Source organism: Methylotenera sp. L2L1 (assembly GCF_000744605.1).
Lineage (GTDB): Bacteria > Pseudomonadota > Gammaproteobacteria > Burkholderiales > Methylophilaceae > Methylotenera.
Genome location: NZ_JQMG01000001.1, coordinates 2,133,344 through 2,191,014, shown reverse-complemented (window position 1 = coordinate 2,191,014; position 57,671 = coordinate 2,133,344). Strand labels below are relative to the sequence as shown.

Annotated in this window: 63 protein-coding genes and 1 tRNA gene (2 of these 64 running past the window's edge); 12 read left to right on the top strand and 52 right to left on the bottom strand. The window is 41.9% G+C overall.

Annotated features, from left to right (window positions below):
* A protein-coding gene (locus FG24_RS12825; protein WP_235189762.1) for a diguanylate cyclase domain-containing protein crosses the window boundary here: on the top strand, positions 1 to 337 show its 3' end. 1,232 nt of this gene lie to the left of the window's left edge; the window shows 337 of its 1,569 coding nt (coding positions 1,233-1,569); the start codon falls outside the window, past its left edge; the stop codon is at positions 335 to 337.
* Positions 338 to 422: 85 nt separating this feature from the next.
* Here the strand turns inward: FG24_RS12825 and FG24_RS10370 are convergent, their stop codons facing one another.
* The 10 genes from FG24_RS10370 to sufB form a co-directional block, all read right to left on the bottom strand.
* Positions 423 to 701 (bottom strand): MoaD/ThiS family protein, encoded by a 279-nt coding sequence (locus tag FG24_RS10370; protein WP_036303238.1) that lies wholly within the window; start codon positions 699 to 701, stop codon positions 423 to 425.
* Between the two features lie 5 nt (positions 702 to 706).
* On the bottom strand, positions 707 to 1,906 hold the full coding sequence (locus FG24_RS10365) for a WD40/YVTN/BNR-like repeat-containing protein (protein ID WP_235189761.1): 1,200 nt from the start codon (positions 1,904 to 1,906) through the stop codon (positions 707 to 709).
* A 160-nt stretch (positions 1,907 to 2,066) separates the two neighbouring features.
* Positions 2,067 to 2,648, bottom strand: coding sequence for a Yip1 family protein (locus FG24_RS10360; protein WP_036303235.1), 582 nt, complete (start codon positions 2,646 to 2,648; stop codon positions 2,067 to 2,069).
* Positions 2,649 to 2,796: 148 nt separating this feature from the next.
* Positions 2,797 to 3,126 carry a Rieske (2Fe-2S) protein gene (locus FG24_RS10355; RefSeq protein WP_036303234.1) on the bottom strand — a complete coding sequence of 110 codons (330 nt, stop codon included), beginning with the start codon at positions 3,124 to 3,126 and terminating at the stop codon, positions 2,797 to 2,799.
* A gap of 10 nt (positions 3,127 to 3,136) precedes the next feature.
* Positions 3,137 to 3,496, bottom strand: coding sequence for a DUF59 domain-containing protein (locus tag FG24_RS10350; protein ID WP_036303232.1), 360 nt, complete (start codon positions 3,494 to 3,496; stop codon positions 3,137 to 3,139).
* Between the two features lie 21 nt (positions 3,497 to 3,517).
* Positions 3,518 to 3,958, bottom strand: a complete 441-nt coding sequence (sufU, locus tag FG24_RS10345; RefSeq protein WP_036303230.1) for a Fe-S cluster assembly sulfur transfer protein SufU — start codon at positions 3,956 to 3,958, stop codon at positions 3,518 to 3,520.
* The gene (locus FG24_RS10340) at positions 3,958 to 5,241 is read right to left on the bottom strand and encodes an aminotransferase class V-fold PLP-dependent enzyme (RefSeq protein WP_235189760.1); all 1,284 of its coding nucleotides are present in this window, start codon (positions 5,239 to 5,241) and stop codon (positions 3,958 to 3,960) included. The genes sufU and FG24_RS10340 overlap by 1 nt, the downstream gene beginning before the upstream one ends.
* A complete protein-coding gene (gene sufD / locus FG24_RS10335; protein WP_036303228.1) occupies positions 5,238 to 6,566 on the bottom strand; it encodes a Fe-S cluster assembly protein SufD in 1,329 nt (442 codons plus the stop codon). Before sufD ends, FG24_RS10340 begins: the two co-directional genes overlap by 4 nt.
* A gap of 9 nt (positions 6,567 to 6,575) precedes the next feature.
* Positions 6,576 to 7,340 carry a Fe-S cluster assembly ATPase SufC gene (gene sufC / locus FG24_RS10330; RefSeq protein WP_036303226.1) on the bottom strand — a complete coding sequence of 255 codons (765 nt, stop codon included), beginning with the start codon at positions 7,338 to 7,340 and terminating at the stop codon, positions 6,576 to 6,578.
* Positions 7,341 to 7,350: 10 nt separating this feature from the next.
* Positions 7,351 to 8,796 (bottom strand): Fe-S cluster assembly protein SufB, encoded by a 1,446-nt coding sequence (gene sufB / locus FG24_RS10325; RefSeq protein ID WP_036303223.1) that lies wholly within the window; start codon positions 8,794 to 8,796, stop codon positions 7,351 to 7,353.
* A 236-nt stretch (positions 8,797 to 9,032) separates the two neighbouring features.
* Here sufB and FG24_RS10320 point away from each other — a divergent pair, with 236 nt between their 5' ends.
* Entirely contained in the window at positions 9,033 to 9,386 is a 354-nt protein-coding gene (locus FG24_RS10320) for a 4a-hydroxytetrahydrobiopterin dehydratase (protein WP_036303221.1), read from the top strand.
* Between the two features lie 84 nt (positions 9,387 to 9,470).
* On the opposite strand, the gene FG24_RS10315 is transcribed toward FG24_RS10320, so the two are convergent.
* From FG24_RS10315 to FG24_RS10230, 18 genes are all read right to left on the bottom strand, one after another.
* Complete coding sequence (locus FG24_RS10315) at positions 9,471 to 9,677, bottom strand: DUF6494 family protein (protein ID WP_036303217.1); 207 nt, start codon at positions 9,675 to 9,677, stop codon at positions 9,471 to 9,473.
* Positions 9,678 to 9,744: 67 nt separating this feature from the next.
* Positions 9,745 to 10,524 carry a TIGR01458 family HAD-type hydrolase gene (locus FG24_RS10310; RefSeq protein WP_036303214.1) on the bottom strand — a complete coding sequence of 260 codons (780 nt, stop codon included), beginning with the start codon at positions 10,522 to 10,524 and terminating at the stop codon, positions 9,745 to 9,747.
* A 327-nt stretch (positions 10,525 to 10,851) separates the two neighbouring features.
* Entirely contained in the window at positions 10,852 to 11,232 is a 381-nt protein-coding gene (locus tag FG24_RS10305) for a hypothetical protein (RefSeq protein WP_036303211.1), read from the bottom strand.
* A gap of 80 nt (positions 11,233 to 11,312) precedes the next feature.
* Entirely contained in the window at positions 11,313 to 12,074 is a 762-nt protein-coding gene (locus FG24_RS10300; RefSeq protein WP_036303208.1) for an MBL fold metallo-hydrolase, read from the bottom strand.
* Positions 12,075 to 12,128: 54 nt separating this feature from the next.
* Positions 12,129 to 12,908, bottom strand: coding sequence for a TatD family hydrolase (locus FG24_RS10295; RefSeq protein ID WP_036303205.1), 780 nt, complete (start codon positions 12,906 to 12,908; stop codon positions 12,129 to 12,131).
* Between the two features lie 24 nt (positions 12,909 to 12,932).
* Positions 12,933 to 13,316 (bottom strand): PilZ domain-containing protein, encoded by a 384-nt coding sequence (locus tag FG24_RS10290; protein WP_036303203.1) that lies wholly within the window; start codon positions 13,314 to 13,316, stop codon positions 12,933 to 12,935.
* Between the two features lie 66 nt (positions 13,317 to 13,382).
* Complete coding sequence (gene holB, locus FG24_RS10285; protein WP_036303201.1) at positions 13,383 to 14,381, bottom strand: DNA polymerase III subunit delta'; 999 nt, start codon at positions 14,379 to 14,381, stop codon at positions 13,383 to 13,385.
* The gene (gene tmk, locus FG24_RS10280) at positions 14,378 to 14,983 is read right to left on the bottom strand and encodes a dTMP kinase (protein WP_036303198.1); all 606 of its coding nucleotides are present in this window, start codon (positions 14,981 to 14,983) and stop codon (positions 14,378 to 14,380) included. Before tmk ends, holB begins: the two co-directional genes overlap by 4 nt.
* A gap of 4 nt (positions 14,984 to 14,987) precedes the next feature.
* Positions 14,988 to 15,983 carry an endolytic transglycosylase MltG gene (mltG, locus tag FG24_RS10275; protein WP_036303196.1) on the bottom strand — a complete coding sequence of 332 codons (996 nt, stop codon included), beginning with the start codon at positions 15,981 to 15,983 and terminating at the stop codon, positions 14,988 to 14,990.
* Positions 15,976 to 16,812, bottom strand: coding sequence for an aminodeoxychorismate lyase (gene pabC, locus FG24_RS10270; RefSeq protein ID WP_036303194.1), 837 nt, complete (start codon positions 16,810 to 16,812; stop codon positions 15,976 to 15,978). The genes mltG and pabC overlap by 8 nt, the downstream gene beginning before the upstream one ends.
* A gap of 108 nt (positions 16,813 to 16,920) precedes the next feature.
* Entirely contained in the window at positions 16,921 to 18,153 is a 1,233-nt protein-coding gene (gene fabF, locus FG24_RS10265; RefSeq protein ID WP_036303191.1) for a beta-ketoacyl-ACP synthase II, read from the bottom strand.
* Between the two features lie 230 nt (positions 18,154 to 18,383).
* The gene (gene acpP, locus FG24_RS10260; protein ID WP_015832083.1) at positions 18,384 to 18,620 is read right to left on the bottom strand and encodes an acyl carrier protein; all 237 of its coding nucleotides are present in this window, start codon (positions 18,618 to 18,620) and stop codon (positions 18,384 to 18,386) included.
* Positions 18,621 to 18,761: 141 nt separating this feature from the next.
* A complete protein-coding gene (gene fabG / locus FG24_RS10255) occupies positions 18,762 to 19,502 on the bottom strand; it encodes a 3-oxoacyl-ACP reductase FabG (protein ID WP_036303187.1) in 741 nt (246 codons plus the stop codon).
* 33 nt (positions 19,503 to 19,535) lie between these two features.
* Positions 19,536 to 20,462: an ACP S-malonyltransferase gene (fabD, locus tag FG24_RS10250; RefSeq protein ID WP_036303185.1), complete on the bottom strand. Its 927-nt coding sequence runs from the start codon at positions 20,460 to 20,462 to the stop codon at positions 19,536 to 19,538.
* A 36-nt stretch (positions 20,463 to 20,498) separates the two neighbouring features.
* Positions 20,499 to 21,443 (bottom strand): beta-ketoacyl-ACP synthase III, encoded by a 945-nt coding sequence (locus FG24_RS10245; RefSeq protein ID WP_036303182.1) that lies wholly within the window; start codon positions 21,441 to 21,443, stop codon positions 20,499 to 20,501.
* The gene (gene plsX, locus FG24_RS10240) at positions 21,440 to 22,486 is read right to left on the bottom strand and encodes a phosphate acyltransferase PlsX (RefSeq protein WP_036303181.1); all 1,047 of its coding nucleotides are present in this window, start codon (positions 22,484 to 22,486) and stop codon (positions 21,440 to 21,442) included. The genes FG24_RS10245 and plsX overlap by 4 nt, the downstream gene beginning before the upstream one ends.
* A 190-nt stretch (positions 22,487 to 22,676) precedes the next feature.
* On the bottom strand, positions 22,677 to 22,856 hold the full coding sequence (rpmF, locus tag FG24_RS10235; protein WP_015832088.1) for a 50S ribosomal protein L32: 180 nt from the start codon (positions 22,854 to 22,856) through the stop codon (positions 22,677 to 22,679).
* 154 nt (positions 22,857 to 23,010) lie between these two features.
* Complete coding sequence (locus FG24_RS10230) at positions 23,011 to 23,568, bottom strand: YceD family protein (protein ID WP_036303177.1); 558 nt, start codon at positions 23,566 to 23,568, stop codon at positions 23,011 to 23,013.
* A gap of 334 nt (positions 23,569 to 23,902) precedes the next feature.
* Between FG24_RS10230 and FG24_RS10225 the strand changes: the two genes are divergently transcribed.
* The 5 genes from FG24_RS10225 to FG24_RS10205 all read left to right on the top strand — a co-directional run bounded on the left by FG24_RS10225 (position 23,903) and on the right by FG24_RS10205 (position 30,099).
* On the top strand, positions 23,903 to 25,321 hold the full coding sequence (locus FG24_RS10225) for an acetyl-CoA carboxylase biotin carboxylase subunit (RefSeq protein WP_036303176.1): 1,419 nt from the start codon (positions 23,903 to 23,905) through the stop codon (positions 25,319 to 25,321).
* Positions 25,322 to 25,377: 56 nt separating this feature from the next.
* Positions 25,378 to 27,225 carry a sodium-extruding oxaloacetate decarboxylase subunit alpha gene (gene oadA / locus FG24_RS10220; RefSeq protein WP_036303174.1) on the top strand — a complete coding sequence of 616 codons (1,848 nt, stop codon included), beginning with the start codon at positions 25,378 to 25,380 and terminating at the stop codon, positions 27,223 to 27,225.
* 69 nt (positions 27,226 to 27,294) lie between these two features.
* A complete protein-coding gene (locus tag FG24_RS10215; protein ID WP_036303172.1) occupies positions 27,295 to 27,876 on the top strand; it encodes a Maf family nucleotide pyrophosphatase in 582 nt (193 codons plus the stop codon).
* A 61-nt stretch (positions 27,877 to 27,937) separates the two neighbouring features.
* On the top strand, positions 27,938 to 29,383 hold the full coding sequence (locus tag FG24_RS10210; RefSeq protein ID WP_036303169.1) for a DUF4139 domain-containing protein: 1,446 nt from the start codon (positions 27,938 to 27,940) through the stop codon (positions 29,381 to 29,383).
* Entirely contained in the window at positions 29,383 to 30,099 is a 717-nt protein-coding gene (locus tag FG24_RS10205) for an SAM-dependent methyltransferase (RefSeq protein ID WP_036303166.1), read from the top strand. The genes FG24_RS10210 and FG24_RS10205 overlap by 1 nt, the downstream gene beginning before the upstream one ends.
* Here FG24_RS10205 and rnhB read toward each other — a convergent pair.
* The 16 genes from rnhB to FG24_RS10125 all read right to left on the bottom strand — a co-directional run bounded on the left by rnhB (position 30,088) and on the right by FG24_RS10125 (position 45,897).
* Positions 30,088 to 30,696 (bottom strand): ribonuclease HII, encoded by a 609-nt coding sequence (rnhB, locus tag FG24_RS10200; RefSeq protein WP_036303163.1) that lies wholly within the window; start codon positions 30,694 to 30,696, stop codon positions 30,088 to 30,090. The two genes, FG24_RS10205 and rnhB, sit on opposite strands and share 12 nt — an antisense overlap.
* On the bottom strand, positions 30,693 to 31,826 hold the full coding sequence (gene lpxB, locus FG24_RS10195) for a lipid-A-disaccharide synthase (protein ID WP_036303161.1): 1,134 nt from the start codon (positions 31,824 to 31,826) through the stop codon (positions 30,693 to 30,695). Before lpxB ends, rnhB begins: the two co-directional genes overlap by 4 nt.
* A 9-nt stretch (positions 31,827 to 31,835) precedes the next feature.
* Positions 31,836 to 32,618, bottom strand: a complete 783-nt coding sequence (gene lpxA / locus FG24_RS10190; protein ID WP_036303158.1) for an acyl-ACP--UDP-N-acetylglucosamine O-acyltransferase — start codon at positions 32,616 to 32,618, stop codon at positions 31,836 to 31,838.
* A 47-nt stretch (positions 32,619 to 32,665) separates the two neighbouring features.
* Positions 32,666 to 33,136, bottom strand: coding sequence for a 3-hydroxyacyl-ACP dehydratase FabZ (gene fabZ / locus FG24_RS10185; protein WP_036303155.1), 471 nt, complete (start codon positions 33,134 to 33,136; stop codon positions 32,666 to 32,668).
* 57 nt (positions 33,137 to 33,193) lie between these two features.
* Positions 33,194 to 34,228 carry a UDP-3-O-(3-hydroxymyristoyl)glucosamine N-acyltransferase gene (gene lpxD, locus FG24_RS10180; protein WP_036303153.1) on the bottom strand — a complete coding sequence of 345 codons (1,035 nt, stop codon included), beginning with the start codon at positions 34,226 to 34,228 and terminating at the stop codon, positions 33,194 to 33,196.
* A gap of 39 nt (positions 34,229 to 34,267) precedes the next feature.
* Positions 34,268 to 34,771 (bottom strand): OmpH family outer membrane protein, encoded by a 504-nt coding sequence (locus tag FG24_RS10175; RefSeq protein ID WP_036303150.1) that lies wholly within the window; start codon positions 34,769 to 34,771, stop codon positions 34,268 to 34,270.
* A 112-nt stretch (positions 34,772 to 34,883) separates the two neighbouring features.
* On the bottom strand, positions 34,884 to 37,208 hold the full coding sequence (bamA, locus tag FG24_RS10170) for an outer membrane protein assembly factor BamA (RefSeq protein WP_036303147.1): 2,325 nt from the start codon (positions 37,206 to 37,208) through the stop codon (positions 34,884 to 34,886).
* A gap of 4 nt (positions 37,209 to 37,212) precedes the next feature.
* Positions 37,213 to 38,580 carry an RIP metalloprotease RseP gene (rseP, locus tag FG24_RS10165; RefSeq protein ID WP_036303145.1) on the bottom strand — a complete coding sequence of 456 codons (1,368 nt, stop codon included), beginning with the start codon at positions 38,578 to 38,580 and terminating at the stop codon, positions 37,213 to 37,215.
* 39 nt (positions 38,581 to 38,619) lie between these two features.
* Complete coding sequence (ispC, locus tag FG24_RS10160; protein WP_051901518.1) at positions 38,620 to 39,852, bottom strand: 1-deoxy-D-xylulose-5-phosphate reductoisomerase; 1,233 nt, start codon at positions 39,850 to 39,852, stop codon at positions 38,620 to 38,622.
* Positions 39,845 to 40,669: a phosphatidate cytidylyltransferase gene (locus FG24_RS10155; RefSeq protein ID WP_036303142.1), complete on the bottom strand. Its 825-nt coding sequence runs from the start codon at positions 40,667 to 40,669 to the stop codon at positions 39,845 to 39,847. The genes ispC and FG24_RS10155 overlap by 8 nt, the downstream gene beginning before the upstream one ends.
* A 38-nt stretch (positions 40,670 to 40,707) precedes the next feature.
* On the bottom strand, positions 40,708 to 41,466 hold the full coding sequence (locus FG24_RS10150; RefSeq protein WP_036303140.1) for an isoprenyl transferase: 759 nt from the start codon (positions 41,464 to 41,466) through the stop codon (positions 40,708 to 40,710).
* A gap of 68 nt (positions 41,467 to 41,534) precedes the next feature.
* The gene (gene frr, locus FG24_RS10145) at positions 41,535 to 42,092 is read right to left on the bottom strand and encodes a ribosome recycling factor (protein ID WP_036303138.1); all 558 of its coding nucleotides are present in this window, start codon (positions 42,090 to 42,092) and stop codon (positions 41,535 to 41,537) included.
* A gap of 142 nt (positions 42,093 to 42,234) precedes the next feature.
* Positions 42,235 to 42,951: a UMP kinase gene (pyrH, locus tag FG24_RS10140; protein ID WP_019898403.1), complete on the bottom strand. Its 717-nt coding sequence runs from the start codon at positions 42,949 to 42,951 to the stop codon at positions 42,235 to 42,237.
* Between the two features lie 168 nt (positions 42,952 to 43,119).
* Complete coding sequence (gene tsf / locus FG24_RS10135; RefSeq protein ID WP_036303136.1) at positions 43,120 to 43,995, bottom strand: translation elongation factor Ts; 876 nt, start codon at positions 43,993 to 43,995, stop codon at positions 43,120 to 43,122.
* A 128-nt stretch (positions 43,996 to 44,123) separates the two neighbouring features.
* Complete coding sequence (gene rpsB, locus FG24_RS10130) at positions 44,124 to 44,861, bottom strand: 30S ribosomal protein S2 (protein ID WP_036303133.1); 738 nt, start codon at positions 44,859 to 44,861, stop codon at positions 44,124 to 44,126.
* 199 nt (positions 44,862 to 45,060) lie between these two features.
* On the bottom strand, positions 45,061 to 45,897 hold the full coding sequence (locus FG24_RS10125) for an HDOD domain-containing protein (protein WP_036303130.1): 837 nt from the start codon (positions 45,895 to 45,897) through the stop codon (positions 45,061 to 45,063).
* Positions 45,898 to 46,107: 210 nt separating this feature from the next.
* Here FG24_RS10125 and map point away from each other — a divergent pair, with 210 nt between their 5' ends.
* Positions 46,108 to 46,923, top strand: coding sequence for a type I methionyl aminopeptidase (gene map, locus FG24_RS10120; protein ID WP_036303127.1), 816 nt, complete (start codon positions 46,108 to 46,110; stop codon positions 46,921 to 46,923).
* Between the two features lie 31 nt (positions 46,924 to 46,954).
* Positions 46,955 to 49,576 (top strand): [protein-PII] uridylyltransferase, encoded by a 2,622-nt coding sequence (locus FG24_RS10115; protein ID WP_036303125.1) that lies wholly within the window; start codon positions 46,955 to 46,957, stop codon positions 49,574 to 49,576.
* Between the two features lie 22 nt (positions 49,577 to 49,598).
* On the opposite strand, the gene FG24_RS10110 is transcribed toward FG24_RS10115, so the two are convergent.
* From FG24_RS10110 to FG24_RS10080, 7 genes are all read right to left on the bottom strand, one after another.
* Positions 49,599 to 49,874, bottom strand: coding sequence for a cupin domain-containing protein (locus tag FG24_RS10110; RefSeq protein ID WP_036303124.1), 276 nt, complete (start codon positions 49,872 to 49,874; stop codon positions 49,599 to 49,601).
* 73 nt (positions 49,875 to 49,947) lie between these two features.
* Positions 49,948 to 50,226, bottom strand: a complete 279-nt coding sequence (locus FG24_RS10105; RefSeq protein WP_015832114.1) for a cupin domain-containing protein — start codon at positions 50,224 to 50,226, stop codon at positions 49,948 to 49,950.
* A 431-nt stretch (positions 50,227 to 50,657) separates the two neighbouring features.
* On the bottom strand, positions 50,658 to 51,149 hold the full coding sequence (locus FG24_RS10100; protein WP_036303122.1) for a hypothetical protein: 492 nt from the start codon (positions 51,147 to 51,149) through the stop codon (positions 50,658 to 50,660).
* 7 nt (positions 51,150 to 51,156) lie between these two features.
* A complete protein-coding gene (locus FG24_RS12445) occupies positions 51,157 to 51,930 on the bottom strand; it encodes a sterol desaturase family protein (RefSeq protein WP_051901517.1) in 774 nt (257 codons plus the stop codon).
* Positions 51,931 to 52,181: 251 nt separating this feature from the next.
* Positions 52,182 to 52,271 (bottom strand) — tRNA-Ser (locus FG24_RS10090).
* A gap of 46 nt (positions 52,272 to 52,317) precedes the next feature.
* Complete coding sequence (gene def / locus FG24_RS10085; RefSeq protein ID WP_036303120.1) at positions 52,318 to 52,863, bottom strand: peptide deformylase; 546 nt, start codon at positions 52,861 to 52,863, stop codon at positions 52,318 to 52,320.
* 49 nt (positions 52,864 to 52,912) lie between these two features.
* On the bottom strand, positions 52,913 to 53,659 hold the full coding sequence (locus tag FG24_RS10080; RefSeq protein WP_036303117.1) for an S-methyl-5'-thioinosine phosphorylase: 747 nt from the start codon (positions 53,657 to 53,659) through the stop codon (positions 52,913 to 52,915).
* Positions 53,660 to 53,804: 145 nt separating this feature from the next.
* Here FG24_RS10080 and hpnC point away from each other — a divergent pair, with 145 nt between their 5' ends.
* From hpnC to hpnE, 3 genes are read left to right on the top strand one after another with little or no spacing between them, the layout of a single operon-like run.
* Positions 53,805 to 54,707, top strand: a complete 903-nt coding sequence (hpnC, locus tag FG24_RS10075) for a squalene synthase HpnC (protein WP_036303114.1) — start codon at positions 53,805 to 53,807, stop codon at positions 54,705 to 54,707.
* A gap of 30 nt (positions 54,708 to 54,737) precedes the next feature.
* A complete protein-coding gene (gene hpnD, locus FG24_RS10070) occupies positions 54,738 to 55,580 on the top strand; it encodes a presqualene diphosphate synthase HpnD (RefSeq protein WP_036303111.1) in 843 nt (280 codons plus the stop codon).
* Between the two features lie 30 nt (positions 55,581 to 55,610).
* Complete coding sequence (hpnE, locus tag FG24_RS10065; RefSeq protein ID WP_036303110.1) at positions 55,611 to 56,939, top strand: hydroxysqualene dehydroxylase HpnE; 1,329 nt, start codon at positions 55,611 to 55,613, stop codon at positions 56,937 to 56,939.
* 44 nt (positions 56,940 to 56,983) lie between these two features.
* Here the strand turns inward: hpnE and radA are convergent, their stop codons facing one another.
* Positions 56,984 to 57,671: the 3' portion of a DNA repair protein RadA gene (gene radA / locus FG24_RS10060; RefSeq protein WP_036303109.1), read on the bottom strand. 671 nt of this gene lie beyond the right edge of the window; 688 of the gene's 1,359 nt are visible here — the last part of the coding sequence; the start codon falls outside the window, past its right edge — the gene reads right to left on this strand; its stop codon occupies positions 56,984 to 56,986.

Below are 57,671 nucleotides of genomic sequence, written 5' to 3'. Positions count from 1 at the left end.
GGATTTAATACTTAAAGAATCAGCACTGCGCCTACTCTCCTGTGTGCGTGTTAACGATACTGTTGCCAGATTAGGTGGGGATGAGTTTGTGATTGTACTCTCAGAAATTTCAGGTATAAAAGCGGCCGAAGTCGTCGCCGAGAAAATCCTCAATAAGTTTAAAGCGCCAATTGATGTCCATGGGCAAGAGGTGTTCATTAGCACCAGTATTGGTGTTGCAATACGTTCAGGTGATATGAAAATCAATGTTAAGCAGTTAATGAAAAATGCTGATATCGCCATGTACCAATCAAAGGCAGCTGGTAGGAACAGGTGTTATTTTTATGACACGATGTGATTTAAATTATGTAGAGCTGATGCATTAATATGTGAGCTCTAATAGTAGATAAGTCATTAATATTGTTTTGCTCAATCTGCAAGAGCTATCCGCCGCTTAGGGACTGGAAAATATAAACGGTTCCGTCTTCCGGTACGCGATCAGAGAGTTTTATTTTATCAATTACCATGGTGTTATTGATAGAGAGATTTACATGCCGACGCAATGCTCCATTTTCGTCGAGTACGTAATCAGTAAAGCCTGGCGCAATCTCGTTAACTGCGTGTAGAACTTCTGCGACAGACCCTGCTGGAACAGTAATTAGCTGGTTCTTAAATTGTGGAAAGAACCGGTAAAGATGTTGCGTCATTTCAACACGAGTCATGGTATTCAACCAAATCGCACCGAATAAATCGGCGGAAAATTGTGACCTAGAGATTGCCATGTTTCACCACGGTCTTCTGATAGGTAAACATTGCCAGAAGTGCTTCCAAAACATAAGTAATCACCTGACGCATCAAGACCATGCCTCAGTACTATGTCGTAGGCATTTTCTTGCGGTAAACCGTCTCGAAACGATTGCCATGACTGCCCGCCGTCGTTCGTTCGTGCGATGGACAAACCACCATTAATCGCCATTCGTTCTGAATCAGCCTGCGCCGGTACGACCCACGCGGTGCGTCCGTCCTTCGCATCAGCCACAATTGGAAAACCAAAATTCACACCAACATCGGGCATGCTGACTTTTTTCCAGCGCTTTGCGCCGTCATCACTATAAAAAACACCACAGTGGTTTTGCTGCCAGAGATGATCAGGCTGCCCAGAACAATACGTCACGAAGTGTGGGTCATGACCCCACTCGGATTCTGGATTCGGCATGTAATCATTCAACATGCCTTGGTTACGGCTATGCCAATTTTTGCCACCATCAGTCGTCTCAATCACTCCTGCTGTAGACACTGAAACATACATATGCTCTGGATTGCGTGGATCAACAGCGATAGAGTGAATACCTGGTTCAAACACCCCATAATCGATACTTGCAGGCGTGCCATTCCAACAATTTTCAGATGTCGCATCACCAGAGAACAAATCACCACCACGGCTATGATGGTTCCATAGCGGTCGATTGAGCTCCCAGCTATCGCCGCCATCATCACTAACAAATAAACCACCAGGTATGGTGCCAGCATATAGTTTGCCAGGCTGATTGGCATTGCCGAACGCAATATTCCAGATTTTAAGCACGGCGGCATTGGCGTATTCTGGTAGAGCAGACGGTGACTCTGGATTGAAGTCTGGGGTTGGTAGGTATTTGACGATATAACGTGCGCCATTAGGATATTTAAGGGATGTAATGTCTTGCCATGTTGCACCATTATCACGAGAGCGAGATAACTTAGGTCCCCAGTGTCCATGGTCTAGAGATGCCCACAAGGTACCGTCACGAGGATCACGTGTCACGTAACACACAGGAACCCCTGCATGCATAATTGGGCGAGGCTGCCAACTAGCGTTGATACGATCAAATATTATGGTGCCTTTGCGGGTACCTAATAAAATCATGTTAGGTAAAGTCATATTAGACATTCAACTCACCTCTAATATATAGCCCCTACACTACTTATTTTTACAAACTATAAGTGAGTGATTTCAAAGTTACGCGAAAATAGCGGCAAAAAATGCAACGCCGAGGCAGCGTAACGATTGGCAACTGCCCTACGCTATTACGCGCCTCTTTATGCTATTACTATAGGTTTTGCACACTTCCCAATACTACCAAGGTCACAACCATTAAAAGCGCCCAGCCGATAACACCAGCAGTCATCACAGCGCCAAATAAAAGAATGGCATGACCACGCTCTTTTATATGAAACACAGCAGGAACTCCATAATAGATAAACCCGACAGTGGCCATTAACGCCATTGTTAGCACGATTAAATTGACTGACATATCAGGAATCAAAAGCACTATTGGGGCTAGCCATAAAGGCGTGGGTGCTACAGCTGCTAATGTGAATGCCTGATGGTATGTCGGGTGAATTTCCGCGACCTCAGCAAGTTGTCTGATAATTAATGCCATCACGGGGACAGCAGCTAACTCTACAACAAACAGAATTAGTGCTACTAGTAATAGTTTTGAATCGGATAATACAGGAAGTAAATCACCAGCGTATTGACCTGCGGCACAGTAGATGAAAAGTGGGGGAATTAACGACATTGGCACAACATGCAATAAATAAAGCCTATGCATAGAATACTTACGCTGTACCAGATGGCGCCATCCTTTTGTTGGTACAAAGAACATCCAGAATAAATTTAAAAGACTCATGAAACTACCCTCCCAAAAAATTGGTTATTAGCTTATGTATCGTTAACTCTAAATCTTATGTTGCTTCTATGTAATTTACGCACTAATTCATTAAAATTCAAGTACTTCTCTTAAATAGTTATACTACTTTACTATTTTAATTTTTAACTTATGCAGTATTCCACTGAGCTTCGGTGTCTACTTCCAGCCAGCCGTTATTAATTCTCACTGGGAATGTACGTAGGTTTTCATAAGCTGGTGCTGATAAAGCCTCTCCTGTTAATAGTGAAAAGCGCGCACCATGCAATGGGCAAATAATTTCGTCATGATCTAGCTTTCCATCAGATAACGTTGCGTCCTCATGAGTACATTTGTTCTCAATTGCATAATAACGGCCATTAATATTGAAAATTGCAATAGACACATCATCAGTCTCCACTGTGCGATAAGTACCTGATGGAAAGTCTTCTATCGCGGCTACATCTATCCAGTCACTCATGATTTATCTCCTAAAGCATGCCAAGCTGCAGTTTTGCGGCTTCAGACATGTTGTCTCGGCTCCATGGTGGATCCCACACTAGCGTCACTTCCACGGCATTAACCCCGGGGACACATAGCAATGTTTCTTTTACTGTTTCTGGAAAGCTTTGTGCCACTGGACAGTTGGGCGTAGTAAGCGTCATAGTAACGTTAACTTTTCCTGATGCTTCTGTCTCAAGTTGATAGACTAAGCCAAGGTCGTATATGTTCACAGGAAGCTCTGGGTCATATATTGTCCGTAGCATTTCAACTAGTCTAGACTCAAGCTCTTGTTTGCTTGGTGGTTGGTTTTGCTGTTGCTGATCTGCAAATTTTTTCCAGTCAAACATAGCGTTTACTCACAATCTATTTCATTCTGTAGAAACTGGTTCAGTCATGTTCTTCAGTGCAGCTTGCATCGTACGCCATGCCAGCGTTGCACATTTAACACGCTGCGGAAAGGCTTGCACGCCAGCCAACACGGTAAGCTTTCCCATCTCATCAGGTACAGCAACACCAGTCACTAGTGCCTGAAAATCTTTTAGTATCGCTAGTGCTTCTCCTTCACTCTTGCCTTTGAGTGACTCAGTCATCAGCGAAGCCGATGCTGTAGAAATAGCACAACCGACTCCTTCAAAACGAATATCATGAATGACGCCGTCTTTCACTATCATGGCGAGTGATATTTTATCTCCACACAGCGGGTTGTAGCCTTCAGCCTTGCGGTTTGCGTGTTCTAACGGCCCGTAGTTTCGAGGTTGGCGATAATGGTCAAAGATTAGGTCTTGGTAAAGTTCTCGAAGGTCATTCATTATTTGAACACCTCCTTCACTTGATAAATAGCCTCTGCCAATTTATCTATTTCACTGACAGTGTTGTACAGCGCAAATGAGGCTCTTACGGTTGCAGGAACACCAAAACGCGCCATGAGCGGCATCGTGCAATGGTGACCTGTACGCACCGCGATGCCTTGTCTATCAAGAAAAGTACCAATGTCGTGTGGGTGAAGGCCTTGCAATACAAATGACAAAATACCTGTTTTATTTGATGCATTACCAATGATGCGTAACCCTGGAATTTCAGAGATTAATTGGGTGGCATAGCTTAATAGCGCTTGCTCATGCGCTACAAGTGCAGAAAAACCAATGTTGTTCAGATAATTTACCGCAGCACTAACACCAATCACCCCTGCAATATTAGGTGTGCCAGCTTCAAATTTATAGGGTAACTTGTTGTAGGTGGTGGCCTCAAAGCTGACTGAGCTAATCATATCCCCTCCCCCTTGATACGGCGGCATCTCATCTAAAAGTGCAGACTTTCCATATAGCACGCCAATGCCGGTTGGTCCATATAATTTATGGCTGGAGAACGCGTAGAAATCACAGTCTAGGTCTTGAACATCGACAGGTAAATGTGCAACCGCTTGTGCGCCATCAAGCAATACAGGAACATGATGGGAATGTGCGGCATCAATCATTTTTTTTACAGGGTTAATCGTACCCAGTGTATTGGATACATGTGTTATTGCCACAAGCTTGGTACGATCGCAAAGTAATGCCTCATAAGTGTTAAGGTCTAACTCACCAGCATCATCTACTGGTATCACACGTAGAATGGCGCCTGTCTGTTGGCATAGCATCTGCCAAGGCACAATATTGGAGTGATGTTCCATGCCACTGATAATAATCTCATCATCAGCTTTAAATCTACTGCGGCCATAGCTTTGGGCAACTAGGTTAATGGCTTCCGTCGTGCCACGTACAAATATTATTTCATGTGCGTATTGGGCGTTAATTAAGTGTTGTAGTGCCACTCTCGCATACTCAAATGCTTCTGTCGCGCGCTGACTTAATGTATGGATGCCGCGATGCACATTTGCGTTATCGTAACGGTAATAGTGATTTTCTGCCTCAATCACGGTATACGGCTTTTGTGTGGTGGCTGCGTTATCCAAATAAACGAGTGGCTTTCCGTATAGGCGTGTTTGCAGTATAGGAAAATCATGCCGCCAGCGTTGTACATTAAGGTGATTTTTAATGTCTGACTCAAGCGTGCTATGTGCATTGGTGTTCATTTTAGGCTCACCTATTTTCATAGCAACTCCTTGATCATTTCACCTTGAGGCAAACGGTCTAACAGAAGATGTTCAATACGTGTGCGTAAGTACGGTATTTTTATTCTGTTGATGATGTCATTAGCAAAGCCGTAAATCAGCACTGAACGCGCCGTATCGGCATCTAGGCCACGAGAGCGTAAATAAAATAGACCATCTTCACTTAACTGCCCAACAGTTGCCCCATGCGTACACTTCACGTCATCTGCAAAAATCTCAAGCTGTGGCTTAGTATCTATTTCAGCTTGTTTAGAGAGTAGTAAATTATGGTTAGTCTGATGAGCATCTGTTTTATTAGCACCATGATGAACAATGACTTTACCGTTAAAAACGCCTCTAGACTCTCCATCCAGCACGCCACGATAGTATTCACGGCTAGTGCAGTATGGTGCTATGTGGTCAATACGCGTGTGATGATCTACATGCTGCTTATCGTCTAACAGGTATAGACCATCAAAAGTGCATAAACATCCAGCTTCATTCAAGCTAGAGGTAATGTCGTTTCTCACTAAGCGACCACCAAATACAAATGATCTAGAAGTAAAGATGCTATCTTTTGATTGCTCTGCGTGAACCCCAGCAATATGGGAAGCCGCAGGCCCCTCTTGGATAAGTTTGCAATGTTCTATTTTTGCGCCAGCGCCTAGGTTGATTTGTGTGATTACGTTGGTGAAATTATGCGCATCGAGTGTGCCCATGTAGTGTTCAATCACAGTGGCACTAGAGTTTTCTCCTGCCATCACGATAATGCGTGGATAAATCGCTACACCATGCCCGCTAGCAATCAGCAAAAGATAGATTGGCGTTTCCAACACGGTATCTGGTGCGATGTTCAGCACAGCACCGTCTGTCACAAAAGCATTGTTCAGTGCCGCAAAAATAGTATGTTCATGTTGCTGATCAAATAACAACTCAGGAAGAGCAGCGTCACTATCCAGCATGTCAGCTAGGCTGCTTAATTGCACACCATCAGGTAAGTCATCAATCGTAGATAGTTCAGAATCAAAATGACCATTCACAAACACCATTAAATGCATGCCTTCACCAGACAATGCCCATGCAAGTAATTTTGCCGATGATGATGCATCTGGTGGGATATTGTCAGGTGCCAGCGTACCGCGCTTACTAATCAGCGACACATCAGTATACTTCCACTCTTCCTCACGCTTAGTGGGAAAGCCATGCTCTGCAAAACGTTTGAATGCAGCCTGCCTTGCGGCCAACACCCATGGCGCGTCATGCCCTGCTAACGCATCAGGCACTAACGATAGCTCAATGTTCTGCCAAGATAGTGGTTGCACATGCATTGATGCCCCCTAAGCGATTTTCTTGATTAAATCTCCAGTTTCAACCCAATTGTATCCATGCCGCTCCAGATCTTTAGCCAAGTCAGCACCACCCGATTTAACAATACATCCCTGTGATAGTACATGCACAGCATCTGGCACAATGTAGTCTAATAATCGCTGGTAATGGGTCACAAGGATAATGGCTCGGTCAGGCCCACGCATATCGTTCACGCCATCAGCAACAAGTTTTAGTGCATCGATATCAAGTCCAGAGTCTGTTTCATCAAGAATAGCTAGTTTTGGCTGCAACACATTCAGCTGTAAAATCTCATTACGTTTCTTTTCACCTCCAGAAAAGCCTTCATTCACTGCGCGTAACAGTAGTGCTTCGTCCATGCCTACCCGCTTCATTCGCTCGCGGACTAGTTTTAAAAAATCCATCGCATCAAGTTCTGGCAAGCTATGATATTTGCGTATTGCGTTTAATGCGGTTTTAAGAAACAGCGCATTGCTAACCCCAGGTATTTCAACTGGATACTGAAAAGCTAAAAACACACCCTCACACGCCCTGTGCTCTGGTGACATGGCCAATAAGTCTCGCCCATGATAATGCACGCTTCCGGCAGTTACCTCGTACATTTCTCGACCAGCTAAGAACTGAGCCAGTGTGCTCTTTCCAGAAGCGTTAGGGCCCATAATGGCATGCACTTCCCCTGCTTTTACTTCAAGGTTAATGCCTCGCAATATTTCTTTTCCATCAATGCTCACGTGCAGGTTTTTAATAGACAGCATTATCATTCTCCTAACCTGTACTGCCCTCTAAGCTAACACCCAGTAATTTCTGTGCTTCCACAGCAAACTCCATTGGCAGCTCTTGAAATACGGCCTTACAAAAACCGCTGACAATCATTGAGACTGCATTTTCAGGCGATATCCCGCGCTGTGTGCAATAAAACAACTGGTCTTCACCAATACGTGAGGTTGAGGCTTCATGCTCAACCTTTGCACTTGAGTTCTTTACCTCAATATATGGAAACGTATGCGCACCACAGTGCTCGCCCAATAATAGCGAGTCACATTGTGTATAGTTACGCGCATTGTCTGCGCCTGATAGCACCTTAATCAGCCCACGATATGTATTTTGACCATAACCGGCACTAATTCCTTTAGAGAGCACCGTGCTTTTGGTGTCACGTCCAATATGAATCATCTTGGTGCCTGTGTCAGCCTGCTGATGATTGTTGGTTAAAGCAACAGAGTAAAACTCACCCACTGAACCATTACCACGTAAAATCACACTTGGATACTTCCAAGTAATCGCCGAGCCAGTCTCTACCTGAGTCCATGAAATATGTGATTTATCACCACGGCAATCACCACGCTTCGTCACAAAGTTATAAATACCACCTTTACCCTCTTTATCGCCAGGGTACCAGTTTTGAACAGTGGCATATTTGATACGCGCACCTTCTAGAGCAATTAGCTCTACCACCGCCGCGTGTAATTGGTGCTCATCTCTCATTGGCGCAGTGCAGCCTTCTAGGTAGCTGACATAAGCATCTTTGTCTGCAATAATAAGCGTGCGCTCAAACTGACCTGTATTCTTTGCATTAATCCTAAAGTAAGTAGAAAGCTCCATTGGGCAACGCACACAGGGTGGAATATAACAAAACGACCCATCACTAAATACAGCGGAATTAAGGCTTGCAAAGAAGTTATCGGTATAAGGCACCACTGAGCCTAGATATTGCTGTACTAAATCTGGGTGTTTTTGTACTGCCTCAGAAAATGGGCAAAAAATAATACCGAGCGTAGAGAGCTTATGTTTAAAGGTCGTTGCGACAGAAACGCTATCAAATACAGCATCAACTGCCACACCTGCCAGCATCTGCTGCTCTTTTAATGGAATGCCTAATTTTTCGTATGTACGTAATAGCTCAGGGTCAATTTCTGACAAGTCACGCGGGCCATTTTTCTCTGATTTAGGGGCTGAATAATAATAAGCATTTTGATAATCAATTGGCGACCAATGTAGATTAGCCCATCGTGGTTCAGAAAGCGTTAACCAATGCTGGTAAGCTTTCAGCCGCCATTCCAGCATAAATTCTGGCTCGTTTTTTTTAGCTGAAATAAGTCTGATAGTATCTTCGTTTAGACCAAGCGGTATCGTGTCAGCTTCTAGCTGAGTGTAGAAACCGTGCTGATATTCACGGTTAATTAGCTCATTTAATTGTTTGGTAGTAGTCATATAAATGCCACCACTTGCTGATTAAGAACTCTCTAAATCATACTCCTAGTCAAACCATTTAGGTTTACTGTTAATCTTTATAGCACGCAGAGATGCTATCTAATATAAATTGGGACTTATTAAATCTCACATAAGTTCCATTGCCTTGTTATTGACTTAAACCTAGGTTAAAACTAACTTAATTTAAAATTGTCGTACACTTTGTATGTTAAATGATGATTAAGGAGATTAATTCCATGGACAGCCTAGAGTTGAGCACTAAGCAATGCACACCATGCCAAGGTGGTATTCCACCTATGACCGGTGAAGTGGCTAATCAATATCTGTCTTCAGCGCCAGGATGGGAGTTACGAGACGATGCCACCAAGATCAAAAAAACATTTAAATTCAAAAACTTCATTGATGCCTTAGCACTAGCGCAGCAAGTCGGGGATCTTTGCGAAAAAGAAGGACACCACCCAGACATCACCATTGGTTGGGGTTACTGTAGCGTTGTCTTTCAAACCCATAAGATTAATGGGCTGCACGAAAATGACTTTATTATGGCGTCTAAAGTAAATATGCTGGTGGATAATCACACCACCGTATAAGCCGAAGCTTAACTAAATATAAGCTTAACCAAGAAAATATCTCAATGTGATTAATTAACTTAAATATATAAGCTATTGATTATATTAACTAAGTTCAACAACGCCATCAAAACTAACATTAAGGTTTAATGTACCTATTGCTAGGGTCATTTTTACCGGTAGCTTTTCGTTGCCATCGAGCTCACGCTTGGCACATGCTTGCGCTAAAGCCTGCTCAATTTCTCTCTGGGAGTTAATCCCTACCATTTTTAAAAACTGGCGAATGCTCATATTAAAGGTATCGTTATTCATATTAAACTCCATGCTGAATGGTTGAATGATGATGACACGTACATAAAAAGTCTTTAAATGCCCAGCTTTAGAGCCCTACAACTCTCAATAAGTTTGCGACTGAATCTATAGTAAAGTCTGGTTTAATTGACGATACATCAGCATAGCTCTGGCGGTATTTTCCCGTTTTCACTAAAACCCCTTTCAGGCCAATTTTCTGCCCACCGCCCACATCCACATCAATGTCATCACCCACCATCATCACTTCTGAAGGCATCAAGCCCATATCGTCAAGCGCAATGCGAAAAAAGTCAGAAGATGGCTTACCAATAACCATCGCATTAACACCGCTTGCATATTCCAGGGCCGTGACAAAACCGCCTATATCCATTTGCAAGCCCTGTTCGGTTTGCCAAAATTTGTTTTTATGGATGGTAATGAGCTTAGCGCCATTCATCAGCGCCTTAAAAACGTCATTCAGTAACGTATAAGTCCAAGCATTACCAATATCGCCAATCACAATGTAGTCAGGGTTGGTCTCTGATTGCGGAAGCTCATTAAAATCTCTTTTAACATCCTCGGCTAATAATAAGCGGCATACAGGGTTAAGTTGCTTCCTTAAATAAAGTAAGGTAGCTTGGGGCGCACTGATGAGTTCACTTGCAGGGATGTCAAACCCTAAGGCATTGATTTTTTTGTGTAGCGTGGCTAATGATAGTGTGCTGGTATTTGTAACAAAACGGCATGGCATACCGCTAGCACGTATTGCTTTGATCGTATCGACTGCACCGTCTATGGGGCTGGCACCGGTATAAAGCACACCATCTAGATCAAATAAAATACCTTTAATTGATAGCTGATTGTTCATATTCGGCATCACCTCCAAACTAGGCTAGCAAATTATATTAATAACAACAGATGAAGCATGAAAAGAATTTAATCACAAATCTCTTAGTCACAAGTCAATGATAGCGCAAATAAGTGACTTGTTAAACTAAGGTTTATTAAACTAAAACTTGTAAACTATGGCTTGCAAACCAATATCTTTGCGCTGAACTTATGATGATTTTAAGCGGCAGCCTTAATCTACTCTAAAGATTGGATGGTGAGAATAGAATAAGGTTTTAAATAGATTTGCCATCAAGAAGAATAGCTTAGGCTATCTACAAGCTACGCTTCTAGGGCTATTTTGGAATTAACGATTGTTAAAGAATGCAATATTCATGGCTTTATCATTTACAAATGTAATTTCAGTTTCTTTGTAAGTACGTTTTGGATCATATTTCACTATGTTTTTGTAGTACCACATTTCAACTTTAACTGGCTTAGATTTACTTTCATCTGCACCAGCCTTGAGCATTACTGTATTAGCGCCTGATGGCTTAACCGACATTTCCTTTTTAAAAGGTACACCTAACTTATCGGTGATTACTTTTTTAGTTTTTCCGCTAAATGTATTTAAAAACTCATTCTCAGTGTATGTTTTAGGAGGCGCAGCATGCGTCACTGACATTGAAGTCACTAAAAAAGAAGCCATCGCGACGGTTAACAATAATTTCTTAATACTAAATTGCATATCTCTCTCCATAATTAACACTTGATTATCTCATTTATCGGTGCATTAACAAACGCCCCACTAACAAGATTGGTTTACTGCTAAATCGTAATTTTTAACCCATCGTAGCCTACAAACACATTATCCGGCAGTTGCGCACTAAGTGCAGTGTATTCTAATTCGTGTGTCATATGAATCAAATAAGTTGTTTTAGCCTCTATCTGACTAGCTAAAGCAAGGCTTTGTTCCAAGTTGATGTGGCTATAGTGCGGTGTCACGCGCAGGCAATCTAATAACAAAACATCTACATCATTCAATAGTGGCATTGATGTGTCAGGTATTGCAGATACATCCGTCAAATAAACTAAGTTGCCAATCCGGTAACCGTATATATCGCTGTGCCCGTGTTTAATTGGTATCGGTACGATGACTTGGTCGAATAGTTTGAATGGTGCAACCACAGGGTTTACCTTCAAAATGGGTAAATCCCAAAAGTCACCAGCCTCACGTAACGTATATCCAAACTTATCTGCAATATGTCGCATTGCATCTGGGCTGCCATACAGGGGAATTTGACAGCGCTGTTTTTGGCAGTAAGCACGCAAATCATCAATGCCGTGTAAATGGTCAGCGTGCGTATGGGTGTAAAGTACGGCGTTTACGTTCAGCAAGCCTTCTCTAAGCGCTTGCTGGCGCAGGTCTGGTCCTGTGTCAATAAGAATCACGTTGCCATCATCAAGGGTAATCGCACTTGAACAGCGCGTCCTATGGTTGCGCTTATCTGTAGATATGCATGTGTTGCATTGGCAGCCAATCATTGGCGTGCCAGCACTCGAACCTACCCCTAACATTGTTAATTGCATTAACAGCCTTTATCTGATGATGTCTACGTTTACAGTTTTATTAAGTGCATACGGTTAGACAACTGAACGCTTAGCATGCTTAAACAAACGAAAAAAATTCTCCGTCGTTGCTGTAGCAAGCGTATCAAAAGAAATACCTCGTAGATTAGCAACCTCCTCAGCTACATGTTTGACATAGCTTGGCTGGTTTGTCTTTCCACGGTACGGAGTTGGCGCTAAATATGGAGAGTCAGTTTCTACCAAAATTCTATCTAATGGCACATGCTTGGCTACTTCTTTAATGCTATGTGCATTTTTGAAAGTAATAATGCCAGAGAATGAAATATAAAAACCTAGCGCAATCCCTTCTAGTGCCACGTCCAAGCTTTCAGTAAAACAATGCATTACACCGCCAACTTGCTGTGCATTCTCTTCTCGCATAATACGCAAGGTATCTTCAGGTGAGTTCCGTGTATGAATCACTAGTGGCTTACCAGTCGCAATTGCAGCACGTATATGCGTACGGAACCTTGTGCGTTGCCACTCTAGGTCACCTGTCAGTCTAAAGTAATCTAAACCGGTTTCTCCAATGGCAATCACTTTAGGATGATTAGCAAGTTTGATTAACTCTTCTACAGTAGGCTCTTGAATGTCTTCATAATCGGGATGAACGCCCACTGAAGCATAGAAATTATCATTTTCCTCAGCGAGTGCTAACACTTGAGGAAAATCTGGCAAGGTGACTGAAATACATAGAGCATGGCTAACCTGATTGTCCTGCATCGACTGTTTAATGGCAGGTAGGTTGGCTAACAGCTCTGGGAAATTGAGGTGGCAATGAGAATCAACAAGCATGGTGTTTAATTAAATGGTTTTCGACTAAATCGTATGAGTAGCACGTAATGATTTAAGCGCGTTACCTAAAAGTCCTTCTATCTTAGTGCGAGCTTCTAAGCCGCCACTTTTTTCATTAAACTGAACCCCAATACCCTGAGGTTTGTTACCTTGAGTATTAGGCGTAATCCAAACAACATTGCCCACCACTTTTAGCTTCACTGGGTCATCAATTAAGCTAAGCAACATAAACACTTCTTCGCCCATTTGAAATGACTTGGTTGTTGGAATAAACAAGCCGCCACCCACTAAAAACGGCATATATGCTGCATATAGCGCTGCTTTTTCCTTGATTGCAAGTGACAAAACCCCCGGTTTAGGCGCTACAGTGTTCGCATTTTTAATTTCGTCTTGTGTATCTTCAGCCATAATTAAACTCTATTGAAGGATTCTACTTAATAATCTATTTTGTTAAGTCAATAAAATAAATCGAAATTAAAAAATTTTAGTGTAATCAAGTAAAAGGCCTTCCATTTGCAACTCATGATTCAATGGATGTGAGGCTAATTTCCTTAACTCGTTCATTTTTTTATGCATATCGAATAATCGACTCAAGTTTACCTTGTCCGCCAACGCTTGCAAAGCACCGATGTGTTGCAAATGATAGCGTGCTTGCTGTCCTAACTTAACGGCAACCATATCATATATCCACTTTTGAATAGTGATTATGCCGGTCTCAGCTGAGTTTGCTATTAGTAAAGGTGCAAGGATATAAGGCTCTAGTTTCGGACCAAGTGCTAGGTGCCTCCAAATTTCTGATAGCTGATCAAATTGTATTTGCTCAGAAAATACCTTAATTGGGGAGCCCTCTAGATAGGCTAATTGCTGCTTTGCATTTTTAACGCCCTGCTCTTCCAGCCATAATAGTGCTTGCGATTCATTGGGCACTGGCATATTTATCTTTTGGCATCGGCTAATAATTGTCGGTAATAGCCGCTGCAATTGATGAGCCACTAGAATGAAAACCACCCCAGGGGCCGGCTCCTCCAGCATTTTAAGTAGTGCGTTTGCAGAGGCGGTATTCAATGTTTCAGCCGGATGAATTAAAACAATCCGTACCCCGCTGCTTTGATGGCTTGATAAGCTCAAAAAGTCACTTAAATCGCGAATCTGCGTAACAGAAATCTGTGTTTTTTTCTTGGTCTTTTTGCTTGGCGCAGCATCATCAGACTCAGCTTCTTGCTCAGGGCTGAGTAAACGAAAATCAGGATGACTTTCATCATTAAACCAGTGACAGCTAGAGCATATTTTACATGCGCTGCCATTTGGCGTTTTATTTAAACACAGCAACGCCTGACTAAAGTTACGGGCGAAATCATATTTACCTATCCCCGCACGACCATGCAGCAAAATGGCATGCGGCAAGCGCTGCTCGCCATGAGCTAAACGCTCCCATAACTGGGTTTGCCATGGGTAGGTATTAGCACCTATCATAAAGACGCTATCGCCTGCATCACCGATTGAGCAACCTCTTCTAACGGTCGGTTACTATCAATGACTTTAAATCTGGCTGGGTTTTGTTGTGCACGCTGCAAATAAGCATTACGGATACGCGTAAAGAAATCAGCAGACTCTCTTTCAAACTTATCTGGCGTACGCGCGGCAGATAATCGCTGCATGCTGACCTCCACCGGTACGTCAAACAGTAGTGTCATATCAGGTTGCAAACCATCTTGCACCCATTGCTCCAGCAACTCTATCTTTGAAGCCGCCACGCCTTTAGCGCCACACTGGTAAGCATAAGTCGCGTCTGTGAAACGATCAGAAAGTACGTAAGCGCCACGTGCCAATGCTGGTACAATCACATGGGCAATATGCTCACGCCTAGCCGCAAACATTAACAACGTTTCAGTTTCTGGGTGCATAGCCTCATGCAGCAATAACTCGCGAAGGCGCTCGCCTAACTCAGTGCCACCTGGTTCGCGTGTTGAAACAACCTCTACGCCACGCGCACTCAACAATTCAATAATACTAGAGATATGCGTGCTTTTACCGGCACCATCCATCCCTTCTAATGTAATAAATTTGGCTTTCATATTTTTATTTTTTCAACTGATAGCGGACGACTGCAATGTTATGTTCATTCAAATTATTAGAAAAAGCATGGCTACCGTCGCCCTTACCTACAAAATATAGCGCTTTGGTTTTAGCTGGATGTAATGCAGCTTCAATCGCAGCCAAGCCTGGCATCGCAATTGGTGTCGGTGGCAAGCCGCCTCGCGTATAGGTGTTATAAGGCGTATCGGTCAACAAGTCTTTCTTTCTAATGTTGCCGTTAAATTGCAAGCCCATTCCATAAATGACTGTTGGGTCAGTCTGCAGTCGCATGCCAAATTGCATTCTGTTAATAAAAACACCAGCAATCATTGGCCGCTCACTGGCTTTTCCTGTTTCTTTTTCAACAATTGAAGCCATAATTAAAGCCTCATAGCTGTTTTTGTATGGTAAATTTTCCTCTCGATTTTGCCACGCTTTATCAAGCTTAGCTTGCATCGCATCGTAGCTGATTTTCAATAATGCAATATCTGTAGTATGGCGATTGAAATAAAAAGTATCAGGGAAAAACAAGCCCTCTGGCGCGCTATATGGAGAACCCAGTCGTTGCATAATCTCACGGTCGGATAAGCTGGTAATTGTTTGCTTTACCGCATCATTTTTTGCAAGCTTCTCACGCATCTGCGCAAAGGTGCGCCCTTCAATAAAAGTGACACTACCCTGCGTAGCCTTGCCGTAATTGAGCGATAACAACAATTGGTAAGGAGAAATATTCTTATTCAAGGTATAACTACCTGCTTGTAAATATTGCTCCTTATTTAAGAGCTTAGCGATTAAAACAAATCGCCATGGCTCACGCAATACACCTTGCGCCACTAATTGATTCGCAATACTTCGGAGCCCACTATTGGGGGCAATTACAACTTCTTGGCTACTAGGTTGTAACTTTAAAGGAGCAATCGCGTAGTACACCAGCCATACCGTTAACAATACAGAGAGAACTAGGCTGATAAATAGCCAATTTTTAATGCGTTTAACCATGAGTCAGTATATTTCTAATTGTAGAAGCCAATGCCTGTTGCTCCCATGTTTGATTATCTATTGCAGTTACCTGAAATGCGCCATATAAACTATTACAAATAAACAGCTCATCTGCGCTTAGTAGATCTTGCAATGATAATGTTGCTATACTACAAGTCAAACCAAGCAAGCTTCCTAAGCCAAGTATTCTCTGCCTAGTAATGCCAGCAACACCACACTGAGTTAAGTCTGGCGTGTATAAATGATCACCTACTCGGGCAAAAAGATTGCTCATCGTGCATTCAATGACATTATTGTGCGTATCTAACATCAAGCCATCAAAAACAGACTCGTCGCGCCACTCCATGCGCGCCAGTATATTTTCCAATCGGTTAAGATGCTTAATGCCGGCAAGTTTAGGTTGTAACGCTAAGCGCGTTTCACATAGGTGCAAGCGCACGCCTTGTGCATAGTTGGCGTCAGCATATGTCGGCATTGCCGATTTAATTAATACCCGCGTAGGGATGGTGACGGCAGGTGGTGCATAACCACGCTCCCCCTCGCCTCTGGTGATAATGATTTTAGCAACAGAAATTTCACCATTCTGAAACTCATCAATTGGAAAAAGTTGCTGAATATCACACATTAACAATTCTGCACTGGGGCAAACAATCCCAATCACAGCACAATCAGCCACTAATTTTTGATAATGAAAAGGCCAGCTAATGGGTTGGCCATCTTTAATTCTCATTGTCCGAAAAACACCATCACCGTAAGTAAAACCACGGTCTACGGCCGAGATTGCTTGGTCAAAACTGCCGTTTACTAAAGATGTGTGATGGTGAGCCATAAGGCGTAATTAAACCATACAGACCATAAATACACTACCTAAAACAGCTAATAAAAAGCCCGCAATTGACGACCAATGCGGGCTTAGATACTGCAATTTAATGGCTAATTAGACTTTTTTAAACACCAAGCTGCCATTTGTACCGCCAAAACCAAAGTTGTTTTTCAGTGCGTACTCAATTTTCATATCACGTGCAGTATTAGCACAGTAATCTAAATCACATTCCGGATCTTGGTTAAAGATGTTAATGGTAGGTGGAGACAATTGGTTGTGAATTGCTAATACGGTAAATACTGACTCCAAACCACCAGCGCCACCAAGTAAATGGCCAGTCATCGATTTGGTAGAGTTCACTACAAACTTGTAAGCATGGTCGCCAAATGCTGCTTTAATGGCATTGGTTTCATTGGTATCACCAAGCGGTGTTGATGTACCATGCGCATTTACATATTGCACAGCATCTGGATTAATACCTGCATTCTGCATTGCATTGCACATAGAGCGGCGTGGGCCGTCCATGTTTGGTGCAGTCATATGGTAAGCGTCAGCACTCATGCCGTAACCGCTTAGTTCTGCATAAATCTTCGCCCCGCGTTTTTTTGCATGCTCATATTCTTCCAGTACCATCACGCCAGCACCTTCACCAATCACAAAGCCATCACGGTCTTTATCCCATGGGCGGCTAGCAGTTGCTGGGTCGTCATTGCGGGTTGAAAGTGCGCGTGCTGCAGCAAAGCCACCAACGCTTAAGCGTGTAATAGCAGCCTCTGCGCCACCGGCAATCATCACATCTGCATCGCCGTACTCAATCATACGTGAAGCATCACCAATGGAGTGTGTACCCGTTGTACATGCAGTGACGATAGAGACATTAGGGCCTTTAAAGCCAAACATGATACTCAGATTACCTGAAATCATATTGATGATAGTGCCAGGAATGAAAAATGGCGATATTTTACGTGGGCCAGACTCTTTATAAAGCACATCAGTGTCTTCAATAAGTTGCATGCCGCCAATACCCGAACCAATTGAAACGCCAATACGTTCAGCATTTTCTTCTGTGGCGACAATGCCTGAGTCTTTAACTGCCTCAATAGCGGCGGCAAGGCCGTATTGAATGAAAGTATCCATGCGTCTAGCGTCTTTTGCTGTGATGAAATCTTCAGGGTTGAAGTTTTTCACCTCACCGGCGATGGTCGAAGAAAATGCACTTGCATCAAATTTGGTAATTTGCGTAATGCCAGATTTACCAGCAACAAGGTTATCCCAAGCGGTTTTAACACCAATTCCAACAGGTGAAACAACACCAAGACCAGTTACTACAACTCTACGTTTAGACATACAGGATACCTCTAAGAATTCTTTACTATGTGTATTACATCATCGCGAGCTACTCGCGGCTACACTGCACAACAAGGACTATCTCAGTTTCTATATTCCCTGCGTCTTAAGATATTACTTATCCATTAGATTTTAGAGCCACCTATTTAAAAGGGCTCAAAGACGAGGTTTAGGAAACAAAAAGGCAAAAGGCAGCAAGCTCTGAATGAGCAAACTGCCTAATTGTGAATTTATTTGAGGTTAGTATTGATGTAATCAATCGCTAATTGAACTGTAGTGATTTTTTCTGCTTCTTCATCAGGGATTTCGCAGTCAAATTCTTCTTCTAGCGCCATTACCAACTCCACTGTATCTAGTGAATCAGCACCTAAATCATCTACAAATGATGATGCATTTTTAACATCAGCTTCATTTGCACCTAGTTGTTCAGCAACAATTTTTTTAACACGTTGTTCGATGTCAGACATCTAAATACCCCTTAATATAAAAAATAGCTTAAATATAAAAAATAGTTCAGCTAAGGCAGCATTCTACCAAAACTCAACGATAATACAAAAAACTTAATCAATAGTAGCAAATCTAACGGCGTCTTTATATAAAAAGACCTACTAAACCATTAACATCCCACCATTTACGTGGATTGTTTCACCCGTAATATAAGCAGCGTTAGGTGAAGCCAAGAATGCAACAGTCGCTGCAATCTCTTTCACCGATCCTAAACGCCCTGCAGGAATACGAGCAAGCATTTTATTGGTAATATCCTCAGACAGTTCTGCTGTCATGTCGGTCTCAATAAAACCTGGCGCTACACAGTTTACAGTAATTCCACGACTTCCAACCTCTGCAGCCAATGATTTTGTAAAGCCAGTCATGCCTGCTTTCGCGGCAGCATAATTAGTTTGCCCTGCATTGCCCATGTGGCCAACCACGGAAGAAATGCTAATAATACGTCCTGCACGTGCCTTCATCATTGGGCGCAACACTGCTTGGCTCATACGAAATACTGAAGTTAAATTGGTGCTAATAACCGCATCCCAATCATCATCTTTCATACGCATCAGTAAGGTATCACGTGTAATACCTGCATTGTTAACCAATACACTTACGTCGCCATATTTTTCGCCAATCGCCTTTAGCGTGGCTTCCACTTGTGCCGCATCATTCACATCTAAAGACATACCCTCGCCTTGAATACCAGCAGCTACCAACGTCTCACTAATGGCTGATGCACCTTTGTCAGAAGTTGCGGTACCAATGACGATTGCGCCTTGTTTACCCAACTCTAAAGCAATAGCAGCGCCAATGCCGCGGCTTGCGCCTGTGATTAATGCAATTTGACCAGCTAACATAAGCGACCTCTGTATAAAATTGAAGTGTATTTTCTAAAGTGTACTTTTAAACTCAAGTAATGCGTCATTACTTGTTAATGCAACGCATGGCAACTCTGCAACAATGCGCTTAGTTAATCCAGCCAATACTTTACCTGGACCGCACTCAGCCGTTTGAGTAACCCCTAGCGTTGCAATATGCTGCACAGTTTCAACCCATCGCACTGGACTATATAATTGACGTACTAGTGCATCTTTTATTTTATCACCACCATCGTAAGCGGCCACATCTGCGTTGTGCACCACTGGAATCAACGGCTTATTGATCGTGACATTAGCTAAATAATCTGCCAATTTAAGCGCCGCTGGACGCATTAAAGCACAATGAGATGGTACGCTGACTGGCAAAGCCAATGCGCGCTTGGCACCTTTAGCTTTCGCAGCTTCCATGCCGCGCTCTACAGCGGCTTTATTGCCTGCAATCACCACTTGTCCTGGCGAGTTTAAGTTAACAGCTTCTAGAACTTCACCTTGTGCAGCCTCAGCACAGACGGCGCGCACCGCATCATCATCTAACCCTAAGATTGCAGCCATAGCACCCACGCCAGCAGGCACGGCACTTTGCATCACTTCTGCACGATACCTTACTAGCGGCAATGCATCTTTAAATGATAATGCACCAGCCGCTACCAATGCAGTATATTCGCCCAGACTATGACCTGCTACTACTGTTGGCAATTGATCTGATACAGCTTGCCATGCACGCCAAGCGGCTACGCCAGCTGTCAGCATGATAGGCTGAGTGTTGGTGGTTTCGTTAATCAGCTCATTTGCTTCAGTTGCCATTGCCCAAAAATCTACACCTAAAACATCGGACGCTTCTTGGAATGTATCACGGATGATTTTATTATCACCAAAGCCGCTCATCATGCCTACTGACTGTGAGCCTTGACCTGGAAAAAAGAATGCTGTTTTTTTCATAAATTACTTTATATTATCCATATAATTAATTGAATATTAATACTTAATTAATGCAGAACCCCAGGTGAACCCGCCACCAAAAGCCTCCATTAATATCACGTCACCGCGTTTGATGCGGCCGTCTTTTACTGCTGTATCCAGCGCCAAAGGAATAGAGGCTGCAGAGGTGTTGCCGTGCTTATCTACAGTCACGACTACACGATCCATGCTCATATCTAACTTTTTAGCAGTCGCTTGCAATATACGAATATTCGCTTGATGCGGCACTAACCAGTCAATATCTGACTTTTGCATATTGTTGGCAGCAAGGGTCTCATCCACAATCTGATCCAAGGTGTTGACGGCCATTTTGAATACAGAGTTACCTTCCATCACAACGGTATCAGGCTTGTCAGTATTGCGCGGTACGTGCAGCATGTTTTCATAGCGACCATCAGCATGCAGATGGGTGGAAATAACGCCCTGCTCACTTGATGCCTGCATGATGATTGCGCCTGCGCCATCACCCCAAAGAATACAGTTGCCGCGATCAGTGTAATCGGTGATACGAGAGAAGGTTTCTGCACCGATCACTAATGCACATTTAACGCCCCCAGCTTTAATGAAGTTATCTGCTGTAGTCAGTGCATACACAAAGCCACTGCAAACTGCCTGTATGTCAAATGCCGGGCAGCCTGATATCTCCAGCTTCTTTTGTACCATTGTCGCTACGCTAGGAAATACTTTATCTGGTGTGGTTGTCGCAACAATAATCAAATCAATATCATTCGCGCTCACGCCTGCGCTTGCAATGGCATTTTTAGCCGCCTGAAGAGCTAAATCACTAGTAAACTCACCTTCGGCCGCAATATGGCGCTCGCGTATACCAGTGCGTGTAAAAATCCATTCATCGGTAGTATCTACCATATGCTCTAAATCAGCATTGGTCAGTATTTTGCTTGGTAAATAGCTACCGGTACCTGCTATACGAGAAAATATCATTGCATATCCTGAGAGTTTTTTACAGCCGAACTTGGTTGTAAATGTTCAATTTCCAGCTGCTCTGTAATGCGGCGCAGCACCCCACTGCGAGCCTCTTCTATCGCCACATGAATTGCTGAGAAATAAGCCACCCGATCTGCGCCACCGTGACTTTTAACCACAATACCACGCAAACCTAAGAAACTTGCCCCATTATAACGGCGTGGATCTAAGCGATTTTTAAAAGCTTTGAGTACCGGCATCGCACAAAGTGCCATTAATTTAGTCAGCCAGCTCTTTTTGAATTCTTGGGTTAAGAATTTACCCATCATATGAGCTAAGCCTTCCGTGGTTTTTAACGACACGTTACCAACAAAACCATCGCAAACTACTAAATCTGTTGTGCCTTTAAAGATATCATCACCTTCTACGTTGCCGTAAAAGTTTAAATGACTCGCTTTAAGCAGCTCGCCAGCCTGCTTTGCAACCTCATTACCCTTGATGTCTTCTGAGCCAATATTGAGCAAGCCTACTGTTGGGCGCTCTTTATGTTCCACACAGCTAACCAACATGGCGCCCATGATAGCGAACTGGTAAAGATGTTCAGCAGTACAGTCGGCATTCGCACCTAAGTCAAGCATATAGGTATTACCCTTTTCGCTGGGTAAGGCAGAAGCAATCGCAGGGCGATCAATACCAGGCAGGGTTTTTAATACAAATCGCGCAGTCGCCATGAGTGCGCCCGTATTGCCTGCGCTCACGCAAGCATTGGCTTCGCCGCTTTTTACTAAATTAATAGCAACACGCATGGACGAGTCTTTTTTGTTCTTTAAGGCACTTTGTGGAGATTCATCCATAGTGACAACTTCGGACGCATGATGAATGCGCAAGCGCGGGTTAACTGATGCTTTATGCGCTTTAAGCTCTGCTTCGATGGCATCAGTCAAGCCGACTAACACAACATTCAACTGAGAATCTGAATCCAATGCTTTTAATGCCGCTGGCACCGTGACATGAGGGCCATGATCACCGCCCATTGCGTCAATTGCAATTGTAATATCCATTACTTTATACTCGATTTCAATAGTAAGGTTCTAACCTGGACATGCTACCAAAAACTGACAGCAAGATTAATATGGTACACCATTAAAACATAACGCCGCTCCAAACAAATGGAGCGGCGTTATGTTTCCTGTACTGCCAAACAATTCAATCTAAACCAACGGTGTTATTGAGATTGTTCGCCGAGTAGGTTTACTCGCCTTTTGATGGCAATACTTTACGGCCACGGTAGTAGCCATTAGGACTAATATGGTGACGCAAGTGAGTTTCGCCAGTAGTTGGCTCAACTGCTAATGGTGGATTTGTCAAAAAGTCGTGCGAACGGTGCATACCGCGCTTTGAAGGTGTCTTTTTGTTTTGCTGAACTGCCATAATAAACTCCAATAAAATGATTAAAACATCATCTCAATTACTTGTAAATCGATGCAATAAAATGAATAACGCATCACTAATTTAAGATTACACTAAATAACTAACCCGTAATAATAATACAAAACATTAGTTTTGTCAGCCAATACTATATATTTTAAGATTTAATTAATCCTTTTAGTGCAGCAAACGGGTTGGGCTTCTCGCCGCTTTGCATCGTTACCGGAGCGCAGTCATTACTATGGACAGGTGCTATTGGCAGCGCCAATATAATCTCATCTTCAACAAGCAGCTTTACATCCATCTCCTGACTTGCCTCTTGCAAATCAAAATCATCACCTATTGACGCCTCTACATCGTCCAATGGGCTAGCATCCACATCGCTAATTAAATAATGAAAGTTGAGCGCTAAACTTAAAGGCATTGTCGTCAAGCAGCGTTGACAAGAAGTGGTAAGGCTAACATCTAACGTTAAATGCAAATAACATTGGCCCAGTACGTTTTTTTCACCATTTAAAGTGAAGTTAACCAAACCTTCAGGCTGAATGCTATCACCAGTAGCATCGCCATGCTTTTTAACAGCACCAGCTTCTATATGTTGCGATTCAATCAGCTCACACAACCTAGGGAAGTCGGACAGCGGAAGACTTACCTCCAAGCGCTCACCGCGGGCTGCAAAAGCAAGGTTATCAATTAAAAAAGTTTGATTGGTCATGTTTCAGCTCTTGAATTAAATTAAAGTTTGCAAAATTATCCTAGATTATGGGCAATAGATGTTAACTATTCTAATGCCATCCATCATTAAGCACTCAGCACAAAGTATTCAGAACATCAGCATTTATAAATCGCAAGTAAAACCAACATCAAGATAAAACCAATATAAAATTTGGCAGCGCTTTGACTAACAGGGGTATCTAAAGGTGATGAAAATCACTTTTAGCATTCAATTCAGCGCTAAAATTCGCGCTAGGGATTTAGCAATCAAGGCTCCCATGTTACAATTGCACCGTTTTTGTAACGTTATTTAATAAATTTTAAGGCTTACCTACGTGTTCAAAAAAATTCTAGTTGCTAACCGCGGTGAAATTGCAGTACGTATTGTGCGCGCATGCTCTGAGATGGGCATCAAATCTGTTGCAATTTACACAGATGCAGACCGTCAGGCTTTACATGTTAAAAAAGCAGATGAAGCTTATCATATCGGTGCAGACCCTGTTGCAGGTTACCTCAATGCACATAACATTGTGAATCTAGCCGTTGCTGCCGGCTGTGATGCATTGCATCCTGGCTATGGCTTTTTATCAGAAAATCCAGAATTAGCTGAGATTTGCGAACGTCGTGGCGTTAAATTTATTGGTCCTAACGCGGATGTAATCCGTCAAATGGGCGACAAGATTCAAGCACGTAATGCAATGACCAAGGCTGGCATTCCATGTACGCCTGGTAGTAATGGCAACTTAAAAGACCTTGAAGAAGCTATCACGCTTGCGAGTAAAATTGGTTACCCTATTATGCTTAAAGCAACTAATGGTGGTGGCGGTCGCGGTATTCGTCGCTGTGATAATGAAAAAGAATTATTGGGCAACTACGATCGCGTCATCAGTGAAGCAAGTAAGGCTTTTGGTAAACCTGAAGTGTTTATTGAAAAATGTGTAGTGTCGCCGCGTCATATTGAAGTACAAGTGTTAGCTGACTCACAAGGCAACGCTATCCATTTATTTGAGCGAGACTGTTCAATACAGCGCCGTAACCAAAAACTAATTGAAATTGCACCCTCTCCTCAACTATCTCAAGCGCAGCGTGAGTATATTGGTGGATTGGCCGTAAAAGCAGCCAAAGCGGTTGGATATGAAAATGCAGGTACTGTTGAGTTTCTGCTAGATTCTGACAATACATTCTATTTCATGGAAATGAATACGCGCCTGCAAGTGGAACATACCGTGACGGAAACGATCACAGGTATTGATATTGTTCAAGAGCAAATTCGCGTCGCTTATGGCTTGCCTTTACAGTACAAACAAAAAGACGTGTCCTTTAGAGGTTACGCGATGGAATTCCGCATTAACGCGGAAGATCCAAAAAATGGATTCTTGCCAAGTTTTGGTAAAATTACACGCTATTATGCGCCTGGTGGTCCAGGTGTGCGTATGGATGCGGCGATATTTAGCGGCTATGTGATTCCGCCCTACTATGACTCCATGTGTGCAAAATTGACCGTATGGGCACTCACATGGGAAGGCGTTATTGAGCGCGGGCGTCGAGCACTCGATGACATGATTATTTATGGTGTAAAAACGACCATTCCTTATTATCAAGAAATTCTTAAGCATCCAGAATTTAGGGCTGCGGAGTTTAATACCAGTTTTGTAGAGGCGCACCCTGAGCTAGCGAACTATGCTAACGAAATCCCGCCAGAATTGATTGCGGCAGCGATTTCAGCGGTCATTGCGGCACATGAAGGTATTTAACAAGATTTCCAAGTATTAAAAATTAATTTTAACCTTTGAATTGATAGATTAAAAATATGGCAAAAGTATCTGTTACTGAACTAGTTTTACGCGATGGGCATCAGTCGCTTATTGCAACCCGCATGCGCACCGATGATATGCTACCAATTTGTGCAAAGCTTGATGCTATCGGCTTTTGGTCGCTTGAAGCTTGGGGCGGTGCAACATTCGATGCATGTGTACGTTTTCTTAGAGAAGACCCATGGGAGCGCCTAGCTAAATTACGTAAAGCACTTCCAAATAGCCGCATTAAAATGTTATTGCGTGGTCAAAATTTACTAGGCTATCGTCACTATTCTGATGATGTTGTGCGTGCGTTTGTACAAAAGTCTGCAGATAACGGCGTTGATGTTTTCCGTATTTTCGACGCGATGAATGACTTACGCAACATCAAAACCTCTGTTGAGGCTGTTAAGCAGCTTGGTAAACATGCAGAAGGCGCTATTGCTTACACAACTAGCCCAGTACATGATGTTGCTTATTTCGTTGGCTTGGCAAAAGAGCTCGAAGCCATGGGTTGCGACACGATTGCGATTAAAGACATGGCTGGTTTACTGACACCTAAAAGTACTGGCGATTTAGTAAAAGCCTTGCGTAGCTCAGTTAACTTACCAATTCAACTACATAGCCATGCTACTTCAGGCTTGTCTGCAATGAGCCTGCTAAAAGGTATTGAAGCTGGCGCAAGCATCATTGACACTTGTAACTCCTCTTTTGGCGAAGGTGCGAGCCACTCTTCTACTGAAAGTTTAGTAGCTGCATTGCAAGGCACAGAGTATGACACGGGTCTAGACTTGGGTGCTTTACAAGAAATTACCGCTTATTTCCGAGACGTACGTAAGAAATACTGGCAATTTGAAAGTGAATTTACAGGCGTTGATACTAGAGTTTTAGTGAACCAAATCCCTGGCGGCATGATTTCTAACTTATCTAACCAATTAAAAGAGCAAGGCGCTCTTAATAAGATGGATGAGGTTTTATTGGAAATCCCTAGAGTACGTGAGGATTTAGGTTACCCTCCATTGGTGACACCGACTTCTCAAATCGTAGGTACGCAAGCCGTACTTAACGTGATGACTGGTGCACGTTATAAATCAATTACAAATGAAGTTAAGAACTACTTCCTTGGACAATACGGAAAAGCACCGGCAGCCGTAAATGAAACAATCAAGCAACAAGCTGTTGGTAATGCAGAGGTAGTGAACTGCAGGCCAGCTGATTTGTTAAAACCAGAAATGGCTAGATTGACTCAGGAGGCTGAACGTTTTGCTAAATCTGAGGAAGATGTGCTGACATATGCTATGTTCCCAGACATTGGCCAAACTTATCTACAAGAGCGTAATGCAGGGTCATTAACACCTGAAGTGTTATTAGACAAAAATGCAATTCAATCTAGTGGTCCAAGATTTGCACCGAATGAGTTTAAAGTAACTTTACATGGTGAAACGTTCCATATCAATGTAACAGGTAGCGGCCATGCAGGTGAAGAGCAACGCCCTTACTTTGTGTCGATTGATGGTATCGCAGAAGAAGTAATTGTAGAAACACTTAGTGAAATTGAGATTTCTAACGATGGCTCAGCAAGTAGTGGTAGTAAAAAGAAACTTGCTAACAATACAAGTAGCGGCCGTCCTCGCCCATCACATGCAGGCCATGTTACAACATCGATGCCAGGTACAATTGTTGCCGTTAAGGTAAAGGTTGGCGATAAAGTAAAAGCTGGCGATGGTGTATTGGTGATTGAAGCCATGAAAATGGAAAACGAAATTCAAGCGTCGACTACAGGCGTCGTTGTTGCCGTGCATGCAGTTAAAGGCGATACCGTGACACCGGATGAATCTTTACTTGAAATTCAACCAGAATAACAAATGTATTAATTAACAAACCAAGCCGACGGATATCTACTGTCGGCTTTTTTATTAGTCCTATTTATTATGCAAAACAATCTGATATTAGCCTCATCCTCCATCTACAGACGTGAATTACTAACACGCTTACAAATTCCCTTTAGTTGTATTTCACCTGATGTTGATGAAACGCAGCTAGAAGGTGAATTGCCGCAAGAGACCGCTTTAAGATTAGCTAAAGATAAGGCAATCAAAATAGGTGCTACCCATACAGATGCACTTATTATTGGATGCGATCAAGTGGCAACACTAGATAACATTCAATTAGGTAAGCCATTGAATCATGATAATGCAACCAAACAACTACGTATAATGCGTGGTAGAGAAGTTATCTTTCATAGCGCATTATGTCTATATAACGCAAAAACAAAGAGTATGCAGGCGACTGTTGTGCCTTATATCGTGCAGTTTAGAAACTTAACCGATGCGCAAATTGAAAGTTATCTTTTAAAAGAACAGCCTTATCACTGCGCTGGCAGTGCAAAATCAGAAGGGCTGGGCATTGCAATTATCGAAAAAATGACAGGTGAAGATCCCAATGCGTTGATTGGTTTACCTTTGATTGCTTTAATCAACATGCTTAACCATGAGGGTGTGTCAGTGATATAAATGAACTAAATGCTATTAATTGTTGCCACATTTACCCACTCTCACCTAGAAGGAGTTTGTAATGCCTAATCAATACAAGTTTATCGTACTTTGCGTACTATCTGCCCTATCAAGCAATGTGCTATCCGCAGACACAGAGGAAATCACAAGCAGCTTACATGATCAGCAATCTATCGCTGTTACCATTTATAACAACAATCTGGCTTTGATCAAAGATCAACGTAAAGTGAGATTAAATAGCGGTCTCAATAACCTAGCATTACGTGATGTAAGTGCACAAATCAGACCAGAAACAGCGTTATTGCGTAGTGTTAGTCATAAGGGAAGCTTTGATAGCTTAGAGCAGAATTTTGATTTTGACTTACTTACTCCACAAAAATTACTGGAAAAATATGTAGGAAAAACGGTTCGAATCATTAGTACGAACCCTGCTACAGGTGTAGAAACGAGCGAACAGGCTTCTGTATTGTCTGCAAACAATGGCGTTGTGATGAAAATCGGTAACCGCATCGAAACGGGTATTCCAGGGCGCATTGTGTATGACAATGTCCCAGCAAACCTGCGTGACCGCCCTACTTTAATTACTAAAGTTACCAATAAAACAGTCGGTGAACAATCTGTTGAGTTGAGCTACCTAACAGGCGGGCTCGACTGGAAAGCTGACTATGTGGCTGAACTAAGTCCCAAAGAGGATAGCCTTGACCTATCAGGCTGGGTAACCCTGACCAACACCAGTGGCACTAGCTATCAGAATGCAAAATTACAGCTAGTCGCTGGAGATGTTAACCGCGTACAAGAGGATTACTCTCGCGCCATGACTATGAGAAAAGGAGTGGCGATGGCGGCAGAAGCTGCGGCACCAATGGCTGAGGAGTCACTGCTTGAGTATCATCTATACAGTTTAGATCGCCAGACTACTATTGAAGAGAACCAAACCAAGCAAGTAGCCCTACTCTCAGCATCACAAGTGCCAGCCCGCAAAGAGTTAGTCTTGCGTGGCTCAGACTACTACTACAACTCAAGCTATGGTGACTTAGGCCAAAAGTTAAAAGTAAGCGTGTTTGTAGATTTCGATAACAAAGAGGCTGCAAAGTTAGGTATTCCATTACCTAAAGGCATTATGCGTGTCTATAAAAAAGATAGTCAAGGCAATGCTCAGTTTGTAGGCGAAGACCGTATCGACCATACGCCAAAAAATGAAGCTGTACGCCTTAAACTTGGCGAAGCATTTGACGTCACAGCTGATAAAAAACAGTCTGATTTTAAAACATTACCCCGCCCGTCTAAAGGTAACAGCATGTTTGAAAGTGCTTACGAGATTGTCATTAAAAATGCAAAAAAAGAACGTGTCTCAGTCACAGTACAGGAACCTATTCCTGCAGATTGGAAAATCATCAAAGAAAGCCATCCTAGCCAAAAAGCGACTAGCAACACTGCCGTTTGGAAAATTGACGTACCTGCAGAAGGTAAAGTCACACTCAATTACCGTGTACAAGTGAAATATTAATGACGACTAAAAAAACAGGTACCTTATATTTTATTCCAGTCACGCTTGGTGAAGATAATATCACTAAGGTGCTACCCAGCGAGGTTGTAAAGATTGCCCAACAACTAGATGAGTTTATTGTTGAAAATGAAAAAACCGCACGCCATTTTTTAGGTGCCATTCAACATAGCAAGCCAATACGTGAGCTCGTATTTAAAACATTAAACGAGCACACCAGTGATAAAGAATTGCCAGCACTACTTAACTCATTAATGGCTGGAAAGGATGTAGGTTTGATGAGCGAGGCAGGTTGTCCAGGTATTGCAGACCCAGGTGCAAAACTTGCTGCGCTAGCTCATCATAAAGGTATTCGCGTAGCTCCGTTAGTAGGCCCTTCATCCATTTTACTTAGCCTGATGGCTAGCGGTCTTAATGGACAACGTTTTACTTTCTTAGGGTACTTGCCAAGTGACAAAGCGGCAAGAGTTAATCAGCTAAAAGAAATTGAAAAGCGTTCAAAACAACAAGAAACGCAAGTGTTTATAGAAACACCCTACCGTAACCAGCACATGCTTGAAGACATTCTTAGCAATTGCAATGGTGAAACAAAGCTGTGTATTGCTTGTAACATTAGCTGCGCTGATGAACTGATTGTCACTAAACGTATAAAAGAATGGAAAGCCTCGCCTTTACCGGACTTACATAAAAAACCAACAGTGTTCCTATTATTGGCTTAACGATGATTGAATTAAGGCTTTAACTGGTGCGTAGCTAAGCCTATGCACAGGTGAAACGCCATGCTGACGTAGTAGTGCCATATGTGCAGCGGTTGGATAACCTTTATGCTGTGCAAAACCATACATCGGGTACTGTCGATCTAAGTCATACAATGCTGCATCGCGCGCGGTTTTGGCCAGAATAGATGCGGCAGATATCGCTTGCACCTTACTATCGCCCTTAACAATGGCTTCACAAGGCAAGCTAATTTTTGGCCGTTGATTTCCATCTACCTGTACCAGCAGGTTTAGCTGATCAACACTAGTCAAACCAGATTGGACAGACTCAATTGCACGTTTCATCGCAAGTAAACTTGCCTGCAAGATATTAAGCTGGTCAATTTCCTCGACCGTACTGTAAGCTATCGCCCATGCAAAAGCGTGCTCTTTAATTTCAAGTGCTAATGCGTCACGTCTTTTTTCACTAAGTTTTTTAGAATCGGCTAAACCCCGGATAGGTTTTTCTGAATTGAGTATGACTGCAGCAGCATAAACAGCACCAGCCAAAGGGCCACGCCCAGCTTCATCAACACCACAGATCAACTGATTTTCATTCATTTCAGATGTGAAAGTATAGCAATCGCTGCTTTTTCTGCTGTATTTTGCTTTAATTGATGGTGAATATCAGTAAATTCTTTTTTAATTTCAGCCAGCCTATCTTTATCTTTTACAAGATCTAATGCTGCTTGGGAAATTTTTTCAGCCGTTGCATCATGTTGCAATAGCTCAGGCACCACAAACTTTTCAGCCAAGATATTTGGCAAACCAACATACGGCTGCAAGCGCATACGTTTGAGCAATTGCCAACTCAAATTAGACATACGATATGTAATCACCATTGGCTTTTTAAGCAATGCCGCTTCAAGCGTAGCAGTCCCAGAGGCAACAATCACTACGTCAGCCGCTTCCATTGCATCGTGCGCATGACCAAACAACAGTTGAATAGGTAGCGGTTCTGGCTCGTTATAAATGGCTACTTCAAAAATATGACGTGTTTCGCGCGTAATCAATGGCACTAAAAACACAGCATTAGGTTGTTGCGCATAAATATGTTTAGCCGTTTGTACAAACAAATCAGCATGCTGCTCTACTTCACTTTGTCGACTGCCTGGCAGCATTGCGACGACTAACGAAGACGTTTCTAGCTTTAAAATTTCACGTGCACCAGGGACATTAGGCTCAAGCGGCAGCATATCAGCCAATGGGTGTCCAACATAAGCGACAGGCACACCCTTTTCTTTGTATAAAGCAGGCTCAAAAGGAAACAAGGCCAAAATCTGAGTGACTGCTTTTTTAATTTTTTTGATGCGATTCTTACGCCAAGCCCAGATAGATGGACTCACATAATGAATCGTTTTAACACCTTTATTTTTGAGTTTTTTTTCTAACCAAAAATTAAAATCAGGCGCATCGATACCAATGAATAAGTCTGGTGGATTACTTAAAAAATGGTTCAGCAATTCACGACGCAGCTTTAGCAGACCCCATAAATGCTTAATCACCTCAAGATAGCCACGTACTGATAGTCGCTCTATTGGAAAAAGTGACTTAGCACCTTCGCTAATCATTTTCGGCCCAGCGATACCAATAAACTCTATATCTGGATGCTTTTGTTTAAGTGCTTGTATTAGGTGACTACCAAGTAAATCACCAGAGGCTTCTCCAGCCACGATACCAATTCTAACCATATCGTACGATTAACGGACAATGCCGCGAGTAGACACATTCAGGAAGTCAGTCAATAGACCGATTTCTGGTGTTTTTGATACCATCGCCTCTAGTTCAACTTTAGACTCTTCTAAAGTTAAGCCTTTGCGGTAGAGTGTTTTATAGGCACGTTTAATCTGCAAAATACTCTCAGGTGAGAAACCTCTACGCTTGAGACCTTCAGAATTAATGCCATGTGGTTTAGCATCATATCCTGCGGCTGTCACATACGGTGGGATGTCTTTAAACACAACAGATCCTACCGCAGTAATGACATGAGAACCTATTTTGCAAAACTGATGCACAAGCGTGAAGCCACCTAAAATTGCATAGTCATACATATCAACATGCCCAGCAAGTGATGAGTTGTTCGCTAAAATTGTATGATTACCAACTTGGCAATCATGTGCAATATGCACATAGGCCATAATCCAGTTATCGTTACCAATTTTTGTTGTACCTTTATCTTGGACGGTACCACGATTAAAAGTGCAAAACTCGCGAATGGTATTGTTGTCACCAATTTCCAATAAGGTCGGTTCACCTTTGTATTTTTTATCCTGCGGTGCTTCACCTAATGACGAGAACTGGAAAATTTGGTTATTCTTACCAATCGTCGTTGGGCCATTAATTGCAACGTGGCTGGCAACACGCGTGCCAGCATCAATTTTTACTTGAGGCCCAATGACGGAGAATGCTCCAACTTCAACGCTAGAATCAAGTTCCGCTGAAGCATCTATGATGGCTGTTGGATGAATTTTTGCAGTATGCATTTTAACTTCACTTATTCTTTGTGCGTGGTATGACGCTGACTAACTACTTATTTTTCAATTGCTTTTAATATGCACATCATTTGTGCTTCAGCCACAACAACCCCATCTACAGTAGCAACTCCTGAATACTTCCAAATACCCTTCAGAATACGGTCAATTTTCACATTAAGTACAATTTGGTCGCCAGGTGACACTGGTTTTTTAAAACGGGCGCTATCAATACCTGCAAAATAATACACAGAATCATCAGTAGGTTTAGTATCCATTGTCTTGAACGACAATATGGCAGCAGCTTGTGCCATGGCTTCTACGATTAAAACACCAGGCATCACTGGATGGTATGGAAAGTGACCTGGGAAGTAAGGCTCATTAACACTCACATTTTTAATCGCTGTAATTTCTTTACCCAACTCCATAGACAACACTCGATCAACCAATACAAATGGATAACGATGTGGCAAGTGCTCTAGAATTTCATGAATATCCATACTGGTAGTAGAGGTTGCATTATTAGTCATATTAATCTCGGTTTGCTTCTTATAAAGTGTTTTATCGTTAATCTTTAAATACTTACATTACTTTGCTTTTAGCAAAGTAATCTCATTTTCAAGCTGTTTAATTTTGTCTGCAAAATCATCTAAGTGACGAATTCTTGCAGCCGTACTTAACCATGCTTTATGTGTCTGAAAAGGCATTAATGCAGTGTATGTATCAGCCGCCATCAAAGAGCGGGTAATCATACTGCCCGGTGAAATCGTGACATGATCTGCGATTTCCAGATGCCCCAATATCATTGCCGCTCCGCCAATTTTACAGTGCTTACCAATACGCGCACTGCCTGCGACACCTACACAGCCAGCAATAACTGTATGTGCGCCAATGACACAGTTGTGACCTATTTGAATTAAATTATCGAGCTTTACGCCTTCCTCGATTACGGTGTCATCAATGGCGCCACGGTCAACGGTAGTATTCGCGCCGATATCGACGTTAGCATGAATAACAACCCGTCCAACTTGTGGAATCTTAAGCCATTTGCCAGCTTCCTCTGCGTAGCCAAACCCATCTGAACCAATAATCACACCCGAAAAAAAATGACAATTCTCACCAATTTCACAATGGTGTTTAATGACAACATTAGGTTCTAACCGGGTTCCATCGGCTATTTTTACATCGTTTTCAACCACGCAGCCACTTGTGATGACGACGTGTTCTCCAAGCGTCACATTTTCACCAATAGAAACCAGTGGCCCAATACTGCATGAATCTGGAATACGAGCTGTTGAATGGATAACAGCAGATTCATGAATGCCTTGAGGGACTACAGCTAGCGGGTTTAAAAAAGCAGACAGTTTTGCAAAATACGCATAAGGGTTATCTACAACGATTTTGGGCAGCTCGCTTAAGTTAACATGCGCTTCCCTCATGATAAAAGCACTAGCCTCACTTGCAGCTAGCGCTTTCTGATATTTGCTATCATTAAAAAAACTAATGGATCCTGTTTTGGCATTTGCAATAGACGAAACTCTATTGATCAAGACATTGCCATCACCTACAACATGACCACCTAGCGCACTGACGATATCGTTAAGTGAGTATTGCTGACTCATGTTTTAACTCAAAAAATGTGACGTAATCAAACAAACTGCTTATTTTTTACCTAACATTTTTAATACTTTGTCTGTAATGTCAATTTTCTTACTTGCATAAGCAACGCCACTGTACACAACTAGGTCGTAACCCTCAGCTTCAGACACTGACTGAACAGCCTTGTTAATACGATCTTGCAAAGCGCCTAATTCTTCATTTTTACGTAAGTTAATATCTTCACGCAATTCACGTTGTTTGCGTTGAAATTCAATTTTGATGTTTTGTGCATCGCGCTCTTTAGTGCGACGCTCAGATTCTGAAAGTGTTAACCCTTCTTTATCTAGAATTGTTTCTAAATCTTTAATTTGTTTAGCCATGCGATCAAGCTCTTGTGAGCGAGGACTAAATTCTTTTTCTAATTTTTTACCACTCTCAGCAGTTTGTGGCGCATCTTGTAGAATTTTGTCTACCTGTACGTAACCAACTTTCAAGTCTGCTGATTGAGCGCTCATTGCAAATGTCATCAAACTTGCAACTAATATACTTTTTAAAAAATGACTCACTTAATTTCTCCTAACCCTGCACTGCGAATATGGGCATCATTATGCCATAAGACACTCAATCGAATAAGTAACCAACACTATATTTCGATACGATTGCCTGATAAAAATTTCGTTAGAACTGCTGACCTAACTGAAACTGGATTGCCTGTGTATCATCACCAGTTTTGCTATTCAGAGGTTTAGCAAATACTAATTTCAAAGGACCAAACGGTGAAATCCAACTAAGACCTACCCCCGTCGAATAACGCAACTCACCAAAGTCGTAAGAATCATCTGTTCCAAACACATTACCTGCATCAACAAACGCACTCAGTCTAAATTGTTTAGACTCTTTCAACCCAGGAATTGGAATATACAACTCAGCATTACCCAGTAGGCGCTTAGTGCCACCTAATGCAAAGTCATTGCCAGTCACCGCATCAATACTTCTAGGCCCTAAAGAACCGTTATCATAGCCTCGAACTGTGTTCACGCCGCCCATGTAGAAGTTTTTAAAGAATGGGTATTTACGATCACCATAAGAGTCAGCATAGCCAATTTCACCATTCAGCATCAGCGTATACCCAGTAAATAACTCTTTAAACCATGCATGTTTATAATCTATTTTATAGTACTCTAAATCAAGCACAGGAAGTGCTACCTCCCCGGTCAATCTTTGCAAGACGCCTTTGGTCGTAAACATAATACTGTCACGTGAGTCATGTGACCACCCTGCTGTAGCTACAAGAGAGTTACTGCTACAACCGCTCGCTTTCTCACAAAAGTCTTTATATTGTTGTGGGCTTTCATCGGTCAAATCAACCGATGTAAAGTCAGCTGAAAGACCAAAGTTGAGACCGTCTCTTTCGTTTAGTGGAATACCGAATCTTACGCCACCACCATAAGATGACGTGTTGTAGGTACCGATATTAAGTGAGCTAGTATTAACGTCACGGCGATATAGGTCAATACCGCGGCTTACCCCATCTGGCGTAAAGTATGGGTCGGTATATGACAGTGAATAGGTTGTATTCACTTTGCCTGTATTGACTTGTGCACTGACGCGATTACCAGTTCCCAAAAAGTTATTCTGGTTTACTGTAATACCGAAAACCACACCCTCGTTACTAGACAAGCCTGCACCGAACTGTACACTACCGGTCGATTTTTCTGTGACACTAATATTTAAATCTACCTGATCTGCCGTGCCTGGTACTGCTGGTGTTTCTACATTCACGTCTGAGAAAAAGTCAGTACGTACAATACGCTCTTTTGAACGATCGATTTTATTAGAGGCATACCAAGCAGATTCTAGCTGACGTACTTCACGGCGAATCACTTCATCACGTGTACGTGTATTGCCCATTACGTTAATGCGTCTTACATACACACGCTTGCCTGGATCTACGAAAAAAGTAAATGCTGCGGTGTGTAGTTCTTTATTAATTTCTGGCACTGGGTTGACGTTTGAGAAAGCGTACCCGTCGTTACTTAATCGATCACTAATCGCTTTGCTTGTTTGCGTTACTTTCTCACGACTAAAGGTATCGCCAGCTTGCACTTGAATCAATTGGCGCAATTCATCTTCAGGCACTAACGTTTCGCCAGCCAACTTCACTTCTGAGATGGTATATTTTTCACCTTCAGTAATATTGATTGTAATGTAGATGTCTTTTTTATCAGGCGTAATTGACACCTGCGTTGAGTCAATATTAAACTCAAGATATCCTTTGTTCATATAAAAAGAACGCAAGGTTTCTATATCTGCATTTAACTTTTGCTTAGAATATTGGTCGTCTTTATTCCACCAACTCATCCAGTTTGGTGTCGTTAACAGAAATTGCGCCCGAAGATCCTCTATCGAGTACGCTTTATTACCAACGATATTAATATCACGAATCTTGGAAACTGCACCCTCTTCGATATCAAATCTAACAGCAACACGATTACGCTCTAGCGGTGTTACGACGGTCTTCACAGATGCGCCGTACTTACCTTGTGATAAGTACTGACGCTTGATCTCCTGCTCTGCACGATCTAGCTGTGATTTATCAAAAATTTGACTTTCTGATATACCAACCTGTTTCAAACCCTCTTTCATTTTATCGGTAGGGAATGATTTATTACCACTAAAGTCAATCTGAGCAATGGCGGCACGCTCTTGTACAGTAACGATTAGCACATCATTTTCGGCTTCAATGCGCACATCTTTGAAGAAGCCTGTGTTATAAAGTGACTTAATCGCTTGCGCAGCCAGATCATCATCCATGATCTCACCAACTTTAACAGGTAGGTGACTAAATACTGTGCCTGCTTCTGTTCTCTGAATACCTTCTACACGAATATCTTTTACTTGAAATGGTTCAAGTGCCATCACTGATCCAGCATATAAGCTAGACACAAGCAACAACATAGACTTAAGTTTTAGTTTTGGGTGTTTCAAATTTTGAATTGCCATTCAATTAGCCTGTTATCAATCTGTTTATATCATTATAAAGCGCTAAAACCATCATACATGCGAGTAGAAAAACGCCTATTCTTTGCCCTACATTCATTGCTGCTTCAGATACAGGACGCCCTGTAAAAAATTCAAACATATAATACATCAAATGCCCGCCATCTAATACGGGAATCGGTAAGAGATTCAGCACACCTATACTAATACTGATTAATGCTAGAAACCCGATAAAAACTTTAAAGCCCATATTAGCGCTTTGTCCAGCATAACTGGCAATAGTGACAGGTCCGCTCATTCCTTTCCATGAGACATTACCCAACACCATATTGCCCATCATTTTTAAACTAAAAGTAGCGGTATCCCATGTTTTTTCTACTGCCTTAAGGAATGCGCCTGACACCGAATAGTGCGTTGTAATAAAGAATTGATCTAACTCACTTTGCTGCATATTGAATCCAGCACCGATACGACCTATCTTTTCATCATTTTCAATAATAGCTTCAGGGGTAACGCTGAGCGCCATTAACTGATCATCGCGCTGAATCAATAACGCAATTTCCGTTTCAGGATGTGATTTAATTTCTTTGACGAAGGAATCCCAGTCACTAACTTTGGCTTTATTGAGTTCAAGCACAAGATCATTGGTTTTTAATCCGGCTTGTTCAGCAGGGCTGCCCTTAACCACCTCGCCAATTTTAGGCGAAATTTTAGGCATCTCTACAATAAAACCGACCTTATCTAAAACATCCAGCTTCTCATCATCAAAGTCGATATTGGACACATTGAGTTGATAAGACTTGATTTCTTGTTGAGGATTAATCGTTTGTATTGCAATGTCAGTTTTCTTTAATGTCTCTTTCAACAATAACCAACGAACATCCTGCCAGCTGCTAACGCTTTGATTGCCGACTTTCTGAATGACCTCATCGGCTTGTAAATTCAATAAAGCAGCTGGGCTGTTTTCTATCAACTTACCTACTGTAGGTTTGATGCCTACAACACCTGTCATGAATAAAATCCAGTAAAGAAAAATAGCGAGTAGCAGATTTGCAAACGGGCCTGCCAATACGATGGCTATTCGCTTGCCTACGCTTTGCCTGTTCAAAGCACGTGACATATCTTCACTGCTTACATTTGACTCGTCAGGCGATGCTTCTTCCCCAAGCATTTTCACATAACCGCCTAGTGGAATGGCTGCAATCACATACTCTGTCTGATCTTTTCCAAACCGTTTACTCCATAGTGGCTGGCCAAAACCTATAGAGAATTTCAGCACTTTTACACCGCACCACCTTGCTACTTGAAAATGACCATACTCATGGACAGTCACAACAATGCCTAGGGTAAGTATAAAAGCGAGGACTGTTAACATAGCAATTGGTATCGAGTAATCAGGAGATATGACATATCGTTAATGAACAAGCGTTTTAAGCCAGGATTTTGCAACACGTCTTGCACTCGCATCAACATCGACCAATTGTGGTATTGATATGACGGCCTCAATACTGGATGCCGTTAAAACGGATTCGATTAAAGCAGGAATATCCATAAAACCAATCTGATCGGCGAGAAACGCCTCAACAGCCACTTCGTTGGCTGCATTCAAAATGGCTGGTGCAGTGCCGCCAGCATCTAATGCTTCATAAGCCAGACGTAAACAAGGGAACATATTTTGGTCAGGTGCACAAAAGTCTAGTCGTCCAATCTTGAGCAAATCTAAACTGCTTACACCACTCACTAACCTGTCTGGATAGCCTAAGCCGTATGCAATTGGTGTACGCATATCAGGATTACCTAATTGTGCCAGTACACTACCGTCGTTATATTCAACCATCGAGTGTATGACACTTTGAGGATGCACAACCACCTCAATTTGGGCAGAAGTTGCGTTGAATAGCCAATGAGCCTCAATAACTTCCAACCCTTTATTCATCATTGTGGCAGAATCAATCGTAATTTTTGGACCCATCACCCAATTTGGATGATTCAAAGCCTGCGCTCGAGTTACGCTACGTAGCTGCTCAATCGTTGCATTACGAAATGGGCCGCCAGATGCGGTTAATAAAATCCGTTTGACACCCATGTCGGCTAAAACTCGTGTGCGCTGATATGGCATCACCTGAAATATCGCATTATGCTCGCTGTCAATTGGAAGCAAGGTCGCACCACCATCAATAACGGCTTGCATAAACAAATTGCCAGCCATCACTAGTGTTTCTTTGTTTGCCAACAAAATACGTTTACCGGCGCGCGCAGCGGCCATCGCTGGATGTAAGCCTGCAGCACCAACAATTGCCGCCATGACCACATCGACATCTTGATGCGAAGCAACGTCACTAAGCGCGGCCTCACCTTGCAACACTTCAGTAGCTAAACCAGCGCCTTTAAATTTAACAGTTAATGCTGAGGCGGCTTCCGCAGACAACATGACTGCATAGCGCGGCTCATGCTTTACGCACAAATCAAACAAACTCTGTACGTTTGTACTTGCTGTTAAAGCAAATACTTTAAATCGCTCTGGATGCTGGCTAATCACATCTAAAGTTTGTGTGCCTATCGTGCCGGTTGCGCCAAGTATCGTCACCTGTTGTATCGCACCTTGGGTAGCTGCACCATTACTATCAACTGCTGATGCATTAACCATGCACATTTAACCCTGAAAATTGTAAACCATCAATAAAAAGCAGAACCATTGGCAGTGTTGGGATAAACCCATCAATTCTATCTAAAATACCACCATGCCCTGGCAACAACTGCCCGCTGTCTTTTAATCCAGCTTGGCGTTTCATTAAAGATTCCACCAAGTCTCCCATGATGCTAAATGCAACCAGCAACCATAATGCAGGGATTAACCAAGGATTTAGTTGTTGATAAAAACTAAGCAACCCACCATAAACAGTGACTGCAGCAAGCGCACCTAACACACCTTCCCATGTCTTTCCTGGACTAATATTAGGTGCCAGCTTATGGCGACCGAAACGCTTTCCTGCAAAATATGCAGCGCTATCTGCCAAACTAACGGTAGCTAGCACACCAAGTAATAGCCAAGGATTAATTTGATGCAATCCAACCAGTGCAATCCATGTGGCGGCAATCAGTAAAACACCTGTAACACTCATCATAAAACGATTCTGACAAGTTTTACGTTGTGACAGCCATAAAGGCGCCACAAGAATCCAAAACAAGGCAGAAAGACCCAACAAAACCAAATTAGCAATATGCTGATATGGCGCTAAACTAGTGTTTGTTATCAGTAACAGAAAAATACCCGTTAACATAGCAAAAGCAATATAGCTAAAAGACTGAGTGCGACTAAGCTTGATCAAATTAGCCCATTCAGCAACGGCAAATAATGAAATAGCAAGTGTGAGCAACGCCCATACTTGTCCAGATGCTAAAAATACAGTCAACAATAGACCAGTAACCAACAATATTGCGGTAATCACACGAGTTTTTAGCATTTTTATATCATTTTGTTAATTTAGAGTTCGAAGAACTTTTAACGAGGGAGCTCGGAAAGTTGCTCGCTGGTGCGCCCAAAGCGACGCTCACGTTGTTGATAAGATTGAATGGCCGAATTAAAAGCAGCCTCATTGAAGTCTGGCCATAGCGTATCTGTGAAATAAAGCTCTGTATAAGCTAGTTGCCACAAAAGAAAATTACTAATCCGTTTTTCGCCACCAGTCCGTATAAATAAATCCGGTTCTGGCGCATAACTCATTGATAGATAAGGGGTAAGATGGTCTTCATTATAGGCACCAGCTAATACTGGCTCTGCGCCATGCAACTTATTAACTGCTTGAAGCACATCCCAACGCCCGCCGTAATTGGCTGCTATCGTTAACACCAAGCCTGTATTATTAGCAGTCAACTGCTCCGATGATTCAATCTTCTCAATCAATCCAGCATCAAATCGACTACGATCACCAATCATTACCAACTTAATATTGTTCTGGTGCAGCTTACTGACTTCACGTTTAAGCGCCTCCATAAAGAGGCCCATCAAGAAAGAAACCTCTTCTGGGGGGCGGCGCCAGTTTTCACTACTAAAGGCAAATAAAGTGAGGTACTCCACTTTAATTTCTATGCACTTTTTCACTAAATCGCGCACAGTTTCTACGCCACGCTTGTGGCCAGCGATACGTGGCAAAAAACGCTTTCTCGCCCAGCGACCATTGCCATCCATGATAACTGCGACGTGTTTAGGCACCTCTGCAACTGGAGGCACACGTTGTGTTGCACTTGAGAACAAAGCCAATTAATGCCCCAAGAAACAAGTAGAGGAACGACAAAAGAAATGTGCCATAGATTGAACCAATTGCACCATTAAACCGCCATTAAATCAGTTTCTTTAACTTGCAACATTTTATCAACCTCAGCAACGGCTTTATCTGTTGCTTTCTGTATTTCATCTTGCGCGCGACGCTCGTCATCCTCAGAAATTGCTTTATCTTTCACTAGCTTCTTAAGCGCATCATTTGCGTCACGACGAACGTTACGAATAGCCACTTTAGCACCCTCACCCTCCGTACGAACGATTTTCGTCAAATCACGACGACGTTCTTCCGTTAGCATAGGCATCGGCACACGAATCAAATCACCGTTAGTTGCTGGATTCAAACCTAGATCACTATCACGAATTGCCTTTTCTACTTTAGCAATCATATTTTTTTCATATGGTTGTACATTAATTGTACGTGAGTCACCCAAGTTAACGTTAGCCACTTGGTTGACGGCTACCATAGAGCCATAATAATCAACCATCACATGATCTAACAAACCTACATGAGCGCGACCAGTACGTACTTTAGCCAAATCATTTTTTAGTGACTCTAATGATTTTTGCATTTTTAGTTCAGCATTTTTTTTAACATCTTCTAACATTTATTTCTCCAACTCAGCCTTAATGACGATAAAACTGATTTATATATTAACCTTTACTTCACTCTATAATGAACTAACATCAGATTCACTATAAAACCATCACTAACATACATTTTCATCATAAAAACATATGTATATGCGTTTATGGCAAGACCATCGTCCCCTCATCTTCACCCATTACCACTTTTTTCAAAGCGCCTTGCTTAAAGATACTGAATACAGAGATAGGTAGCTTTTGATCACGGCATAGCGTTAATGCAGTGGCATCCATCACTTTAAGATTTTTCGAAATGGCTTCATCAAAACTAATCGTTTTGTAGCGCATCGCTTCTGGGTTTGTTTTAGGATCATCGGTATAAACACCGTCTACTTTAGTCGCTTTTATCACGATTTCGGCATTGATTTCCATACCACGTAAAGCAGCAGCGGTATCTGTTGTGAAAAATGGATTACCAGTACCTGCACCAAAAATCACCACTCGGCCTTCTTCTAAGTAGCGAATGGCTTTACCTCGGATATATGGCTCAGCTACTTGCTCTATGCTTAACGCTGACTGTACACGTGCATTGAGGCCAATGTTTTTCATTGCATCCTGCAACGCCATCGCGTTCATCACTGTTGCCAACATACCCATGTAGTCGGCAGTTGCTCTATCCATGCCCTCTGCTGCTGGTGCTACACCTCGGAAGATATTCCCCCCACCAATCACCACTGCAACTTGCACACCTAAATCTACTACTTCTTTAACTTCATTCACAATTCTGGTGATGGTTGCGCGATTGATGCCATAAGCATCATCACCCATTAAGGCCTCGCCTGAAAGTTTAAGTAAAATGCGCTTGTAAGCTGGTACAGACACGAGGACTCCTCAAATTTTAAGTTTGCTTATTTAAGCATAAAATAACGCACTTAGGCATAAAATTAAACCTTAGAGACGCAAATTGAATGCATATTTTCATTAAAAAAAATGGACTAAGCGATTCGCTTAATCCATTTTAATTTTCAAAGGTATTAACCTTATCGATAACTACACTTTAGCTGCTGCTGCAACCTCTGCTGCATAGTCAACAACAACTTTCTCAATGCCTTCACCAACGGTGTACATTGTGAATGAAGCGATTGTTGCACCTTTTGATTTAAGCAATTGCTCAATCGTGAATTTGTCATCTTTAACAAAAACTTGGCTTAACAGTGTTACTTCTTTCAAGAATTTTTGCACAGTACCATCTGCAATTTTCTCTAACATTGCTTCTGGTTTACCAGCTTCTTTAGCTTTTTCGATAGCAACACGACGCTCAGCTTCAATCAAGCTTGCATCAATGCCAGAAGCATCTAATGATTTTGGTTTTGCTGCAGCGATATGCATCGCAATATCTTTAGCTAAAGCATCATCTCCACCAACGATGTCCACTAAAACACCGATACGGCTACCGTGTACATAGCTTGAAAGTTTACCTTGAACTGCCGGGCGAACGAAGCGACGTGGTGTAATGTTTTCACCAATTTTACCTACCAATTGCGCGCGGGTTTCTTCAACAGTTGAGCCACCCATTGCAAGCGCACCAACTTCAGCGATATCGCCTGCATTACTTGCAGCAACAACACCAGCCAACTCGTTCACAAATTTCAAGAAGTCTTCGTTTTTAGCACAGAAGTCAGTTTCAGAGTTAACTTCAACCATCGCACCAGATTTACCATCAGCACTGATGCTGATACCAACCGTACCTTCAGCAGCAACGCGACCAGCAGCCTTGCTAGCTTTATTACCAAAACGTACGCGCAAGATTTCTTCTGCACGCGCCATATCACCTTCAGCTTCAGTTAATGCTTTTTTACAGTCCATCATTGGCGCATCTGTACGCTCACGTAATTCTTTTACCATACCTGCGGTAATTTCAGCCATTTTTAGCTCCTTAATATTCATAAATCACATTAAAAATGCAATTTAACAGTTTGATATAATTGTGTTTTTAATATTTAAATTATTAAAATTAAAAAGGGGCTAAAAGCCCCTTTTTCAAACAGAATTAATTATTCTGCAGATGTTTCAGCAACTTCTTCGCTAGCTGATTTAACAATTTCAGTAATTACTGAACTACGACCTTCTAATACCGCATCAGCGATACCACGTGCATACAAACGAATTGCACGGCTAGAGTCATCGTTACCAGGAATTACATAAGCAACGCCGTCAGGTGAGTTGTTTGTATCCACAACACCAATGACTGGAATGCCTAATTTAGCAGCTTCAGTGATCGCGCCGCTTTCATGACCAACGTCAATGATAAAAATAGCGTCAGGCAAGCCGCCCATTTCCTTGATGCCACCGATAGAACGCTCTAGTTTTTCAACTTCACGTTTGTAGCCTAGCGCTTCTTTTTTACCGAATTTTTCCAAGCTACCGTCTTGCAACATTACTTCAAAATCCTGCAGGCGCTTGATAGATTGTTTAACTGTTTTAAAGTTAGTTAGCATACCGCCTAACCAACGGTGATTTACGTAAGCACAACCTGCACGAGTCGCTTCTTCTTTTACGATATCGCGCGCTTGGCGTTTAGTACCTACGAATAAAATACGACCCTTGTTTGCAGCCAATGTGCGCACGTGTTTAAGTGCATCTTCGAACATTGGAAGTGTTTTTTCAAGGTTTACGATATGGATTTTGTTGCGGTCACCGAAAATGAACGGTGCCATTTTTGGGTTCCAGTAACGAGTTTGATGGCCGAAGTGAACTCCAGCTTCCAGCATTTGACGCATGGTAACAGACATGTTAAATCTCTCTTCTAAAGGGTTATCAATTCACACAGCACCAGAAACACTCAGATAAAATCCAAGCACCCTAGAATGGGCTGTATGTAAATTAGTCATTTACTAAATTAATAGAAAACGTTTTGCATAAATTGCAAAGGCGGAATAATAACACCAAGTAATTGAGTACGCTAGGGTTTATTGAACATTATTTTAGAGTTTATTGCGCATCAGGCACACCAACCACGCGCATCACCCTATCTACATCAAGACGAAGCAGCTCCGCTATATCACGATAATCATCTGGCAATGCCGCATCATTCCAACCATTAGTTGAATGCCTTGCTAAGTTCACTGCAAGCGTCACATTTCTGACGCGCTGCTCATCTGAAGCGCCATCTTGCATAAGCTTGCCAAGCAATGGTGGTAACTGAAATACCTCTACCAACTGAACTTGCAAATCATGCAGCACAAACCCCAGCACCTCTTGCTGCACAGACTTACTACGCAACGTCTTGTCAGCCGTTTGCATCGTGTGAATCAGATTCATTTGCTCTGGGACATAACACCACATCAACATTTCAGATAGATCATGTAACAATGCAGCGACAAGCACCTCTTCTGCATGTAAATCATTTAAGTGCGCAGCCCACTCAACCGCAAAGTTCGCAGCTCGATGGGCTCGTTTAATTAACTTAAGCAGTTGCATCAATGCGGTTAAGTTGATCTTAAGTGCGTCTTCAACCAGAGGTGCTGGCGGGATATTTCTAAAAAAAGTACCGGTACCCATCATCATGATAGCCTGCTCTACTTGTGCGAGGTCTTGCAGTTGACTGCGCGACTTATGCTTTTGAGCATAACTGAGCACTTTAAAAACCATCATAGGGTCATTAAGCACCACATTCGTGATGGCACGTGCGCTAAGATTATCTTCATCCTCTTGTAGACGACCAATTTCACGTGCAGTTTGTTTGAGTACGGGAATTTCCGCGGTTCTCAAAAAACTCACCCATGCATTTAAGTCTCTTGCCATCAAACCTACAGGTATCGCTGCCATGTACCAACCTCCTTTTACTCGCCTATACTACATCTTACATTTTCAATCTGAAACAAGATATATAAAAAAACAGCAAGGCAGTAATCAATAACTTAGCTTGCAAAAAAATACTGACTATTGAAGCAATGACTAGTAAATTGCGTGTGTGCATCAAGTTAGATTTGATTATGCTATGATAAAATGACCTATTAGTAATCTCTAACAAAAACCATGGCAATCTCAATTAAAAATCAACAAGATATTGAAAAAATGCGCATCGCGGGAAAATTGGCTTCCGAAGTGCTAGATTTCATCACACCTCATGTCGTGCATGGCATTACGACAGAAGCGCTTGATAAACTTTGCCATGATTATATTGTAGACGTACAAAAAGCGATTCCAGCGCCTTTAAACTATGCGCCGGATGGCCACAAACCTTACCCAAAGTCCATTTGCACCTCAATTAATCAGCAAATTTGCCACGGCGTTCCTAGTGACAAAGCGCTTAAGAACGGTGATATCGTCAATATTGACATTACCGTCATTAAAGATGGTTACCACGGCGACACTAGTCGCATGTTTTATGTGGGTGAAACTTCAATCCAAGCTAAGCGCTTATGTGAAATCACCTATCAAGCAATGTGGTTAGGCATTAACAAAGTTAAGCCAGGCGCAACTTTAGGCGACATCGGGTTTGCCATACAAACGTTTGCAGAAAAAAGTGGCTACAGTGTTGTACGCGAGTTTTGTGGTCACGGTATCGGCACCGTATTTCATGAGGAACCTCAAGTGCTTCATTACGGAAGACCTGGTGCAGGACTTAAACTGCAGGCCGGCATGATGTTTACGATTGAGCCTATGATTAATGCGGGAAAACGCGATATCAAACAAATGCCTGATGGCTGGACGATCGTAACTAAGGATCGTAGCTTATCAGCACAATGGGAACACACCATTTTAGTGACAGATACAGGCTATGAAGTAATGACACTGTCCGCAGGCTCGCCCCCTCCCCCTGCTTTCATTACCAACGCATCAAGCACTTAATGCCAGATTTATAAATGAACGATGGTGCATCATGCAATCGGATAACAATATAGAACCCATCGAAATTTCAAAAGAAAGAATTGCTTTTTTACGGACTTCCCTAAAAAAGCAATTCTTAGCATTAAAAGAAGACTTTACTCAACACCCCAATACCACACGCTTATTTAAACAGCACTGCAAATTCATTGATCAACTACTCATCGATTTGTGGTCAGATTTGCAAATTGACCCAGCCTGCTGCCTTATCGCTGTAGGCGGATATGGTCGTGGTGAACTTTTCCCTTACTCCGATATTGATCTGCTGGTTTTAATACCAACAGAGTCTCAAGAAAATAGCCAATTAAATAAAAGCATCGAGTACCTTATCGGCCTTATGTGGGATCTCGGGCTGAATATTGGGCACAGCGTACGAAATCTAGAAGAATGTATTAGCGAGGCTCAAAAAGACGTTACGGTACAAACAAATGTACTTGAATCTCGCTTATTGTCTGGCAACAATAAGATGTATCAGGACTTCTTGTTTAATATTGCAAAAAACATCAGCCCGATTGATTTCTTAAAGGCAAAGTTAAGAGAACAAGAGTTACGCCACGCAAAATTCAATGATACCGCTTATAACTTAGAGCCAAATATCAAAGAAAGTCCTGGTGGTCTGCGTGACTTGCACATGATCATCTGGATAACACGTAGCTTACAAGTAAAAAATCACCAATATGCAGCCTCCAGTAACTCTTGGCTCTCGCTAGCAAAAGATCAAATCATATCGGTGACTGAAGCAAGACGCATTCGCCATCATGAAAAGAAACTACAGCTATTACGTTGTCACTTACATTTTTTAAGTAGTCGCCGTGAGGATCGCTTACTTTTTGATTTTCAGAATGATCTTGCAGCTACATTGGGTTACACAAACACGCTACGCAGACGCGCTAGCGAGCAGCTCATGCAAAGCTACTATACAAGCGTTAAGTTTATTGAGCTTATCAATGAAATTGTATTGAAGCTGCTAGAAGAGATTATCGTTGCACCACCCCCAGCAGTGCGCGTAATTAATGATAAGTTTGAATCGCGCAATGACTTATTAGAGGCTAGAACCGCAAACTTGTTACAGCAAGACCCTTCTGCAATTTTCGAAGCTTTCTTACTGCTTCAACAGCACCCAGAACTTTCAGGGATGGGTGCCACGCTGTTGCGCACGCTACAGCGTGTAAAATCATTGGTCAACAAAGACTATAGGCACAATGCTCAAAACAAAAAAACATTCATAGATGTTCTGTCACAACCTAGCGGCGTTAATCGCGCATTACGCGCAATGAATCGATACGGAATACTAGGTAGCTACATTCCTGCTTTTGGGAAAATTGTTGGGCAGATGCAACATGATTTGTTTCATGTCTACACCGTGGATGAACACATTCTTAATGTGTTAGCCAATTTACGACGCTTTGCTAAACCTGAACTTAAACATGAGTTTCCACTTTGCAGCCAGATATTTTCCGAGTTTGATGCACCGCATTTACTTTACTTAGCGGCATTATTTCACGACATCGCCAAGGGACGTGGCGGAGACCATTCAACACTTGGTACCATAGACGCCATAAAGTTTTGCAAATTACATCATTTGCCCAAAGCCGATGGTGCCCTTGTTTCTTGGCTGGTAGAAGCACATTTAAAAATGTCGTCAATTGCACAAAAGACTGATTTATCGGACCCAAGCGTCATTGAATCATTTGCAGACTTTGTTGAAAATAAACGTAGGTTAAACGCACTTTATTTACTTACCGTTGCAGATATTCGAGGCACAAGCCCAGTAGTTTGGAATGCCTGGAAAGCAAGGCTACTAGAAAACTTATATTCGGCGACAAGTCGCGCACTATCACATCCGACATTCCATGCAAAGCAAACCATACAACGACGTATTAAAGAAGCATCGGAAAAGCTCAGTCGATTTGGCTTAAGCAAGCACGCCTACGAGCAACTCTGGGTACAGTTCGGAGAAAATTATTTTGTTCGCCACGAAAGTGACGAAATCGCTTGGCATAGCCGCCTGTTAACACCGCACTTATACAGTGAAAATCCCATCGTGCGCGCAAGACTTAGCCCACATGGTGACGGCATCCAAGTCATGATATACATTAAAGATAAAAACGATCTATTCGCCAGAATATGTAACTTCTTTGATCGCATGGGCTATGGGATTGTTGAAGCAAAAATCTATACGACCAAACACGATTACGCATTAAATAGTTTTATTGTATTAGACCAATCGGGTAAGTCTGTGAGCTACAGTGGCTTATTGAAATTTATTGAGTTAGAACTTGCCAATCAACTGGATGACCAATATCAACTGGAATCTCCACTCAAGGGGCGCGTCAGCCGGCAGGTTAAACACATGCCGATTCAAGCACAAATCACAATTACCAAAGAAGCTGAAAACAACAATCACAAGCTTGATATCATTGCCAATGATAGGCCAGGCCTACTAGCTACGCTAGCCCAACAGTTTTTGAAACACGATATCAAGCTTCATAACGCAAAAATAAACACTTTAGGCAACCGTGCCGAAGATACCTTCTTAATTTCAGATAGAAATAGTGAATGCCTAGACTTTAATCATGTGCATTCATTGCAAATGGCATTACTTGATGAAATTTGAATTACCCATAAGGAATTAGTGTCTATCCACCAAGCTGATAATGTTTTTTCAGTGGCTTTTTAACATGCCACACACAAGATAAACCTGCGGGAAACGTCACTAGATCACCTACTGTAAAACTTACTGCTTCACCTTCGGCAGGCTGAACCGTTACTTCACCTTCCAAGATATAAGCAATTTCCTGCGTACTAAAGCGCCACGGGAATTGCGACACTTCTTTAGACCAAGTCGGCCAGCTCTTTACACCTAAGGATGCCAACTGCTCTGCACTCGGTTTTTCTACGATGATTTTACTCATTTCAAACTCCTTAGCAATAAAAAAGCCCCGACGAATCGAGGCTTTATTTTAAGCTTTATTCACTAAATTGCAATTATGAATGCTTGTAGTGTTTTTTCAATTGTTTAGTTACTTCCCAGTTTGATTTCAAACCTTTAGGGAACACAACGAAATCACCTGCTTTAATCACAACAGTTTCGCCACCTTGTGGTGTCACGTGAATTTCGCCTTCAAGTACATATGCACTTTCAGTTGCTGAATCAAAGTTAAGTGGGAATTTAGAAGGCGCGCAATCCCAGATAGACCAGCTTGATACGCCTAATTGTTTTAATTTCTCTTCTGATGGGTTGTGATCTACGATGATTTGAGTCATGTTAATTCCTAGGATAATGTTTGATGATACTAACGTTTAAAAAACAAAGCCGCTTAATTGTAAAGTTAAGCGGCTTAAAATTCTTGGCGGAAGAGGTGCCCTGTGAATGTTATATAAATATATTTCACTTCAATAAGTTACATTACATCCATGCAGCTAGATACCAAACGCTACAAGCTAAACTTCCAACCACTTAAGATAAGTATTATATAACAAACTGCAAAATATTCATAAATGTAATACCAACACTAAATTGAGAAACCCTATTTTTTACATTGATTAATCTATCAGTTTCAACTTAACCATAATTATGAATATGGCCAAGATGCGTTGAAGTACAATTTTAAAGGTAACAATAAAAACGCCTACTTACAGTAGGCATTTTTATTTCAATTAAGTTGATTATTGAATTTCAATAGAACTTGCTTAAGTTATTGCTTTTTATTGACTTTATTAGGGCTATCAACAGTAAGTAACTCTAGGTAGGGTAAAAATCTTTTATCAGAAAATTCATAATCCGATCCAATTTTTGAATGAGGGCCTTGAATTGCCAATGTACCCAATAACGAAGAGTTGGCATGCGAGTAACCTACACCGATATTGCCTAAGATGTCACGACTACCGCCAACGTATAATAACCGTGTACTATCGAATGAGATTCCATCAGTCAATTTAATTCTGGTACTAATATCAGCACCTTGAACACTGTCACTAGATTTAACGCGCAACGATCTTAAACCAATTGTTAAATTAGGAATGAATGACATCTTATCTTGCAAAGTCCAAACCAAACCTGCATATGCCCGATTTTCAGTATCGGTATTAGACTTTAAAGGTGCATTCGGCGGAGGGATAATAACCCCCGCATAAGCATTGGCACTTAATGTTATAGCTATAATTAGCAGTGACAATTTAGATTTCATATTTTTCCTAAACGAATGGATTTTTGATTAATGTTATTAAATTGATTGTATCAGTATGTTGTTTATTATCAATCCCTAATTCGACTTTGTTTAAATCAGAAGGTGTCTTCAAACAAGATGATCCAAAAACAATATCCCAAAAAATAAAAATAATTCCGAAGTTTGAATTTCCTTCTTTCATATCAATAGAATGATGAACTTTGTGAAAGTTAGGCGTAATTAAAATATATTTAAGATACTTTTCAATTTTCAAAGGAATTGTTTTTCTTAAATGTGTGAATGGCGAATGCAAACCAGCAATTAAGCTATATATAACCATCACAATTACAGGAACATCAAAAATCACGGCAAATGAAATTGTAAAAACAAACCCAGAAACAATCTCTAATGGATGATGTAAAAAAGTTGTTAAAGAGTCCATATGCTTATCGGAGTGATGGAGTCGATGAAACTTCCATAGAGTCGGAATTTTGTGATGAAGTCTATGTTGTAAATAACTAATGAAGTCCATGAATAAAAAGCTCAAGATAAAACTCAAAACTTTAGGAACTTCAAGATTAGAAAAACTAAATATTTGTAGTGGTGCAAGCAGAAATACTAGCGGGATAAGAAAAACAGCCGATAAAATAATACTGAGTATAAGGTTTAATGTTTCAATGCCCAAAAAGGTTCTAATACGGTTTGTAACCACATTTTTTTCTTTTAAAAGAAATCGCTCTAGTAAAAAAAATACAAAGACACCAACTATGGGTGATAAAAAGGCAAATAAATCGAGATTCATACTAGATTATCGTAATCTTATATTTTTAGTTTCGCTAGTGTAATTGAAATACTGTAAAAACTTTAATCCCACGTCCCTTAATAATAAAGGTGTTGGTATTTAGTTCGACTTGTTGGTGTTCGTATGTATACCAGCATTATTAGTTACTAGTTTTTATTTGGAAGTTTTGAATTACTTTGGACGTAAAAAAACCCTCAAAGCTAACATCTATGAGGGTTTTGCACTTTACTGGACTTCTTAATCGGAATCCTTGGCGGAAGAGGTGAGATTCGAACTCACGGTGGGCGTGAACCCACGACAGTTTTCAAGACTGTAGCATTAAACCGCTCTGCCACTCTTCCATCTAAATCGTTACTTGCGTTACGAGGTCAGCATTATAACAACAAATTAATCGTCTTGAACATCCTGATTTGGAAAAAAAACATCAGAATATCCAAAATCTTTTAAATCTATTATCCGCATTGGATATAAAACACCATCTAAGTGATCACATTCATGCTGGACCACGCGCGCATGAAAGCCGCTAACCAATCTATCGACTTTATTGCCGTACTGATCAAAGCCTGTGTAGTGCAATTTCAGATGACGCGGCACTATACCTCGCATTCCGGGAACTGACAAGCACCCTTCCCAATCATTTTCAATTTCATTGCCAATAAATGTTAATTTTGGGTTAATTAGCACGGTATAAGGCACCGCATCAGCATCTGGATATCTAGGATTAGTTACTGTTGATTCTTTTTGACCAAAAATGACAACGCGAAGACTAACACCAATTTGAGGCGCAGCTATCCCGGCACCGTTCATGTGTTGCATCGTATCTTCTAAATCTTGGATTAACTCATGCAATGCTGCTGTATCAAACTGCGCCACAGGTTCAGCTTTTGCCAGCAAGCATGGCTCGCCCATTCTTAATACAGCTTTAATCGCCATTTTTACCTTAATCCTTAACCAAAAGTGTCTCGTGAATTAACGACGTTTGTTAATGCCCATTCTGTTTGACGAGTTGCGCAATAATGTTTCTTACTCTCACCATGGTGAGATTTAAGTTAGAGATGACTTCCTCATATTTAATTTCATGTAAATTATCACCTCGTCCAGCTGCATAATTCGCTACAGGACAAATCGTTGCATAGCTAATGCCCAATTCACGCGCTAGCGCTGCTTCTGGCATGCCTGTCATCCCCACCACGGTTGCCCCGTCTCGCTCTAAGCGATCAATCTCTGCCGCAGTTTCAAGCCTAGGCCCTTGCGTTGCGGCATACACACCATGATTAACCACCTCTTCGCCTACTGCAATTGCTGCTTTTTTCCACTTCTCACGTAAAACTTGGCAGTAAGGCTCAGTAAAGTCGATATGCTTCACAGGGTTACTCACGCCATCATGAAACGTTGTTTTTCTGCCATAGGTATAATCAATAATCTGATGCGGTACCACTATCTTTCCTGCTGACAAATCCGGGTGAATACCCCCTACTGTCGCGATGGCTGCAATTTCAGTCACACCCTGTAAATGCAAAGCTGCAATATTGGCACGGTAATTAACTTCATGAGGCGGAATGGTATGTCCATTTCCATGACGTGCTAAGAAGATAACCTCCCGACCAGAAATCTCACCAAAGATAAGCGGCTGTGATGGCTCTCCATAAGGCGTGCGTACGATTAAACGTCTAGTTATGTTTAAGTTGTCTAATTGCGTCAGACCGGTACCGCCAATAATTGCTAACATAATTGCTTTCTCTATGAATACTTTTTTATTTTAACAAAGCTTTAATTATTTTCAGAAAAAATTTACCATCTTGGAAAACAAATGTTCCTCATAAATACCAGCCGTCGTCATCAAAAATGATTTAATTTTGTGGCATACTCACGCCATGGTAAATAATTGCTCAAAGCTTAGCGATACATCAACAGCAGTGGCTCAACAAAGCCTCGACTTAGCTAATCGTCATTATGAGAATTTTCCTGTAGCTTCATTTTTTTTGCCTATCCACTTACGTGAGCCAATTGCCTTAATTTACAGCTTTGCAAGGCAGGCAGATGACTTTGCTGATGAAGGCGACCTCACGATTGAGCAACGCTTAAACTTACTTAGCGACTTTCGTGATGAGCTTGATTTATTACAAGCCTATATAAAACCCAAAACCGCTTTTTTTGTGACCTTGGGTCAAATGATACGTGAAAGAAAGCTACCAATAGCCCCCTTTTACGACTTGCTGGATGCGTTTAGCCAAGACGTGACCAAAACTCGTTATGCTGATTATGAGGATGTACTGGATTACTGTGCACGCTCTGCGAATCCAATCGGACGTCTTTTATTGCACTTATACCAGCAGGCCACTCCAGACAACATACAATACTCAGACAATATTTGCTCTGCATTACAGTTGATTAATTTTCTCCAAGACATAGCGATTGATTTTAAGAAAAATGAAGGCAAGCAACGCATTTATCTATGTCAGGATGAGCTGGTAGCTTTTGGCATTACCGAGCAAACCATTAGAGCTTATGTGAATGCAAGCCAAGTGACAGATGAACATTGGCATCAGTTTATGCACTTTAATTTGCGCCGCACTCATGCCCTGCTTAATGCAGGTAAGCCACTAGGGAAAATCTTAAGAGGTCGCATTGGTTTTGAGATGCGCATGATCATTGCTGGTGGAGAGCGCATTATTCATAAGATTAGCGCTGTAAATGGCGATGTTTTTAACCGTAGACCAACACTGAACTATTGGGATTGGGCCATCGTCTTCTCTAAAGCATTGCTAAAACTATAAACACTTATTACTCAGTTTCGATAATCCCATATGACCCCAAAGCAATATTGCCAAGAAAAAGCAGCAAAAAGCGGCTCCAGTTTTTATTACAGTTTTATGTTCTTACCAAAACATAAGCGTGAGGCCATTACCGCGCTATATGCCTTTTGCCGCGAAGTTGATGATGTTGTCGATGAATGCACTGAATTAAAGGTCGCCCAAGTCAAACTGGCTTGGTGGAAAGATGAGGTACGCAACTTATATCTAAAAAAACCAATACACCCTGTGACTAAGGCACTGGAGCCTGTCATCAAGCAATTTCAGCTAGATGAAGAACACTTTCATGAAATTATTGATGGCATGGAGATGGATTTAAACTTCAATCGCTACGAAGACTTCAAGCAACTGCAGCTATATTGTTATCGCGTTGCCAGCGTGGTAGGTATACTCTCTGCGCAGATATTTGGCTTTGAGAATAGAAAAACGCTTAAATTTGCGCATGATCTTGGCATGGCATTCCAGCTAACCAATATCATCAGGGATGTCGGTGAGGATGCTCGCCGCAATCGCATTTACATTCCACTAGATGAGCTTGCAAAGTTTAATGTTACGGAAGACGATATTTTAAATAGCCGTGAATCTGATGCCGTTAAGAAACTGCTAGAAGAACAAATTGAGCGCGCTGAAATGTATTACGATAAAGCGCTAAAAGAACTGCCGACTGAAGACAAAAAGAACCAGCGTGTAGGTTTAATTATGGCCGCTATTTACCGTACATTACTGCGTGAAATAAAGATAGATGGTGCAGAAAAAGTACTTAATGCACGTATATCGCTAGGTACATTACGCAAACTATGGATTGCCTTTAGTACTTGGTTTAAACATCTGGCTTAAACTCTTAAATAACGATTACTGAGAATACGTTTGAACACGCATCAGCATATTGCAATCATTGGCGGCGGCTGCGCAGGCTTAAGTGCAGCCGCCACCTTAACCGAACGCGGTTACTCAGTCACATTATTCGAAGCCAGCTCTCAGCTAGGCGGACGCGCTCGTACGGTAGTGGTTGAAAACAAAGACTTATTACAACTACTTGATAATGGCCAACATATTTTATTAGGTGCTTACAGCGCCACGTTGTCGCTGCTTGAAAAGGCTGGTGTAAAAGAAGAGGCAGCTTTTTTACGACTACCACTGCAACTTAATATGCAATCAAGTGCCGCTAAATCAATATTTTCACTCAAGTCTGCCAATTACTTACCTGCCCCGTTCAATATCTTAGTCGGTTTTTTGTTTTGTAAAGGGCTGTCATTTAATGAGCGAATAACTGCTTTAAGATTTATGAGGCATTTACAATCATCCAACTATGAAATCATCAATGATAAACCGCTAGCAAAGTATTTAAAGCAACATAAGCAGTCGCCAAAGCTAGTCCAAATGCTATGGGAGCCTTTGTGCTTAGCTGCGCTTAACACCCCTATAGCAAAGGCTAGCAGTAAAATATTTTTAAATGTATTGCGCGACTCATTTAGTGGTAGCAAAAAAGATAGTGATTTTTTAATTCCTAAACAGGATTTGTCGCAGATTATTTCCCATCCTTTGGCACATTACATACAAGCTAAAGGCGGCAGCATAAAACTAAATCATCGGATACGCACTCTAGTGGAGGCTGATAACGGCTTTAATTTAGAAACTAGACAAGGGACATTCCATTTCAGCCATGTGATTGTAGCAACCTCGCCAGCCAGAACGGACAAGTTACTAGAACAGCTCCCTAAATTAAAGGCTAGCCAAGATAAAACGCACCATTATCAATACCAACCTATCTACACGGTTTACCTACGATACCCAAGTGAGATAAAACTGCCGCAAGTCATGTCTGGATTAAGCGGGACTTTAAGTCAGTGGGTATTTGACCGAGGGACATTATGCGGAGAAAAAGGGCTATTGGCAGTTGTTGTTAGCGCAGAGGGAAAACATCAGAAACTAACACAAGATGACCTTGCACTAAGCGTTGCAAAAGAATTAAAACTGGCTTTTCCACATCTGCCAAAACCCTTATGGCATAAAGTGATTGCTGAAAAGAGAGCTACGTTTTCATGCGTACCTGATTTAGCGCGCCCAACTAACAGAACCGCACAAAACAATCTTTACTTAGCAGGGGACTATACATATGCTAGCTACCCTGCAACGATTGAAGGCGCGGTTAGAAGCGGTATTTATTGCGCCAACCTGATTACTAATGCGTCATAAAACTCAGTAATTTTTAATCTTTAGTTATTAGTAATTCTTAACCTTTAATAATTCTTAACATAGTTGAGCGCTTGTTCTAAACGCTCAACTGAAACAACCTCGATGCCATCGATCCGCTGCTTTGGCGCATTGGCTTTAGGTACAATCGCTTTGGTAAAACCAAGCTTTGCTGCTTCTTTCAAACGCTCTTGTCCGCGCTGTACAGGCCTAACCTCCCCCGCCAAACCAACCTCACCAAATACAATCAGTTTATTATCTAATGGTTTGTTTTTTAAAGAAGAAGTGATTGATAAAAGTACAGCCAAATCAACCGCCGGCTCTGAAATCTTAACGCCACCGACTGCGTTAATAAATACGTCTTGATCAAAGCATGCTACGCCAGCGTGACGATGCAATACTGCAAGCAACATAGCTAAACGGTTTTGCTCCAACCCTACACAAAGCCGCTTAGGATTAGGGGCATGCGCCTCATCAACCAATGCTTGAATTTCTATCAGCAGCGGACGCGTACCTTCCATGGTGACCGTAATACAAGAACCTGCCACTTGCTCACTATGATGAGATAAGAACAGTGCGGATGGATTAGTTACTTCGCGCAAGCCTTTTTCTGTCATCGCAAAAACACCTAGCTCATTGACTGCACCAAACCGGTTTTTAAATGCACGAATCAAACGGAAACTTGAGCTTTGGTCACCTTCAAAATATAGCACGGTATCCACAATATGCTCCAGC

Coding starts and splice junctions, on each gene's coding strand:
- FG24_RS10210 (WP_036303169.1), top strand. CDS start 27,938: ATGCCTAATCAATACAAGTTTATCGTACTTTGCGTACTATCTGCCCTA.
- rpsB (WP_036303133.1), bottom strand. CDS start 44,861: ATGTCTGTTACCATGCGTCAAATGCTGGAAGCTGGAGTTCACTTCGGC.
- lpxB (WP_036303161.1), bottom strand. CDS start 31,826: ATGGTTAGAATTGGTATCGTGGCTGGAGAAGCCTCTGGTGATTTACTT.
- FG24_RS10360 (WP_036303235.1), bottom strand. CDS start 2,648: ATGAGTCTTTTAAATTTATTCTGGATGTTCTTTGTACCAACAAAAGGA.
- rpmF (WP_015832088.1), bottom strand. CDS start 22,856: ATGGCAGTTCAGCAAAACAAAAAGACACCTTCAAAGCGCGGTATGCAC.
- FG24_RS10215 (WP_036303172.1), top strand. CDS start 27,295: ATGCAAAACAATCTGATATTAGCCTCATCCTCCATCTACAGACGTGAA.
- sufU (WP_036303230.1), bottom strand. CDS start 3,958: ATGAATGACCTTCGAGAACTTTACCAAGACCTAATCTTTGACCATTAT.
- def (WP_036303120.1), bottom strand. CDS start 52,863: ATGGCGATTAAAGCTGTATTAAGAATGGGCGAGCCATGCTTGCTGGCA.
- FG24_RS10230 (WP_036303177.1), bottom strand. CDS start 23,568: ATGACCAATCAAACTTTTTTAATTGATAACCTTGCTTTTGCAGCCCGC.
- sufC (WP_036303226.1), bottom strand. CDS start 7,340: ATGCTGTCTATTAAAAACCTGCACGTGAGCATTGATGGAAAAGAAATA.
- sufD (WP_036303228.1), bottom strand. CDS start 6,566: ATGCATGTGCAACCACTATCTTGGCAGAACATTGAGCTATCGTTAGTG.
- FG24_RS10125 (WP_036303130.1), bottom strand. CDS start 45,897: ATGGCAGCGATACCTGTAGGTTTGATGGCAAGAGACTTAAATGCATGG.
- rseP (WP_036303145.1), bottom strand. CDS start 38,580: ATGTTAACAGTCCTCGCTTTTATACTTACCCTAGGCATTGTTGTGACT.
- FG24_RS10340 (WP_235189760.1), bottom strand. CDS start 5,241: ATGAAAATAGGTGAGCCTAAAATGAACACCAATGCACATAGCACGCTT.
- frr (WP_036303138.1), bottom strand. CDS start 42,092: ATGTTAGAAGATGTTAAAAAAAATGCTGAACTAAAAATGCAAAAATCA.
- acpP (WP_015832083.1), bottom strand. CDS start 18,620: ATGTCTGACATCGAACAACGTGTTAAAAAAATTGTTGCTGAACAACTA.
- FG24_RS10105 (WP_015832114.1), bottom strand. CDS start 50,226: ATGACTCAAATCATCGTAGATCACAACCCATCAGAAGAGAAATTAAAA.
- map (WP_036303127.1), top strand. CDS start 46,108: ATGGCAATCTCAATTAAAAATCAACAAGATATTGAAAAAATGCGCATC.
- lpxA (WP_036303158.1), bottom strand. CDS start 32,618: ATGCATACTGCAAAAATTCATCCAACAGCCATCATAGATGCTTCAGCG.
- FG24_RS10370 (WP_036303238.1), bottom strand. CDS start 701: ATGACTCGTGTTGAAATGACGCAACATCTTTACCGGTTCTTTCCACAA.
- FG24_RS10110 (WP_036303124.1), bottom strand. CDS start 49,874: ATGAGTAAAATCATCGTAGAAAAACCGAGTGCAGAGCAGTTGGCATCC.
- fabG (WP_036303187.1), bottom strand. CDS start 19,502: ATGTTAGCTGGTCAAATTGCATTAATCACAGGCGCAAGCCGCGGCATT.
- rnhB (WP_036303163.1), bottom strand. CDS start 30,696: ATGAATGAAAATCAGTTGATCTGTGGTGTTGATGAAGCTGGGCGTGGC.
- fabF (WP_036303191.1), bottom strand. CDS start 18,153: ATGTCTAAACGTAGAGTTGTAGTAACTGGTCTTGGTGTTGTTTCACCT.
- bamA (WP_036303147.1), bottom strand. CDS start 37,208: ATGGCAATTCAAAATTTGAAACACCCAAAACTAAAACTTAAGTCTATG.
- tmk (WP_036303198.1), bottom strand. CDS start 14,983: ATGAAAGCCAAATTTATTACATTAGAAGGGATGGATGGTGCCGGTAAA.
- FG24_RS10365 (WP_235189761.1), bottom strand. CDS start 1,906: ATGTCTAATATGACTTTACCTAACATGATTTTATTAGGTACCCGCAAA.
- FG24_RS10155 (WP_036303142.1), bottom strand. CDS start 40,669: ATGCTAAAAACTCGTGTGATTACCGCAATATTGTTGGTTACTGGTCTA.
- ispC (WP_051901518.1), bottom strand. CDS start 39,852: ATGGTTAATGCATCAGCAGTTGATAGTAATGGTGCAGCTACCCAAGGT.
- FG24_RS10295 (WP_036303205.1), bottom strand. CDS start 12,908: ATGCTTGTTGATTCTCATTGCCACCTCAATTTCCCAGAGCTGTTAGCC.
- FG24_RS10350 (WP_036303232.1), bottom strand. CDS start 3,496: ATGTTTGACTGGAAAAAATTTGCAGATCAGCAACAGCAAAACCAACCA.
- FG24_RS10310 (WP_036303214.1), bottom strand. CDS start 10,524: ATGAACAATCAGCTATCAATTAAAGGTATTTTATTTGATCTAGATGGT.
- FG24_RS10205 (WP_036303166.1), top strand. CDS start 29,383: ATGACGACTAAAAAAACAGGTACCTTATATTTTATTCCAGTCACGCTT.
- FG24_RS10305 (WP_036303211.1), bottom strand. CDS start 11,232: ATGCAATTTAGTATTAAGAAATTATTGTTAACCGTCGCGATGGCTTCT.
- FG24_RS10080 (WP_036303117.1), bottom strand. CDS start 53,659: ATGTTAGCAATTATTGGCGGTACCGGTCTGACGCAATTAGACAACTTA.
- FG24_RS10100 (WP_036303122.1), bottom strand. CDS start 51,149: ATGAAATCTAAATTGTCACTGCTAATTATAGCTATAACATTAAGTGCC.
- tsf (WP_036303136.1), bottom strand. CDS start 43,995: ATGGCTGAAATTACCGCAGGTATGGTAAAAGAATTACGTGAGCGTACA.
- fabD (WP_036303185.1), bottom strand. CDS start 20,462: ATGAAAAAAACAGCATTCTTTTTTCCAGGTCAAGGCTCACAGTCAGTA.
- sufB (WP_036303223.1), bottom strand. CDS start 8,796: ATGACTACTACCAAACAATTAAATGAGCTAATTAACCGTGAATATCAG.
- hpnC (WP_036303114.1), top strand. CDS start 53,805: ATGGTAAATAATTGCTCAAAGCTTAGCGATACATCAACAGCAGTGGCT.
- oadA (WP_036303174.1), top strand. CDS start 25,378: ATGGCAAAAGTATCTGTTACTGAACTAGTTTTACGCGATGGGCATCAG.
- FG24_RS10315 (WP_036303217.1), bottom strand. CDS start 9,677: ATGAATAACGATACCTTTAATATGAGCATTCGCCAGTTTTTAAAAATG.
- FG24_RS10300 (WP_036303208.1), bottom strand. CDS start 12,074: ATGCAATTAACAATGTTAGGGGTAGGTTCGAGTGCTGGCACGCCAATG.
- mltG (WP_036303196.1), bottom strand. CDS start 15,983: ATGGTTAAACGCATTAAAAATTGGCTATTTATCAGCCTAGTTCTCTCT.
- lpxD (WP_036303153.1), bottom strand. CDS start 34,228: ATGAGTCAGCAATACTCACTTAACGATATCGTCAGTGCGCTAGGTGGT.
- FG24_RS10355 (WP_036303234.1), bottom strand. CDS start 3,126: ATGAGTGACTGGATAGATGTAGCCGCGATAGAAGACTTTCCATCAGGT.
- fabZ (WP_036303155.1), bottom strand. CDS start 33,136: ATGACTAATAATGCAACCTCTACTACCAGTATGGATATTCATGAAATT.
- FG24_RS10245 (WP_036303182.1), bottom strand. CDS start 21,443: ATGATATTTTCTCGTATAGCAGGTACCGGTAGCTATTTACCAAGCAAA.
- holB (WP_036303201.1), bottom strand. CDS start 14,381: ATGATAGGTGCTAATACCTACCCATGGCAAACCCAGTTATGGGAGCGT.
- FG24_RS10290 (WP_036303203.1), bottom strand. CDS start 13,316: ATGGCTGAAGATACACAAGACGAAATTAAAAATGCGAACACTGTAGCG.
- pabC (WP_036303194.1), bottom strand. CDS start 16,812: ATGGCTCACCATCACACATCTTTAGTAAACGGCAGTTTTGACCAAGCA.
- FG24_RS12445 (WP_051901517.1), bottom strand. CDS start 51,930: ATGAATCTCGATTTATTTGCCTTTTTATCACCCATAGTTGGTGTCTTT.
- FG24_RS10115 (WP_036303125.1), top strand. CDS start 46,955: ATGCAATCGGATAACAATATAGAACCCATCGAAATTTCAAAAGAAAGA.
- plsX (WP_036303181.1), bottom strand. CDS start 22,486: ATGGATATTACAATTGCAATTGACGCAATGGGCGGTGATCATGGCCCT.
- FG24_RS10320 (WP_036303221.1), top strand. CDS start 9,033: ATGGACAGCCTAGAGTTGAGCACTAAGCAATGCACACCATGCCAAGGT.
- hpnD (WP_036303111.1), top strand. CDS start 54,738: ATGACCCCAAAGCAATATTGCCAAGAAAAAGCAGCAAAAAGCGGCTCC.